The sequence below is a fragment of the Pseudomonas sp. WS 5021 genome (genome assembly GCF_012985535.1).
Taxonomy (GTDB): Bacteria; Pseudomonadota; Gammaproteobacteria; order Pseudomonadales; family Pseudomonadaceae; genus Aquipseudomonas.
Map to the genome: position 1 here is coordinate 1,194,524 of NZ_JAAQWP010000001.1, position 57,671 is coordinate 1,252,194.

Sequence of the window (57,671 nt, forward strand, 5' to 3'; positions counted from 1 at the left end):
GGGTAATCAGGTTGAGCTCAGATGCAAATAATGGGGTGTTTCGCCAGGCAACTCCCCAGCTATTTGAACCTTTTCAAGGCGAGCGTGGGCTTATCGTCTGGCGTCATTGAACAATGCAATGAAGGAACGTTGTGAATCACGCAAACAGGTCATTTGAGCCAGGTTGTCGAACCTGTGACTCAGGACGAATTGATGGCAACGCTGCTGGATTTCACCGGTGACCTGGACAAGGCGCAGGTCTTGTAAGACCGGCTGCCGACCTGGCTGGTCAAGGCCGACTCCCAGGTGCTCCTGGCCATTGAGCAGGCGTATGCCGAAAGTGGCGGGCGCGAGTTTAGCCAGGTGTTTTTGCCACGTTGCTGCGAATCAACGCCCGCAGCGCAAAACGGTTGGGATGACAGGCCTCGGCCACGCTGCGGGGCAGGGGCAGCGGTTCGTTGTCCAGCCATGCCGCTAGCAGTTCACTCGACAGCGGCGCGGTGATCAGGCCCCGTGAACCGTGGCCGCTGTTGACGTACAGGCCGTCCAACCATGGGCAGGCGGTGTCCGGTGTGTGGCGGGCGTCCTTGCGCAGGGCGGCAAAGGCCAGGGCGAAGGCTTGGGGATCGGCCAGTGGCCCGACAATCGGCAGATAGTCCGGGCTGGTGCAGCGAAACGCCGCGCGGCCCTTCAGGGTGTGCGGGTCGAGCGTGGCGGTGCGCAGGCCCTGGGCCAGGTCGGGGGAGATTTCCTGCAACAGTTCCAGGTTCCCCGCGTGCTCGGCGACGGTGGGGGTCAGGTCATCGCTCTTGAAATCAAAGCTGGCGCCCAGGGTATGTTCGCCCAGGCGGGCCGGTGCCACATAGCCTTCGGCGCAGACCACGGTTGCCAACGCCTGGCTGGCGGCAGTCTGTGGCAAGCGGGTGATCTGCCCGCGAATGCGCTTGAGGGGCAGCTCGGCGCTGGCGGCAAACTGCTTGACCTCGGCCGCCCCGGCCAGCACCACCACGGGGGCGCTGGCCAGCAACCGGTCGCTGTCCCAGGCCTGCCATTGATCGTTGACTTTGCGCAGCGCCAACACTTGATGATGCACATGCACCGTGATCCCCGGCTGACTTGCCTGCCACTGGCACAACGCCGGCGGATGCACCCAGCCGCCCTCGGGGAAAAACAACCCGCCATGCTCCAGGCCAATCCCGGCGCGGGCCTGGGCCTGATCCCGGTCCAGCAGGTGCAGCAAGTCAGGGGCAAATGCCTGGGCCAGTTGCGCCTGGCGTTCGGCCTCCTTGGCATTGAACGCCAGTTGAAGCACGCCACAACCGTCCCAATCCACCCCCCGTTGCAAGTGTTCCAGCAGGCGCCGGGTATGCCCGAACCCGCTGACAATCATCTGCGAAAGGGCCGTGCCATGGGCCGACAGCTTGAGGTAGAGCACCCCTTGCGGATTGCCCGAGGCCTCTTGGGCCAGGCCGGCATGCCGTTCCAGCAGGCTGACTTGCCAGCCCCGTGCGGCGAGGCTGGCCGCGCTGGCGCAACCGGCCATGCCGCCGCCGATCACCAGGGCCCGCCGTTCGCCTTTGGGGGCCGGTGGCCTGGCGAACCACGGCTTGATCGCCGCAACTGGCGCCGCGTCGGCCGGCCAGCCAAGAAACTCACCGCGCAGGATTTCCCACTTATGGCCGATGCCCGGCGTGCGTTTCATCTTGAACCCGGCGCCATTGAGCAGGCGCCGCACCCAGCCGGTGCTGGTGAAGGTGCTGATGGTCGAGCCGGGGGCAGCCAGGCGCGCCAGTTCGGCGAACAGCTCGGCGGTCCACATCTCGGGGTTTTTCGCCGGGGCAAAACCATCGAGGAACCAGGCGTCGATCTGGGCGTCGAGCTGCGGCAGTTGCTCCAGGGCATCGCCGATCAGCAGCGTCAGCGTCACCCGCCCGTTATCCAGGACCAGGCGCTGGAAACCCGGGTGGATGGCGATGTACTGCGCCAGCAATTGCTCGGCCAACGGTTTGAGCTCTGGCCAGAGGGCGAGGGCGCGTTGCAGGTCGGCGTGGCTCAGGGGGTACTTTTCCACACTGACAAAATGCAGGCGCGCCCCCGGCGTCGCGTGCTGTGCAAACAGTTGCCAGGCACACAAAAAATTCAACCCGGTGCCAAACCCCGTTTCCCCGATCACCAGGCGCCCACCCACCGGCAGCGCGGCAAAGCGCTCTTGCAGGCGGTTCTGTTCAAGGAACACGTAGCGGGTTTCTTCCAGGCCCGACTGGTCGGAAAAATACACGTCGTCGAACACCCGCGAGCGCGGGCGTCCCTGGTCGTCCCAGTCGAGCTGGGCATTGGGCTGTACGGGGTTCATGGGCAACTCGGCAAAGGCAAGGCGGCCATTCTAGTCGATCACGGGGGCCAGGGTTGGCGCGGGTGTTAGCCGGCTATTTGATCCATGCAAAAAACCTCTGCAATGGCGCGCAAGCGATCAGGAATCAGCGTTAATCGAGCATGGCGCAGCGGGTATCGTGGTGTTTTGATCCATGGCAATAAGGAACATTGCGCATGCAGGCACAGGCTGATTTGACCCACACATTCACTCAATTGACCCGGCAGCAGTTGCAAGCTGCCTTGCTGGAGATGACTGGCGACCTGGCCAAGGCCCAGGTCCTGCAACAGCGTCTGCCGGGCTGGATGATCAATTCCCCGCCAGGGTTGCTGGAGGCGCTGGAGCGGGACGCGGCGTATGTTGAAGAGGCCAAGGCAGGCGTCACGCAGCACTTGCAGGCATTGCGCAGTCTGGACGAATTTTGCAGCGAGCAGTTGCAGGCCTACGGCCAGGCGCAGTGGCAGGTCACGCTGGAGCCAAAAAAGGACCTGTTTATCCGGGCCTTCTACGAGTATCAGGCAGATGTGTTGCCGCGCGAGTATGAGCGCACCGTGCGCCTGGAAAAACAGAGCCTGTTGCATAGGGCCATGCAGAACTTTTCGGCGGATGAGGCCCTTGCCGAGCGATATCCCCTCGAGTCGCGGCTGCAAGCGCAAGACCGCAGCGTTATCGGCGTTGCGCCCCATGAGTTTGCCGAAGGTTGCCGGGCGCTCGACCTCGGGCGTCGGTACCAGCAGCACATCAATGAGGTGTTCCACCTCGATCGCGACGAGGGCGTTGCCAGTGACGTGGCGCTGGCGATCGGCCGGATGAAAACCCTGGACGTAAAGATCGATGCCCATATCGCCCTGATGCGCGGCGATATCAGCCGCGAAACCTACGCCATGTTGTGTGCATTGCTGGAGCAGGACCTCAGCCCGGCCGCGGCGAAGAGCCAGCTGTACCAAGGGCGCCCGGTGCTCTGGCAAGGCCTCAATGCACGCGATTGCTGCCTGTGGAGCGTGCTGGTGTTTTCGGCCCGCCCGATTGGCGAATACCCCCAGCAGCCTTGTGTGGTCTACATGCCCAATGAACCGCAGCGGCCGTTTTTCGAGTACCCATCCCTCAACGACTTCAAGGTTTACCTGGAACTGAAGCTGGAAGTGAGCAGCTATCGGCGCTTCTTTACCGGCTACCTGGGAGAGGTTGACCGGGTGGGGTTTTTCTCGCGATTCGACGAGCACCGCAGCCTTGGCGTGCTGGAGGCCCGGCCCGTCATGGTGAGCCTGGCCAGGCACTTTTTCAGTACTTACGTGGGCAAGCTGCAGATCGATGCGCGCACGCTGGCGGTGCCCGTGGCGGACGTGGACGAAGAGGTGCGCAAGCAGCGCCTGATGGAGTATCTGGAGGCTGGATTGACCTTGCTCAACCTCGCCGGTTTTGTCGTCCCGGCCTTGGCCCTGCTGATGACGGGCGTGGCGGTGGGGCAACTGCTCGGCGAGGTGTATGACGGCATCGAGGACTGGCGGCGGGGGGACAAGGGCGAGGCGCTCAGGCAACTGGGCGCGGTGGCGCAAAGTATCACCTCGATGGTGGTGTTCGCAGCCGGCGCCAAAGTGGTGGGCAACGTGTTGAAGCGCGCGCAGTTGAGCATGGGGCGCTTTTTTGCGGAGCTGGAAGCGGTGCGCTCGACCGATGGACATCTGCGGCTCTGGCGGCCCGATATTGCCCGGTACGCGCACCGTCAGCAGTTGCCCGAGAACGTGATGGCGGACGCAGAAGGCATCTACCGGATTGGCGGCCATTGCTACGTCAAAGTGGTCGGTTTCGTTCATCGGATTGCCTTTGACGCCAAGCTGGGCCAATGGCACGCCCTCCATCCGACACGCCAGGATGCCTATCGCCCTGCGCTCCTGCACAACGGCGAGGGCGCCTGGCGCTTTGCATTCGAACAGCCTGAACGCTGGGAGGACCAGGATTACCTGTTCTCGCGCCTGGAGCCCGGCAGTCGTCACCCCCACCTGGATTCGCGCAAGCTGCGCCTGGTCAGCGACATCCTGGATATGCAGCCCCCCTGGGCGTACCACCTGGCTCGCGAGTGCTTGCCCTTTCCCGCGCGCTTTCGTGATGTGTATGAGCGGTTCCGGGTGGAGCAATCGATTCGCGACCTGATCTGGCTGCTGGAGCGTGGTGTGTACCTCAATGCTGAACACGCGACCGCGCAGATGCAGGCCTTGGCGCTGTTGCCGGGTTGGCCCGAGGGACGCTATTTCGAGGTGGTGGATGCGCAGGGTGCGGTGACGGCGCGTTACCCCGCTAGTGGCACTCATAGGCTGCCAATCACGCAGCACGCAGTGGCTGAAGGGCAAGTGTTTGATGTGCTGCTGTCGGAGCTCGACGAATCGCAAAAACTCGCCCTGTTGGGGGAGGACGTTGCTGCCGACCAGCAACATGGGGTGTTGGCGCGGCGCTTACTGGCGCACCTCAAGGCGGATCGCAAGCCGCTGTTTGAGCAGATGTACCAGGCCTATGACGGGCCAGTGCCCGAGGAGTGGGCGGTACTGCGCAGCACCTATGCGCAATTGCCGTCCAGGGTGATGCGCGAGTTGATGGCGCGCGCCTCGTCGGTGGAGCTCGAGTTGCTGCGCGAGCAGCAGCGAGTGCCCATGGGCCTGGCAGAGGCGGTGCGTGCTGCGCTGGCCGAACAACGTCTGGATCGCGCCTTGGCCGGTTTCGAACAGCCGGAATTGGCCGGCCTCGACACCCAGTGCGTGGCGGTGCGCACGCTGCCGCGCATCGAGGGTTGGGATCCCCGGCTGCACCTGGAGATGCGCGCAGATTCACCCCAGGGGGCGTTACTGGCCGTGGGCGCCGTCGAAGGTGCCAGTGTGCGGCTGGTGGTGGTGCGTACGGCTGCAGGGTTCCAGGCGTTCGATGCCAGTGGCCTGAGCCTGGGTAGTGTGCGTTCCGGAGTGGACGGGCTATTTGAGGCCATTGAAGACGCAAGCACTCTGGGCAGGCCCCAGGCGCAGGCCGAGCATGGATGGCGGTTGCGCCGCTTGATTGCCGCCAGGGCCCAGAGTGAGCGTGATCGCGCCGCCGAGGCGTTTTCCGATGGGGCACTGGAGCCCCAGGCAGTGCAAGCACCTTGCCGTGTGGCGGATTCACCCACCGGCTCTTTTACCCAAAACTCGCCCCTGGTGCGCAAGTTGCAGTGGCTTTATCCGCTGTTCACGCAGGCTCAAGCCTCTGCGTTGCTGCAGGGCCTGGGGGCCGACGAACTTGCTCGTGCCCATGCGGTAGAGCGTCTGCGCGCCGAGCTTGGGCGCCTGCGTGCGGTACTCAAACACTGGAAAAACGACATCGGCGGCTTGGAGCAGCAACCGGGCCTGAGGAACATCCGCCAGAGCCGCCAGCAAGTGGCCGAGCGTATCGAGGCCTGCTGGCGCCAGCAGAGCTTTATGCCCAATGAGCGCGAGCTGCCCGTTGCTGGCCTGTCCCTGGACGGGATGCGCGTGGGCTCGTTGCCGAACCTGCCACCTGAAATTCGCTTCGACCATGTGCAGCGCCTGTCACTGCGCAATATGCGCCTGGGTGATGACGTGGCTTATTTCCTCAAGTGCTTCAAGGGGCTGCGCCGCCTGGACCTGGACCGTAACCGCCTGACCCGGTTGCCGGAATATCTGTCGCGCATGCCTGATCTGGGCAGCCTGTCGTTGTCCCACAATCAGTTGGCGTTGACCGAATACACCCGGCGCAAGCTCGCCGATATGAGCACGTTGCAGCTGTTGGACCTGAGCCACAACCCCGTGGAAGGGCACCTGGATGTCAGCGCCATGCGCGGCTTGCATACGCTGTTGCTACAGGACACCCGCATCGTCGACGTGCCCTCCGGGCTCGGGCGCCTGGCCTATCTGGACCAGGTGGACCTGCGCGACAACTGGATCACCCTGCTGCCCGAATGGCTGTTTAGCGCCACCCGCAGTTTCAGCCAGGCACTCAACCTGGCGGGCAACCCGTTGTGCACCTCGGCGGTGACAGCGCTCACGCGCTACCGCGAGGCGGTGGGTATTGGCATGGGCTATGTCGATGACGATCAATCGCGCTTCACTGAGTTGAAAGCCCGGGCGTTGTGGCTGCCGGATGAAGTGGCCAATCGCAATGCGATCAAGCGCGGCATCTGGGCCAACCTGCGCGATGACCCGGACTGCGCGCCGCTGTTCGAGTTGCTTGCGCAATTGTCCAGGACCGCTGACAGCCGGCACGTGCGCGAGGATTTGAGCCGGCGGGTGTGGGACGTCTTGCAGTCGAGCCATGACAGTATCGAGCTGCGCGAGCGGGTGTTTCAGCTGGCGGCGCATCCGGTGAATTGTGGCGATGGCGCCGCTGATATTTTCAGCCAGATCGAAGTCTTGATGGAGGTCGAGCAGGCGATGCTACAGGCCGGACGCAGGCAGGGCAGCCCCGGCGGATTCCTGAGCCTGGGCCGGCGCCTGTTTCGCCTGGGCGAGTTGGAAAAAATTGCCCTGGGCTATGCGGCCGAGCATGCCAGCGAGGATCCGCTGGAGGTCAGCCTGGCGTTTCGCATGGGGTTGGCCAAGGAGTTGGAGCTGCCGAGGCAACCCAAATACGCGCAGTATGTGTCGATTGCCAATGTGACCCCCGAAGGGCTGGCACTCGCCCATTCCCAGGTGCGCACGGCCGAGCTGTCACCTGCACTCCTGCAGTTTTTGACGCAACTGTCGTTCTGGAAAACCCATCTCAAGCAGCAATTTCCCAGCACCTTCCAGGCCGCGACTGAACCTTTTGATGTACAGCAGCAACTGCTCTTCGAGAACAGCCAGAACCTCACCGACGGCGACTACCTCAGGCAAATGCAAGACCTGCAGGCCCCTCGCCGGCAGGCCATCGCCGAGGTGGTAGAGCGCCTGACCCTACAGATGCTGAAACACCAGGACCTGGGCATCTGCCATGTGCCCGAGGGCTGAGCCATTGATCCACGGCAAGTGGCCTGGAATTCCTTGCCCGCCACGCTGCCCAATCCGCTAGTCTTGATCCATCTTGGAAGGGAGTCGCCCATGTTTGAATCTGCCGAAATCGGTCACGCCGTCGATAAGGACACTTACGACGCTGAAGTCCCGGCCTTGCGGGAAGCTTTGCTGGAGGCGCAGTTCGAGTTGCACCAGCAGGGGCGCTTCCCGGTCATCGTGCTGATCAATGGCATCGAGGGCGCCGGCAAGGGTGAAACCGTCAAGCTGCTCAATGAGTGGATGGACCCGCGCCTGATCGAGGTGCGCACCTTCGACCAGCAGACCGACGAAGAACTGGCCCGCCCACCGGCCTGGCGCTACTGGCGGCAATTGCCGGCCAAGGGGCGCATGGGGGTGTTTTTCGGCAACTGGTACAGCCAGATGTTGCAGGCGCGGGTCCACGGCCAGATCAAGGATGCGCGCCTGGACCAGGCCATTGCCGGGGCCGAACGCCTGGAGCAGATGCTCTGCGATGAAGGGGCGCTGATCTTCAAGTTCTGGTTCCACCTGTCCAAGAAACAAATGAAGGCGCGGCTCAAGGCCCTGCAGGACGACCCGCTGCACAGCTGGCGCATCAGCCCGCTGGACTGGCAGCAGTCCGAGACCTACGACAAGTTCGTGCATTTCGGTGAGCGCGTGCTGCGCCGCACCAGCCGTGACTATGCGCCCTGGCATGTGATCGAAGGCGTGGACGCCAATTACCGCGGCCTGACCGTGGGCAAGATCCTCCTGGAGGGCCTGCAAAATGCCCTCAAGGTGCCCAAGGCCAGGGCCAGCGGGATCCAGCCGGCGCCATTGCCGTCGTCGGTGGACCAGATGAGCCTGCTCGACAGCCTGGACATGACCCAGCGCCTGGAAAAGGACGACTACGAAGAGCAACTGATTACCGAACAGGCACGGTTGTCGGGCCTGATGCGTGACAAGCGCATGCGCAAGCACGCGCTGGTCACGGTTTTTGAAGGGAACGACGCGGCGGGCAAGGGCGGGGCGATTCGCCGGGTCGCGGCGGCGCTGGACCCACGCCAGTACCGCATCGTGCCGATTGCCGCGCCTACTGAAGACGAACGCGCCCAGCCATACCTGTGGCGCTTCTGGCGGCAGATCCCAGCGCGGGGCATGTTCACGGTGTTCGACCGCTCCTGGTACGGCCGCGTGCTGGTAGAGCGCATCGAAGGCTTTTGCACCACGGCCGACTGGATGCGCGCCTACGCCGAGATCAACGATTTCGAGGAGCAACTGCGCGATTCCGGGGTGATCGTGGTCAAGTTCTGGCTGGCCATCGATAAACAGACCCAACTGGAGCGCTTCCAGGCCCGGGAAGAAATTCCGTTCAAACGCTTCAAGATCACCGAAGACGACTGGCGCAACCGCGACAAGTGGGATGCCTACCGGGCGGCGGTGGGCGACATGGTGGATCGCACCAGCACCGAGATCGCGCCCTGGACCCTGGTGGAAGCCAATGACAAGCGCTGGGCGCGGGTCAAGGTGTTGCGCACCATCAATCTGGCGCTGGAAGAGGCGTTCGCCAAGTCCGACAAGCACGACAAAAAGAAGAAGCACAAATAGCGCCATGCTTTTGCATACGCCAGGTGAATGATCGTCGCGATCGCCCGGCGCTGGATCTATCCTCGATCTGTCTCCCAACAACGACAAGATTGAGGTAGCCCATGCGTGAAGTAGTGATCGTCGACAGCGTGCGAACCGGCCTGGCCAAGTCCTTTCGCGGCAAGTTCAACCAGACCCGCCCCGATGACATGGCCGCGCATTGCGTCAATGCGCTGCTGAGCCGCAGCGGCATCGACCCGGCCAGTGTCGAGGATTGCATTGTCGGTGCCGGCTCCAACGAAGGCGCCCAGGGCTACAACATCGGTCGCAACGTGGCGGTGCTGTCGCGCCTGGGCACCGGCACCGCCGGCATGACCCTCAACCGTTTCTGCTCCTCAGGGCTACAGGCGATTGCCATTGCGGCCAACCAGATTGCCTCGGGGTGCAGCGACATCATTGTCGCCGGTGGCGTCGAGTCCATCAGCCTGACGATGAAGAGCGTGAATACCGACAACCTGATCAACCCTTTGCTCAAGGAGCAGGTGCCGGGCATCTATTTCCCCATGGGCCAGACCGCCGAGATTGTCGCCCGCCGCTATAACGTCAGCCGCGAGGAGCAGGACCTGTACGCCTTGCAAAGCCAGCAACGCACCGCCCAGGCCCAGGCCGACGGGTTGTTTGACGATGAAATCGTGGCCATGGCGGTCAAGTACAAGGTCGAGGATAAGAACACTGGCCAGGTGCAGATTCTCGATGGCGTGGTCGACCGCGACGACTGCAACCGCCCGGACACCACCCTGGCCAGCCTGAGCGGGCTCAAGCCAGTGTTTGCCGAGGACGGCTCGGTGACAGCGGGAAACTCGTCGCAATTGTCCGATGGCGCGTCGATGACCCTGGTGATGAGCCTGGAAAAAGCCCTGGAACTGGGGCTCAAGCCCAAGGCGTTTTTCCGTGGCTTTACCGTTGCCGGTTGTGAGCCGGACGAGATGGGCATCGGCCCGGTGTTCTCGGTGCCCAAATTGCTCAAGGCCCGTGGCCTGCAAGTGGCGGACATCGACCTGTGGGAACTCAACGAGGCGTTTGCTTCGCAGTGCCTGTATGCGCGCAATCGCCTGGAGATCGACAATGCCCGGTACAACGTCAATGGCGGCTCGATCTCCATCGGCCATCCGTTCGGCATGACCGGCTCGCGGCAGGTGGGGCATCTGGTACGGGAGCTGCAACGGCGCAATTTGCGCTATGGCATCGTCACCATGTGCGTCGGCGGCGGGATGGGGGCGACCGGGTTGTTTGAAGCCGTGCGCTGATCTATTAAACACCGCAGATCAAATGTGGGGGGCTTGCCTTAATGCCAGTCAGTTAAGCGCAGATCCCCTGTGGGAGCGGGCTTGCTCGCGAAAGCAGTGGGTCAGTCAACATCAATGTTTACTGGGCCGACGTCTTCGCGGCGATACGGCGATCCGACAAGCCCACTCCCACAGTTGGTTTGTGGTGTGCCTGATAAAAAACTTCGCCAAGGTTTACCCACATCCCCCTAGAATGCGGGTTCCTCTACCTCTGGCTCTTGGGGCACTCATGCACATCTCTTCCGGCCGCTGGGTCTACGGCTTATCCCTGACCCTGCTGACCGCGCTGCTCTGGGGCATTTTGCCGATCAAGCTCAAACAGGTGCTGCAGGTGATGGACCCGATCACCGTGACCTGGTTTCGCCTGATGGTGTCCGGCAGTTGCCTGTTCGTCTACCTGGCCGCGGTCAAGCGCCTGCCCAGCCCGAAAGTCCTGGGCAAGCGCGGTGGCTGGCTGGTGGCGATGGCGGTGTGCGGCCTGGTGGGCAACTACGTGCTCTACCTGGTCGGGCTGAAGATGTTGAGCCCCGGCACGGCGCAACTGGTGGTGCAGATGGGGCCGATCTTCTTGATGATTGCCAGTGTGTTCCTGTTCAAGGAGCGTTTCAGCCTGGGGCAGGGCGTTGGCTTGCTGGTATTGATCATCGGCTTTGGACTGTTCTTCAACCAGCGCCTGGCGGAGCTGTTGACGTCCCTGGGCACCTACACCGCCGGGGTGCTGACGATTCTGCTGGCGACCACCATCTGGGTGTTCTACGCCCTGGGCCAGAAGCAGTTGCTGACGGTGTGGAATTCGTTGCAGGTGATGATGGTGATTTACCTGTGTTGCGCGTTTCTCCTGTTGCCGTGGGTGCATCCCATGGAGGCGCTGCAACTGAGCCCCTTGCAAGGCTGGCTGTTGCTGGCGTGCTGCTTCAATACGCTGATTGCCTATGGCGCATTTGCCGAGGCCCTGGCCCACTGGGAGGCGTCGCGGGTCAGTGCGACGTTGGCGATCACACCGCTGGTGACCTTTGTGGCGGTGGCGATTGCGGCGTGGTTGTGGCCCGACTATGTGCATGCCGAGCAGATCAACGGCCTGGGTTATGGCGGTGCGGTGCTGGTGGTGCTGGGATCGGCGTCAGTGGCGTTGGCCCCGTCCTTGATCGCCGGGCTCAAGGCCCGGCGCGCAAGGTTGATACAACCTCTGTAGGAGCCGGCTTGCCGGCGAAAAACCCAAGGGCAACGCGGGGCATCAGTCACCCTGCGTTATCGTTGACGTTTTTCGCCGGCAAGCCGGCTCCTACAGGAGAGGGGATCAGTGCCCGGCTTCGAGCATATTCTCCGGGCGTACCCACTGGTCGAACTCGGCATCGGTGAGGTAGCCCAGCTCCAGCGCGGCTTCGCGCAGTGTCAGCCCTTCGGTATAGGCCTTCTTGGCAATCTGCGCCGACTTGTCATAGCCGATATGCGGGTTCAACGCCGTCACCAGCATCAAGCCACGCTCCAGGTGCGCGGCCATTTGCTCGGCGTCGGGCTCAAGGCCGGCGATGCAATGCTCCTGGAAGTTGCGGCAGCCGTCGGCCAGCAAACGGATCGACTCCAGCAGGTTGTGGATAATCACCGGCTTGTACACGTTCAACTGCAAATGCCCTTGGCTGGCGGCAATGCCGATGGTCACGTCGTTGCCCAGCACCTGGCAGGCCAGCATCGACAGCGCTTCGCACTGGGTCGGGTTGACCTTGCCGGGCATGATCGAGCTGCCCGGCTCATTGGCCGGCAAGCGCACTTCGGCCAGCCCCGCACGTGGGCCCGAGCCCAGCAGGCGCAGGTCGTTGGCGATTTTCATCAAGGCCACGGCCAGGGTCTTCAGGGCGCCAGACAGGGTGGTCAGCGGCTCATGGCCCGACAGTGCGGCGAACTTGTTGGGCGCGGTGACAAACGGCAACCCGGACAACGCGGCGATTTCTGCGGCAATCGCCTCGCCAAAGCCATGGGGCGAGTTCAGGCCGGTGCCGACCGCCGTGCCGCCCTGGGCCAGTTCGTAGACGGCGGGCAGGGCGCTGCGAATGGCGCGCTCGGCATAATCCAGTTGCGCGATAAACGCCGAGACCTCCTGGCCGAAGGTGATGGGCGTGGCATCCATCATATGGGTGCGGCCGGTCTTGACCAGCTTCATATGGCGCGCCGACAACTCCGCCAGCCCGCCGGACAGCTCACGCAGCGCCGGCAGCAATTGCTCGTGCACCGCCTGCACGGTGGCGATGCTCATGGCGGTGGGGAAGCAATCGTTGGAGCTCTGGGAACGGTTGACGTGATCGTTGGGGTGCACCGGGCTCTTGCCGCCACGGGCCTTGCCCGACAGCTCGTTGGCGCGGCCGGCGATCACTTCGTTGGCGTTCATGTTGCTCTGGGTGCCACTGCCGGTCTGCCAGACCACCAGCGGGAACTGGTCATCAAGCTTGCCGTCGAGCACTTCGTCAGCGGCCTGTTCGATCAGCCGGGCGATGTCGGCGGGCAGGTCGCCGTTGCGGTCGTTGACCCGCGCTGCAGCTTTCTTGATCAGGACCAGGGCGTGGAGTACCGCCAGTGGCATGCGTTGCTCGCCGATGGCGAAATTGACCAGTGAACGCTGGGTCTGTGCGCCCCAGTAAGCGTCATCCGGGACTTGTACTTCGCCCAGGCTGTCGGTTTCGATACGGCTCATCGCAGGGACTCTCCTTGTAGTCGGTTTGCGCAGTTTAGGCCCTGGCGGCACGTTTGGGTTCCATAAAAGCCATTTCATCGGGCAAACCCTCGCAAAACCAGGCCCTACAAGGCGTGGGGTTGAGTGCCGGCGTTTTTTAGGCGCAGAATGGTCGCCCTTGGGGTCTTACCTCGCCTGCTAGAAAAGGAAACTCGATGACTCGTCTTCGTGCCATCTGTACCGCGGTTGCTCTGGTCTGTGCCAGCGGCCAGGTTCTTGCCGATACCGCCAGCCACAACGCCAGTGCCGAAGCCTTCCTGACCCTGGCTCACGCAGACAAGCTGGGCACCCCGGTGTACATGCAAGTGCAACAAATGTTCGCCCAGCGCTTCGAGCAGACCAAGGCGCCTGCCGCCAAGCAAACCGTTCTGGACACCTACCAGGCCAAGGCCAACGCCGCCCTGGACCAGGCCATTGGCTGGAACAAGCTCAAGCCGGACATGGTCAAGCTGTACACCAGCAACTTCAGCGAGTCCGAACTCAAAGACCTGGTTGCCTTCTACAAGTCGCCACTGGGCAAGAAAGTTTTGGAGAAAATGCCGCAACTGACCCAGCAATCGGCCCAACTGACCCAGGCCAAGCTGGAAAGCGCGGTACCTGTCGTGAACAAGCTGTTGGAAGACATGACCAACGAGCTGACCCCCAAAGCCGCACCCGCCAAGAAGAAGTAAGCAATGACCATGCAGCAGCGTATCGAATCGGCACTTGCCGCCCTGAGCCCGGAACACCTGAGTGTGCTGGACGAAAGCCATATGCACAGCCGTGGATTGCAGACGCATTTTAAGGCCGTGCTGGTCAGCCAGCAGTTCGAGGGGCTCAACCGGGTCAAGCGCCATCAGAAGGTCTACGCCACGTTGGGTGACCTGATGAGCGAGTTCCATGCGCTGGCGCTGCACACCTACACGCCTGAAGAATGGGCAAAAACCGACGCAGCCCCGGCCTCGCCGACCTGCGCTGGCGGTAGCAAACACTGATATCCGGCTGCTACAAAGGCCTATGTTTTGCTAGAATCCGCAACGCGCCGCTCAGTCGGCGCGTTTTTTTTTGCATCCGGTTCACCCTTTACGAGGGTAGCCACCTGGAGAGAACACCCATGACACAACCCATCGTCGTGGCGGCACTGTATAAGTTCGTCACCCTCGAAGATTACGTGGCCCTGCGCGAGCCGCTGTTGCAGGCCATGGTCGACAACGGCATCAAGGGCACCTTGCTGATCGCTGAAGAAGGCATCAACGGTACCGTTTCCGGCAGCCGCGAAGGCATTGATGGCCTGATGGCCTGGCTGAAGAACGACCCACGCATGGTCGATATCGATCACAAAGAGTCGTACTGCGACGAGCAGCCGTTCTACCGCACCAAGGTCAAGCTGAAAAAAGAGATCGTGACCCTGGGCGTCGAAGGCGTCGACCCGAACAAGAAAGTCGGGACCTACGTTGATCCACAAGACTGGAACGCGTTAATCAGCGATCCAGAAGTGCTGTTGATCGATACCCGTAACGACTATGAAGTGTCGATCGGCACCTTTGAAGGCGCAATCGACCCGAAGACTACGAGTTTTCGCGAATTTCCCGACTACATCAAAGCCAACTTCGACCCGGCCCGGCACAAGAAAGTCGCCATGTTCTGCACCGGCGGCATTCGTTGTGAAAAAGCCTCGAGCTATATGCTCAGCGAGGGCTTCGATGAGGTGTATCACCTCAAGGGTGGCATCCTCAAATACCTCGAAGAAGTGCCCCAGGAAGAGACCAAGTGGCAGGGCGACTGCTTTGTTTTCGATAACCGCGTGACCGTGCGCCACGACTTGAGCGAAGGTGACTACGATCAATGTCATGCCTGCCGTACTCCGGTTAGCGTAGAGGACCGCGCATCCGAGCATTACGTGGCCGGCATCAGTTGCCCGCACTGCTGGGATAAGCTGTCCGAGAAGACCCGTCGCAGTGCGATCGACCGTCAGAAGCAGATCGAGCTGGCCAAGGCCCGCAACATGCCGCACCCGATTGGTTACAACTACAAGCAATCATCCACCGAGGCTTGAACCATGTCTGCGCGCCTGCTCTATGTGATGGACCCGATGTGTTCCTGGTGCTGGGGTTTTGCCCCGGTGGCCAAGGCCCTGGTTGAGCAGGCCCAGGCAGCGGGCGTGGAGTTGCACCTGGTGGTGGGCGGCTTGCGCACCGGCAGTGGCGCGGCGCTGGAGCCGGCCACCCGGCGCTATATCCTGGAGCACTGGCAGGCGGTGACTGAAGCCACTGGCCAGCCGTTCCGCGTGGAGGGCGCCTTGCCTGATGGCTTTGTGTATGACACGGAGCCGGCCTGCCGGGCCCTGGTCACCGCGCGCGGGCTGGCGCCGGATTGCGCCTGGACCTTGCTCGGGCTGATCCAGCAGGCGTTTTATGTCGAGGGCCGCGACGTGACCCGCGCCAGTGTGCTGGTGGAGCTGGCCGAGACCGCCGGGGTGCCGCGTATCGAGTTTGCCGAGGCCTTTGACCGTGCCGAGCAGCATGCAGCCACGGCCGCCGATTTTACCTGGGTGCAGGATCTGGGCATTGCCGGCTTCCCCACCTTGCTGGCCGAGCACAATGGCCAGTTGGCCTTGTTGACCAACGGCTACCAGCCGCTGTCCGAGCTCGCACCTTTGCTCGGTCGCTGGCTGGAGCGAGCTGCCTGTGCATGATCAGCCAACGCCACGGGTTGATCGGCTGACCTGGGCAGAAATCCGCCGCCTGGCCCTGCGCCATAAAAAAGCCCTGTGGATCGCCAATGGTGTCGCCGTCCTGGCGACCCTGTGCAGCGTGCCGATTCCCTTGCTCCTGCCTCTGCTGGTGGACGAGGTGCTGCTGGGCAATGGCGATGGCGCGTTGAAAGTGATGAACCATGCGTTGCCAGCAGCCTGGCAGCAGGCCGCCGGCTATATCGGCCTGATGCTGCTGATCACCCTGGTGCTGCGTTGCGCGGCCCTGGTGTTCAACGTGGTCCAGGCGCGCCTGTTTGCCGGGCTGGCCAAGGACATTGTCTATCGCATCCGTGTGCGGTTGATCGAACGGCTCAAGCGTATCTCCCTGAGCGAATACGAAAGCCTGGGCGGCGGCACCGTGACCACGCACCTGGTCACCGACCTGGACACGGTGGACAAGTTTGTCGGTGAAACCTTGAGCCGGTTCCTGGTGGCCACGTTGACCCTGGTTGGCACCTCCGGGATCCTGATGTGGATGCACTGGAAGCTGGCGCTGTTGATCCTGCTGTTCAATCCGTTGGTGATCTATGCCACGGTGCAGTTAGGCAAGCGGGTCAAGCACCTGAAGAAGCTGGAAAACGACAGCACCTCGCGGTTTACCCAGGCGCTGACGGAAACCCTGGATGCGATCCAGGAAGTGCGCGCCGGCAATCGCCAGGGATTTTTCCTCGGGCGCCTGGGGCAGCGTGCCCAGGAAGTGCGCGACTTTGCCATCAACTCCCAATGGAAAAGCGACGCCTCCAGCCGCGCCAGTGGCCTGCTGTTCCAGTTTGGTATCGACATCTTTCGCGCGGCGGCAATGCTCACCGTGCTGTTTTCCGACCTGTCCATCGGCCAGATGCTCGCGGTGTTCAGCTACCTGTGGTTCATGATCGGCCCGGTGGAGCAACTGCTGAACCTGCAATACGCCTACTACGCTGCCGGTGGCGCGCTGACGCGCATCAACGAACTGCTGGCCCGCGCCGACGAGCCGCAATATGCCGGGGGCGAGGATCCGTTTACCGGGCGCGAAACCGTGGGTATCGAGGTGCGGGGCCTGGACTTTGGCTACGGCGAAGACCTGGTGCTCAACCAACTGAACCTGGCCATCGCTCCCGGCGAGAAGGTGGCGATTGTCGGCGCCAGTGGCGGCGGTAAAAGCACCCTGGTGCAACTGCTGTTGGGGCTCTACACCCCGCAGGCAGGCACGATCCGCTTCGGCGGCGCGACCCAGCAGGCTATTGGCCTGGAAACCATCCGCGAGCATGTCGCGGTGGTGCTGCAGCACCCGGCACTGTTCAACGATACCGTGCGCGCCAACCTGACCATGGGCCGCGAACGCAGCGACCAGGCCTGTTGGCAGGCCCTAGAAATCGCCCAGCTGGAGGCTACGGTCAAAGGGTTGCCCCAGGGCCTAGACAGTATTGTCGGGCGCTCTGGCGTGCGCTTGTCCGGTGGCCAGCGCCAACGCCTGGCGATTGCCCGAATGGTACTGGCCGAGCCAAAGGTGGTGATCCTCGACGAAGCCACCTCGGCCCTGGATGCGGCCACCGAATACAACCTGCACCAGGCGCTGGCGCGGTTTCTCAGTGGGCGTACTACACTGATCATTGCTCACCGTTTGTCGGCGGTGAAGCAGGCTGATAGGGTATTGGTGTTTGACGGTGGACACATTGCCGAAGATGGCGACCACCAGCAACTGATAGCCGATGGCGGTTTGTACGCCAAGCTTTATGGACACTTGCAACAAGTTCGCTGAATCGATCCCGTATCCGATCCTGGAGGGATCGCGTTTGGCCTCGGCTGTGCTGTCAGGAGCAGTTTTTACTCGCCTGTGCTGATGCAAGGGACCTCATGAAGCAGAAGCGAACTCTCGGAACACCAAGGTTGCTGGGCATTGTCTGGCCCTTTATTGCCGTCGTCCTGTTTCAGGCACTGCTGGGCTGCGTCAGCCTCTACATGCTGTCGGCCGTGCGCGGCTATGTGGCGGGCGAGAGCCTGTGGTCCAAGGGCCAGAAAGACGCCATCTACTATCTGACGCTATACGCCGACAACCGCGACCAGGCGACCTTTCTCAAATACCAGAATGCGATTGCGGTGCCCCAGGGCGGGCACGAGTTGCGGGTTGCCCTGGATCGCCCCAGCCCTGACCTCGCGGCGGCGCGCCTGGGGATTCTCAAGGGTGGTAACCATCCAGATGATGTGGCGAGCCTGATCTGGCTCTATCTCAACTTTCGCCATTTCAGCTACCTGGAAAAAGCCATCGAGCTGTGGACCATCGGTGATGGCTACCTGGTGCAACTCGATGACCTGGCGCAGGAGATGCACAGGGAGATCATTGCCAATCGGGTCAACAGCGTCGACATCCATGCCTGGAAAGAGCGGATTATCGCCATCAACGATGGCGTGACACCGGCGGCCAAGGCCTTCAGCGATGCCCTGGGCGAAGGCTCCAGGATGATTCTGCGCCTGCTGGTGACCACCAACCTGGCCACCGCCCTCGGCCTGATAGCCCTGGCGTTGCTGCGCACCCGCAAGCTCTTGGCCCAGCGGCACGCGTTTGCTGATGCCTTGCAACTGGAGAGGGAGCGGGCGCAGATCACCCTGGAGTCCATTGGCGATGGGGTGATCACCACCGATGTCGACGGAGCGATCGCCTATATGAACCCGGCGGCGGAATCCCTGACCCACTGGAACGCGGCCCAGGCCCAGGGCTTGCCGTTGGCCGCGCTGTTCAATCTGCTGGATGAACACGCCCAGGCCGATGGGTTTACCCTGATCGATCACATTCTTGACGGCCAACTCAGTGGCGGCAGCGAGCACTCCAAGCTGATCCAGCGCCTGGATGGCAGTACCGTGTCCGTGACCCTGGTGGGCGCGCCGATCCGCAGTGCTGGCAAGGTCAGCGGGGCGGTGCTGGTGTTGCACGACATGACCCAGGAGCGCCAATACATTGCCAACCTGTCCTGGCAGGCGACCCATGATGCATTGACCGGGCTGGCCAACCGGCGCGAATTTGAGTATCGCCTGGAGCAGGTGCTACACGGCATCGGGCGCCAGCAGTCGGCGCGGCATGCCTTGATGTTCCTCGACCTGGACCAGTTCAAACTGGTCAACGACACCTGTGGCCATGCGGCAGGCGATGAATTGCTGCGGCATATCTGCGCCCTGCTGCAATCGGACCTGCGCGAAGGCGATACCCTGGCCCGCCTGGGCGGTGATGAATTTGGCATTCTGCTGGAGAACTGCCCGGCGCCAGTGGCCGAGAAAATCGCCGAGAGCCTGCGTCACACCGTGCAAAACCTGCACTTCGTCTGGAAAGGCCGACCGTTTGTCACCACGGTCAGTATCGGCCTGGTGCATATCACCCACACCCCGACCACCCTGGAAACTTCGTTGCGTGCTGCCGATATGGCCTGCTACATGGCCAAGGAGAAGGGACGCAACCGGGTGCAGGTCTATCACGCCGATGACACCGAATTGTCCCTGCGTTTTGGCGAAATGGCCTGGATCCAACGCTTGCACATGGCCCTGGAAGAGGACCGTTTTTGCCTGTATGCCCAGGAAATCGCCCCCTTGGGCCACACCGAGGCGGGCAACGGGCATATCGAGATTCTGCTGCGCCTGCACGATGAGGCCGGGCGGATGATCTTGCCCGACAGCTTTATCCCGGCCGCCGAGCGTTACGGGTTGATGACTTCCCTGGACCGCTGGGTGGTGGAGAACGTGTTCAAGCTGATTGCCCGCTGCATGGTCGAACGACCGGGCAGGCCCATGGCGATGTGTGCGATCAACCTGTCGGGCATCACCATCGGCGATGACGACTTCCTGCGCTTTTTGCGGGAAAAGTTCAGCGCCTACGGCATTCCGCCGGGGATGATCTGTTTTGAAATCACTGAAACCAGTGCAATTTCCAACCTGGGCAGCGCGATTCGTTTTATCAATGAGCTCAAGGCCTTGGGTTGTTGCTTCTCCCTGGATGACTTTTGTGCGGGGATGTCCTCATTCGCCTACCTCAAACATTTACCTGTAGACTTCCTGAAGATCGATGGAAGTTTCGTAAAGGATATGCTGGACGACCCGATTAACCGCGCCATGGTCGAAGTGATCAACCACATCGGCCATGTCATGGGTAAGCGCACTATTGCCGAGTTTGTCGAAACGCCGCACATCGAGCAGGCATTGCTCGAGATCGGTGTGGACTACGCTCAGGGCTACCTGATTGAACGCCCGCAATTGTTTACCTTCGATAGTTTGCAGTGTCGACCTGCGCGCCCGCAGCCTCTGTTGTTCAGGGCGCCCGGCACGTTCCGCTGAAACATCTGCTGGTCTGTACACATCACACATCAAAAGGAGCCCGACAGTGATCGACACATTCAGCAGAACCGGCCCGCTTATGGAAGCCTCAAGTTACCCCGCCTGGGCTCAGCAACTGATCCAGGACTGTAGCGAGAGCAAGCGCCGAGTTGTCGAACACGAACTGTACCAGCGCATGCGCGATAACAAGCTCAGTGCCAAGACCATGCGCCATTACCTGATTGGTGGCTGGCCAGTGGTGGAACAGTTCGCGTTGTACATGGCACAAAACCTGACCAAGACCAAGTTTGCCCGTCACCCTGGCGAGGATATGGCGCGACGTTGGTTGATGCGCAATATTCGCGTGGAACTGAACCATGCCGATTATTGGGTGCATTGGGCGCGCGCCCATGGTGTTGGCCTGGAAGAGTTGCAGGCGCAGAACGTACCGCCCGAGTTGCATGCACTGAGTCATTGGTGCTGGCACACCAGTTCGGCCGACTCGTTGATCGTCGCGATTGCCGCCACCAACTACGCCATCGAGGGGGCCACTGGGGAGTGGTCTGCGCTGGTGTGTTCGACGGGCGTGTATGCCGCAGCTTTCCCCGAAGAAGACCGCAAGCGCGCCATGAAGTGGCTGAAGATGCATGCCCAGTACGATGACGCCCACCCGTGGGAAGCACTGGAAATCATCTGCACCCTGGCGGGGATGAACCCGAGCAAGGCGTTGCAAGTGGAGTTGCGCCAGGCCGTGTGCAAGAGCTACGACTACATGCACCTGTTCCTGGAACGCTGCATGCAGTTGGAGAAAACCCAAGTGACCCGCGAGCGCCAGGTATTGGCGACCAGCGAAGCCTGACCCAGGCAGGGCGGGGTAGCGTTTACCCCGCCATTGCCAGGCGGTTGCGGCCTTCGCGCTTGGCCACATACAAGGCATTGTCGGCCCGGCGCAGCAGGCTCTCGGCCGACTCGCCCGCCAGCAAGGTCGCGCAACCCAGGCTCACCGTCAATTCGATACGCGTGGTGTCCGCCCAGTAGTCCTGGGCCTGTGCTGCCTGGCGCAGGCGTTCGCCCACCATGGCCGCGGCATCGCGTCCGGTGTTGGACAGCAGGATCAGGAACTCTTCCCCGCCAAACCGAAACACCATGTCCACATTGCGCAACTGGCCCTTGATCGAGGCTGCGACGGCCTTGAGCACCTTGTCGCCGGTGGCGTGGCCGTGGCTGTCGTTGATGCGCTTGAAGTGATCGATATCGAGCATCAGCAAGGACAGCGGATGCAGGTGCCGCTTGGCCATCTCGATCTCCCGGCCCAGGGTCTGGTCCATGGCGATGCGGTTGCCGGTCTCGGTCAGCGGGTCACGCAGGGCGCTGCGGGTCGCGGTGCGATACAGCAGGGCGTTGCGCATCGGGTAGAGCAGGCTGGCCAGTAGCGACTCCAGGTTGCCCTGTTCTTCTTCGCTGAAACGCTGGTTGCGGCGAAACACCAGCTCTCCCAGATGCTCGCCCTGGTGGCTGAGGCTATAGCTCACGGAGTGATGGCCGCGCTGGCCATATTCCAGGCGCAGGTCGCTGGCTTCATGGCGGTATTGCAGGGCGTCCAGGGGCACCAGGCGCTGCACTTCGCGAAAGAACAGGCCAAGGATCCGCTCGGCTTCCAGGCTGGTCTGCAATTGCAGGTTCAGTTGCTGGCGCAGTTGCGCGAGGCTGATGGGGCGCCGTGCGATAAGGGAAGGCTGGCCAAAGCCCAGGCGTTGCAATTTGGCACTATCGAAGTCAATTGCGTTGGTCTGGGTCGGTGTTTTCATAAACGGGCAGGCCTCTAAGCACAGAATGCTGTCTTACAGGCTCGATGGGAGCGGCCACTGGCGGGCGTCTTACTGTTCCTTCAGTTCCGTAAAACTTAGGTAACAGTCTAGTCCGCTTTGCCGGGGGTTATAACCCCTGATCCCATGCCGCACGTCTTGATGTCGCGCTGCCTGCTTAAGCATATTGGAGCGAAAACCGTGCCAGTTAGTGCAATTAGTTTTTAGTGCTTATAAAACAAGGGGATGGGATTTATTGAGGAAAGGGAGCGGTGGGAATTTGGCGCAGGCCCATTGAGCCCGACACTGCGCCATCGCGGGCAAGCCCGCTCCCACAATGGCGTGGTGTCATGTCCGAAGATTATTGCGCGTCGAACGCCTGCCCAGTGATCCCCGAGCTATCCGGGCCCATCAGGTACAGGTACACCGGCATGATCTCTTCCGGCAGCGGGTTGTTGGCCGGGTTTTCCCCTGGATAGGCCTGGGCGCGCATGCTGGTGCGGGTGGCGCCGGGGTTGATGCTGTTGGCACGTACTGCCGCGACGGTGTCGAGTTCGTCGGCCAGGGTTTGCATCAGGCCTTCGGTGGCAAATTTCGACACACCATAGGCGCCCCAGTAGGCCCGGCCCTTGCGCCCGACGCTGCTGGAGGTGAACACCACCGAAGCGTCCTGGGACAGCTTGAGCAGCGGCAGCAGGGTGGCGGTCAGCATAAACATGGCGTTGACGTTGATATGCATGACCCGCATGAAATTCTCGCCCGACAGCTGTTCGATCGGGGTGCGTGGGCCGATGATCGAGGCGTTGTGCAGCAGCCCGTCGAGATGACCGAATTCTTTTTCAATCATTGCCGCCAGCTCATCGTATTGATGGGGCAGGGCGGTTTCCAGGTTGAACGGGATCACCACCGGTTGCGGGTGACCGGCGGCTTCGATTTCATCGTAGACCTGGGCCAGGTTGGCTTCGGTCTTGCCCAGCAACAGTACGGTGGCACCGTGGGCGGCATAGGTCTTGGCCGCCGCTGCACCAATCCCGCGACCGGCACCGGTGACCAGGATGACCCGGTCCTTGAGCAATTCTGGGCGTGCGGAGTAATCAAACATAATCGACCTCAACAAAAATTCAGTCTGAATGTGGGGCGGGCTGGCTCGCGATAGCACAGTGTCAGTCAATAAATCGGCAACTGATTCACCGCTATCGCTGGCAAGCCAGCTCCCACATTGATCTCAGTGTTTCAGTGTCAGCAGCTGCAGAGTGCGCTATCGAGCACCTTGCGCAGTTCCAGCGGGTGATCGACCACGACGTCGGCGCCCCAGTTGCGGGCGTTGTCGTCAGGGTGGATGTAGCCGTAGGTGACGGCCGCAGTGCGGGTGCCGGCGTCGCGGCCCGACTCGATATCCCGCAGGTCGTCGCCCACGAACAGTACGCTGGCCGGGTCCAGGTCAAGCATCTTGCAGGCCAGGATCAGCGGCTCCGGGTCGGGCTTGCTGTTTTTTACGTGGTCCGGGCAGATCAGCAGCGCCGAGCGCTGGGCCAGGCCCAGTTGTTCCATGATCGGCTCGGCAAAGCGCAGGGGCTTGTTGGTGACTACGCCCCAGATCAGCTTGGAACGCTCGATGTCTTCCAGCAGTTCGGCCATGCCATCAAACAACTTGCTGTGGATTGCGCAGCCCTTGACGTAGCGTTCGAGGAACTCCAGGCGCAGCTCTTCAAAGCCTGGGGACTGCGGGTCCATGGAAAACGTCACGGCGACCATGGCCCGGGCACCGCCGGAAATTTCATCGCGGATATGCTGGTCGTTGATCGGCGCAAGCCCGCGCTCGGTGCGCATGGCCTGGCAGATGGCGATAAAGTCCGGCGCGGTATCGAGCAGCGTACCGTCCATGTCGAAAAGAACCGCTTTCAACTTCACAGGCTTATTCCTCTCGCAGGGTCTGGATCATGTAATTGACGTCGACGTCGCTGGCCAGCTTGTAGTGCTTGGTCAGTGGGTTGTAGGTCAGGCCGATGATGTCCTTGACGGTCAGCCCGGCCTGGCGGCTCCAGGCGCCCAGTTCGGAAGGGCGGATGAACTTCTTGAAGTCATGGGTGCCGCGTGGCAGCAGCTTCATGATGTATTCGGCGCCGATGATCGCGAACAGGTAGGCCTTGGGGTTGCGGTTGATGGTGGAGAAGAACACCTGGCCGCCGGGCTTGACCATGCGGAAGCAGGCGCGGATCACCGACGATGGGTCGGGCACGTGCTCCAGCATCTCCAGGCAGGTCACTACGTCAAACTGCTCGGGCATTTCCTCGGCCAGGGCTTCGGCGGTGATCTGCCGGTACTCCACGCTCACGCCCGACTCCAACTGATGCAGTTGGGCCACGGCCAGGGGCGCTTCGCCCATGTCGATGCCCATCACCGTGGCGCCGCGCTGGGCCATGGCCTCGCTGAGAATGCCGCCACCGCAGCCCACGTCAAGGACCTTCTTGCCGGCCAGGTTGACGCGCTCGTCGATCCAGTTGACCCGCAGCGGGTTGATGTCGTGCAGTGGCTTGAACTCGCTTTCGCGGTCCCACCAGCGGTGAGCCAGGGCTTCGAATTTGGCGATTTCGGCGTGGTCGACGTTACTCATGGGTAGTCCTCTAAATCCGATAAAACGGTGTGCCTGGCCCGGAAGGCTGATCCGGGGGCGGCGTTATTCTGGGTGTCCGCTGATGCGCCGGCCCCAGGCAGCGGCCGTGGCGCTCAGTTGCTGTTCATCCATGCGGGTCAGTTGCCGGTCGTCGAGCAGTTGCTTGCCGCCGACCCAAAGGTGTTTCACACAATCGCGGCCGGTGGCATATATAAGCTGCGAGACCGGATCGTAGATCGGTTGCTGGGCCAGGCCAGAAAGGTCGAAGGCTACGATATCCGCGGCCTTGCCCACTTCCAGCGAGCCGATTTCTGTTTCCAGGCCCATGGCCCGTGCACCGTTGAGGGTGGCCATGCGCAGCGCGCGATGGGCATCCAGGGCGCTGGCCGAGCCAGCAACGGCCTTGGCCAGCAGCGCGGCGGTGCGGGTTTCACCCAGCAGGTCGAGGTCATTGTTGCTTGCCGCGCCGTCGGTGCCTACTGCCACATTGACGCCGGCCTGCCACAGACGTTCCACCGGGCAGAAGCCACTGGCCAGTTTCAGGTTGGATTCCGGGCAGTGGATCACGCTGCTGTTGCTTTCTACCAGCAACGCCAGGTCGTCTTCGCTGATTTGGGTCATATGAACGGCCTGCAGCCGTGGGCCGAGCAAGCCCAGGCGTGCGAGGCGGGCCAGGGGCCGTTCGCCATACTGCTCGATGGACTGCTGCACTTCAAAGGCTGTCTCTTGGACATGCATATGAATGGCGGCGTCCAGTTCCTCGGCGATCACCCGGACTTTTTCCAGGTTTGCATCGCTGACGGTATAGGGCGCATGGGGGCCAAAGGCGATTTTGATCCGTGGGTGATGCTTGAGGTCGCCAAACAGCTCCACGCCCTGGCGGATCGCCTCATCGGCCGTGGCGGCGCCGGGGGTCGGGAAGTCGAGGATCGGCATCGCAATCTGCGCGCGCATACCGCTGTTGTGCACGCGTTCGCTGGCGACCTTGGGGAAGAAGTACATGTCTGAGAAGCAACTGATGCCGCCCTTGATCTGCTCGGCGATCGCCAGGTCAGTGCCGTCGCGCACGAAGGCTTCATCGACCCACTTGGCTTCGGCCGGCCAGATATGGTTTTGCAGCCAGGTCATCAGCGGCAGGTCGTCGGCCAGGCCGCGAAACAGACTCATCGCCGCATGGCCGTGGGCATTCACCAGGCCCGGGCTGAGCAGCACCCCCGGCAGCTCGCGTACTTCGTGGGCTGCCAGCTTCAGCGCCTGGGCGCGCGGGCCGATAAATGCGATGCGGCCATCGCGAATGCCCAGGCCATGTGCCTTGAGCACCACGCCCGCAGGCTCGACCGGTACCAGCCAGCTTGGCAGCAGCAGTAAGTCGAGCGGGGCGGCAGGTGGCGTCATAGCGGGCATCGTCCGGGGCGGTCATATAAAGAGGGCGAAGTATACCCGAGCGTCCTGGCTGGCGGATCGCTATAATCCGCGGCTTTTGTTGATGAGTACGGGGTGAGGGATGCGCGATCGACTGTTGGCGGCGGAGAAAGTGAGGGCCATCGATTGGCGTGATGGCGCACTGCACCTGCTCGATCAGCGTGCGCTGCCGTCCCGGGAAAGCTGGGTCATATGCTCGTCGGTCGACGAAGTGGCCGCAGCCATTCGTATGATGGTGGTGCGCGGCGCGCCGGCCATTGGCATCAGCGCGGCCTACGGCCTGGTGCTGGCCGCCCGTGCACGGATTGCCGAGGGCGGTGACTGGCAGGCTGCATGGGAGGAGGACTACGCGCTGCTGGCCGAATCCCGGCCCACAGCGTCAAACCTGTTCTGGGCCCTCAAGCGCATGCGCGATCGCCTCGATCGCCTCAAGAAGCACGCCGACCCGTTGGCGGTGCTGGAGGCCGAAGCTATCGCGATCCATGAAAGCGACCGTGAAGCCAACCTGACCATGGCGCAATTGGGCGTCGAATTGATCCGCAAACACCAAGGCAATGCCCAGGCCATCCTCACCCACGGCAATGCCGGGGCCTTGGCTAGCGGTGGCGTGGGCACCGCGCTGGGGGTGATCCGCGCGGCGTTTCTGGAAGGAATGGTCGAGCAGGTCTATGCCAACGAAACCCGCCCCTGGTTGCAAGGCTCGCGGCTGACTGCCTGGGAGCTGGCGAGCGAGGGCATCCCGGTTACGGTGAATGCCGACTCGGCCGGCGCGCATATCCTCAAGACCAAAGGCGTGACCTGGGTAATTGTTGGCGCCGACTGCATCGCGGCCAATGGCGATGTGATCAGCAAGATCGGCACTTACCAACTGGCGGTAAGCGCCATGCACCATGGTGTGCGCTTCATGGTAGTGGCCCCCAGCTCTACGCTGGACCTGATGATGGCCACTGGCGATGACGTTGCCCTGGAAGAGCGGGATGCCGGCGAGCTGCTGGAGGTCGCCGGTCAGCGGTTTGCCGCCGATGTCGCAGCCTTTAACCCGGTGTTTGACGTCACGCCGGCGGACCTGATCGACGTGATCGTCACCGAAAAAGGCATTGTCGAGCGGCCGGACGCGGCCAAGCTGGCCCAGTTGATGTGTCGCAAGCGTCTGCATTAAGGGCTGTAATATCTGGCAGATTGCAATCGCGGGCACGCGTGGCCCCACACGTTGAATGCATTTACAAATCAACTGTGGGAGTGGGCTTGCCCGCGATGGGCTTCGAAAGCCAACAAAACCCTCGGTTCCATAGGCAAATCCAAGCCTCGATTCAGCTCTGAGCCCCTCTCGTCGCCCTCAAGCCTGTCATCGGTCAACTTACTACGCTCCATGCGCATCTGGGGGATAGGTGCGTGGCGGCGATTGTGATACCATTCGGCGGTTTCCAGGGTCACCCCAAGGGGCGGCCCTTAATGCGCAGATCCGTGTCATAACTCGTTGATTTGTCGTAAGTCGTTGCCAGGCATCATGTCGGCGGCGGCGAGCTTCGTTCGTCCCAAATGGATGTGACGAGGTTTCACCCGAAAAAGGAATCAGGCTTCTCATGGGCGAACTGGCCAAAGAAATCCTCCCGGTCAATATCGAAGACGAGCTGAAACAGTCCTACCTCGACTACGCGATGAGCGTAATTGTCGGGCGGGCACTGCCTGATGCGCGCGATGGCTTGAAGCCCGTGCACCGGCGTGTGCTGTTCGCGATGAGCGAGCTGGGTAACGACTGGAACAAGCCGTACAAGAAATCTGCCCGTGTTGTCGGTGACGTGATCGGTAAGTATCACCCTCACGGCGACACTGCGGTGTACGACACCATCGTTCGGATGGCCCAGCCGTTTTCCCTGCGCTACCTGCTGGTAGACGGCCAGGGCAACTTCGGTTCGGTGGACGGCGACAACGCGGCGGCCATGCGATACACCGAAGTGCGCATGACCAAGCTGGCACACGAGCTGCTGGCCGACCTGCACAAGGAAACCGTGGACTGGGTGCCGAACTACGACGGCACCGAAATGATCCCGGCGGTCATGCCGACCCGTATTCCCAACCTGTTGGTCAACGGCTCCAGCGGTATCGCCGTGGGCATGGCCACCAACATCCCGCCACACAACCTCGGTGAAGTCATCGACGGTTGCCTGGCCCTCATCGACAACCCTGAGCTGACCGTCGATGAGCTGATGCAATACATCCCCGGCCCGGACTTCCCGACCGCCGCGATCATCAATGGTCGTGCGGGCATCATCGAAGCCTATCGCACCGGTCGTGGCCGCATCTACATGCGTGCCCGCTCGATGATCGAAGACATCGACAAGGTCGGTGGCCGCCAGCAGATCGTCATCACCGAACTGCCTTACCAGCTGAACAAGGCGCGTCTGATCGAGAAGATCGCCGAGCTGGTTAAAGAGAAGAAACTCGAAGGTATTACCGAGCTGCGCGACGAGTCGGACAAGGACGGTATGCGCGTGGTGATCGAGCTGCGTCGTGGCGAAGTGCCTGAGGTGATCCTCAACAACCTCTACGCCCAGACCCAGCTGCAAAGCGTGTTTGGTATCAACGTCGTGGCCTTGATCGACGGTCGCCCGCGCATCCTGAACCTCAAGGATCTGCTGGAAGCCTTCGTCCGTCACCGTCGCGAAGTGGTGACCCGCCGTACCGTGTTCGAGCTGCGCAAGGCCCGTGAACGTGGGCACATCCTGGAAGGCCAGGCGGTTGCGCTGTCGAACATCGACCCGGTCATCGCCCTGATCAAGGCCTCGCCGACCCCGTCGGAAGCCAAGGAAGCACTGATCAAGATGCCGTGGGAATCCAGCGCCGTCGTGGCGATGGTTGAACGTGCCGGTGCCGATTCGTGCCGTCCGGAGACCCTGGATCCGCAATACGGCCTGCGCGATGGCAAGTACTTCCTGTCGCCGGAACAGGCCCAGGCCATCCTGGAACTGCGCCTGCACCGCCTGACCGGTCTGGAGCACGAGAAGCTGCTGGCCGAGTACCAGGAGATCCTCAACCAGATCGGCGAGCTGATCCGCATCCTCAATAGCGCCGTGCGCCTGATGGAAGTGATCCGCGAAGAACTGGAAGTGATCCGCGCCGAATACGGCGACGTGCGCCGCACCGAAATTCTCGATGCACGCCTGGACCTGACCCTGGGTGACATGATCCCGGAAGAAGAACGCGTGGTGACCATTTCCCACGGCGGCTACGCCAAGACCCAGCCTTTGGCTGCGTACCAGGCCCAGCGTCGTGGTGGTAAAGGCAAGTCGGCGACTGGCGTCAAGGATGAGGACTACATCGCTCACCTGCTGGTAGCCAACAGCCACACCACGCTGCTGCTGTTCTCCAGCAAAGGCAAGGTGTACTGGCTCAAGACCTACGAGATCCCGGAAGCGTCCCGCGCTGCCCGTGGTCGTCCGCTGGTCAACCTGTTGCCGCTGGACACCGACGAATACATCACCACCATGCTGCCGGTCGAGGAATACACCGAGGGTCACTTCATCTTCATGGCCACCGCCAAAGGCACCGTGAAGAAGACCCCGCTGGAATCCTTCAGCCGCCAGCGCAGCGTGGGCCTGATCGCCCTGGAGCTGGACGAGGGCGACGTACTGATTTCCGCCGCCATTACCGATGGCGAGCGCGAAGTCATGCTGTTCTCCGACGGTGGCAAGGTGACGCGCTTCAAGGAATCCGACGTACGTGCCATGGGTCGTACCGCCCGTGGTGTGCGCGGCATGCGCCTGCCGGAAGGGCAGAAGCTGATTTCCATGCTGATCCCGGAAGAAGGCAGCCAGATCCTTACCGCTTCGGCTCGTGGTTATGGCAAGCGCACCGCCATCAGCGAGTTCCCCGAGTACAAGCGTGGCGGCCAGGGCGTTATCGCCATGGTCAGCAACGATCGCAACGGCCGTCTGGTCGGCGCGGTGCAGGTACTGGATGGCGAGGAAATCATGCTGATTTCCGACCAGGGCACCCTGGTGCGTACCCGGGTTGATGAAGTGTCGAGCCTGGGCCGTAACACCCAGGGCGTGACCTTGATCAAGCTGGCCAGCGACGAGACCCTGGTGGGTCTGGAGCGTGTCCAGGAGCCATCGGAAGTCGAAGGCGAGGAGCTGGAAGGCGAGGAATTCGATGGCGAGGTGATCGCAGCCGGCGATGACAGCGTCGACGAGCCAACCCTCGATGCTGCCGCAGACGAGGAAGAACCGCAGGAATAAGCGGACAACCAAGGGGGCGGATGAAGATTCGCCCCCTTGTTATTTGTCCCTTTTGAAAATTTGCGATACTGCGCATTCCCCTGTGGGAGCGGGCTTGCTCGCGAAGGCGGCGTGTCAGTCAACACATGTGCTGGCTGAGACTCCGCCTTCGCGAGCAAGCCCGCTCCCACATGGGGTTATATGTCGAACACGAATTATGTGACCACCAGATCAGAGCGAGATTGGATGTGAGCAAGAGAGCCTATAACTTCTGTGCTGGTCCCGCGGCACTTCCTGAAGCAGTCCTGCAGCGCGCGCAGGGTGAACTCCTCGACTGGCATGGCAAAGGCCTCTCGGTCATGGAAATGAGCCATCGCAGCGATGAGTTTGTGTCCATTGCCACCAAGGCCGAGCAGGATCTGCGTGACCTGCTGGATATCCCGTCGGACTACAAGGTGTTGTTCCTGCAAGGTGGCGCCAGCCAGCAATTTGCCCAATTGCCGCTGAACCTGCTGCCGGAAGACGGCACTGCCGACTATATCGATACCGGTATCTGGTCGCAAAAAGCCATTGAAGAAGCCTCGCGCTACGGCAATATCAATGTGGCCGGTACTGCCAAGCCCTACGATTATTTCGCTATCCCGGGTCAGAACGAGTGGAAGCTATCCAAGGACGCGTCCTACGTTCACTACGTGCAGAACGAAACCATCGGCGGCCTGGAGTTCGACTGGGTGCCTGAAGTCGGTGACGTCCCGTTGGTGTGCGACATGTCCTCGGACATTCTCTCGCGCCCGATGGATGTGTCGCGCTACGGCATGATCTACGCCGGCGCACAGAAGAACATTGGCCCCAGCGGCATCCTGGTCAATATCATTCGTGAAGACCTGCTCGGCCGTGCCCGTTCGGTGTGCCCGACCATGCTCAACTACAAAGTCGCGGCCGACAACGGCTCGATGTACAACACCCCGCCAGCCTTTGCCTGGTACCTGTCGGGCCTGGTGTTCGAGTGGCTCAAAGAGCAGGGCGGCGTGGCCGCCATGGGCAAGCTCAACGAAGAGAAGAAGCGCACCGTGTACGACTTCATCGACGCCAGCGGCCTGTACAGCAACCCGATCAACCTGAGCGACCGCTCGTGGATGAACGTGCCTTTCCGCCTGGCCGATGACCGCCTGGACAAGCCATTTCTGGCCGGCGCCGACGAGCGTGGCCTGCTGAACCTCAAGGGCCACCGTTCGGTAGGCGGCATGCGCGCCTCGATCTACAACGCAGTCGACATCAATGCCATCAAGGCGCTGGTGGCCTACATGGCAGAGTTCGAGAAGGAACACGGCTAATGTCTGAGCAAGAACTCAAGGCCCTGCGTGTGCGCATTGACGCCCTGGACACCAAAGTCCTGGAGCTGATCAGTGAGCGCGCGCGGTGTGCCCAGGAAGTGGCGCGGGTCAAGATGGCCTCCCTGGCTGAAGGTGAAGTGCCGGTGTTCTACCGTCCGGAGCGCGAAGCCCAGGTGCTCAAGCGGGTGATGGAGCGTAACCAGGGGCCGCTGGGCAATGAAGAGATGGCGCGGTTGTTCCGCGAGATCATGTCTTCGTGCCTGGCCCTTGAGCAGCCATTGAAAGTGGCTTACCTCGGCCCCGAGGGGACCTTCACCCAGGCGGCGGCGATGAAGCATTTCGGCCATGCGGTGATCAGCAAGCCGATGGCAGCCATCGACGAAGTGTTCCGCGAAGTGGCGGCCGGTGCGGTGAATTTTGGCGTGGTGCCGGTGGAAAACTCCACCGAAGGCGCGGTCAACCACACCCTCGACAGCTTCCTTGAGCACGACATGGTGATCTGTGGCGAAGTCGAGCTGCGCATCCACCACCACTTGCTGGTGGGTGAAAACACCAAGACCGACAGCATCAGCCGCATTTACTCCCACGCCCAGTCCCTGGCCCAGTGCCGCAAGTGGCTGGATGCCCATTACCCGAATGTCGAGCGTGTGGCGGTGTCCAGTAACGCCGAAGCGGCCAAGCGGGTCAAGGGTGAGTGGAATTCGGCGGCGATTGCCGGGGATATGGCTGCGGGCCTGTACGGCCTGACGCGCCTGGCCGAGAAAATCGAGGATCGCCCGGATAACTCCACGCGCTTTTTGATGATCGGCAACCAGGAAGTACCGCCGACCGGCGACGACAAGACCTCGATCATTGTCTCCATGAGCAACAAGCCGGGTGCGCTGCATGAACTGCTGGTGCCGTTCCACGACAACGGGATAGACCTGACACGCATCGAGACGCGTCCTTCGCGCAGCGGTAAATGGACCTATGTGTTCTTTATCGACTTCGTCGGCCACCACCGTGATCCGCTGGTCAAGAGTGTGCTGGAGAAAATCAGTCAGGAAGCCGTGGCACTCAAGGTGCTGGGCTCCTACCCGAAAGCGGTTTTGTGAGGCTTTGACATGAGTGGCAACTTCCTCGCCCTGGCACAGCCGGGCGTGCAACAACTGTCGCCTTACGTTCCAGGCAAGCCTGTGGACGAGTTGGCGCGCGAGTTGAATCTGGATCCGGCGAAGATCGTCAAGCTGGCGAGCAATGAAAACCCCCTGGGCCCAAGTCCCAAGGTGCTGGCGGCGATCCGTGAAGAGTTGGCGGAGCTGACCCGTTACCCCGACGGCAACGGCTTTGTCCTCAAGTCCCTGTTGGCCGAGCGCTGCCGGGTCGAGTTGAGCCAGGTCACCCTGGGCAATGGTTCCAACGACATCCTGGAGCTGGTGGCGCGTGCCTACCTGGCGCCTGGCCTGAATGCGGTGTTCAGTGAGCACGCGTTTGCGGTGTATCCGATTGTCACCCAGGCCGTCGGTGCCGAGGCGCGGGTGATTGCGGCCAGGGACTGGGGGCATGACCTACCGGCCATGCTGGCGGCCATCGATGCCCAGACCCGCGTGGTGTTTATCGCCAACCCGAACAACCCGACCGGTACCTGGTTCGGTGCCGATGCGCTGAACGAGTTCCTGCAGGATGTGCCTGGGCACGTGCTGGTGGTGCTGGACGAGGCCTACATCGAATACGCCGAAGGTGGCGACTTGCCCGACGGCCTGGATTTCCTCGCGGCCTACCCGAACCTGCTGGTATCGCGCACTTTCTCCAAGGCCTATGGCCTGGCGTCGCTGCGGGTCGGCTACGGGTTATCCACGGCGGTTGTCGCCGATGTGCTGAACCGCGTGCGCCAGCCGTTCAACGTCAACAGCCTGGCATTGGCGGCGGCCTGTGCGGCGCTCAAGGATGCCGAGTACCTGGAAGAAGGGCGACGGATCAACGAGAGCGGCATGCAGCAGCTGCAGCAAGGCTTCCGCGAACTGGGCCTGGGCTGGATTGCGTCCAAGGGCAACTTTGTTTGCGTGGATCTCGCCCAAGAGGCCGCCCCGGTCTTCCAGGGTTTGCTGCGCGAAGGCGTGATCGTGCGTCCGGTGGCCAATTACGGCATGCCGAACCACTTGCGCATCACCATCGGTTTGCCGGCTGAAAACAGCCGCTTCCTTGAGGCGCTGGCCAAGGTTCTGGCCCGTGGTTGATGTGATTGCTATGCAACCTGTTGTGCCTGTGATCGGCCGCCTGGTGGTGGTCGGTCTGGGATTGATTGGCGGCTCCTTTGCCAAGGGGCTGCGGGAAAGCGGCCTGTGTGGCGAAGTGGTCGGTGTGGATCTGGACCCGCAATCGCGCCAACTGGCGGTTGAGCTGGGCGTGGTGGACCGCTGTGAGGCGGACTTGGCTGTTGCCTGTCAGGGCGCCGATGTCATCCAGTTGGCGGTGCCGATCCTGGCCATGGAAAAACTGCTGGCGCTGTTGGCCGGCATGGACCTGGGCCAGGCGATTCTCACGGATGTCGGCAGCGCCAAGGGCAATGTGGTGCGTGCGGCGCACCAGGCGTTTGGCGGCATGCCGCCGCGCTTCGTGCCAGGGCACCCGATTGCCGGCTCCGAGCAGAGTGGGGTGGAGGCGTCCAATTCCCAGCTGTTCCGTCGACACAAGGTGATCCTCACGCCGCTGGCGGAAACCGACCCGGCAGCCTTGGCCGTGGTGGACCGGTTGTGGCGCGAGCTGGGGGCGGATGTCGAGCATATGCAGGTCGAGCGCCATGACGAAGTGCTGGCGGCGACCAGCCATTTGCCGCATCTGCTGGCCTTTGGCCTGGTCGACTCCCTGGCCAAGCGCAACGAAAACCTGGAGATTTTCCGTTACGCCGCCGGTGGCTTTCGCGATTTCACGCGGATTGCCGGTAGCGACCCGGTGATGTGGCACGACATTTTTCTCGCCAATCGCGAGGCTGTGCTGCGGACCCTGGACACCTTTCGCAGTGACTTGGATGCCTTGCGCGACGCGGTTGATGCGGGGGATGGCCATCAGTTGCTGGGCGTCTTTACCCGTGCGCGGGTAGCGCGCGAGCATTTCAGTAAGATCTTGGCGCGCCGGGCCTATATGGATGCGGCCGCCACCGCTGACGATGTAGTGTTTGTCGCCAGCCCGGGTGGGCAGTTGAAGGGCAAGCTCCGGGTGCCGGGGGATAAGTCGATTTCCCATCGCTCGATCATGCTCGGGTCGCTGGCGGACGGGGTTACCGAAGTCGAAGGGTTTCTCGAGGGTGAAGATGCCCTGGCGACCCTGCAGGCATTCCGCGACATGGGCGTGGTGATCGAAGGTCCGCATCATGGCCGGGTGACCATTCATGGAGTCGGCCTGCATGGCTTGAAAGCGGCGCCGGGGCCGATCTATCTCGGCAATTCGGGCACGTCCATGCGTCTGCTGTCAGGTTTGTTGGCGGCGCAGGATTTTGACAGTGTCCTGACCGGTGATGCCTCGCTGTCCAGGCGGCCGATGAATCGCGTGGTCAAGCCGTTGCGAGAAATGGGTGCAGTGATAGAGACCGGGCCGGAGGGGCGGCCGCCCCTGACCATTCGTGGCGGGCAAGTGCTCAAGGGTATGAATTACACGCTGCCGATGGCCAGTGCCCAGGTCAAGTCCAGCCTGTTGCTGGCCGGGCTGTATGCCGAGGGCCGGACAGCAGTGACCGAGCCTGCGCCTACCCGTGACCATACCGAGCGAATGCTGCGGGGTTTTGGCTGCCCGGTGCAGGTCAATGGTGCGACGGCGGCGGTAGAGTCGGGTCATGCGTTGGTAGCCACGCGTATCGAGGTGCCGGGCGATATCTCTTCCTCGGCATTCTTCCTGGTGGCCGCCACGATCGCCGAGGGTTCCGAATTGTTGCTGGAGCATGTGGGCATCAATCCGACCCGCACCGGGGTGATCAATATCCTGCGCCTGATGGGTGCTGATATCGCCCTGGAAAACCCGCGTGAAGTGGGTGGCGAGCCGGTTGCAGACCTGCGGGTGCGCTCGGCACCGCTCAAGGGGGTCGAGATTCCCGAGGCGCTGGTGCCCCTGGCTATCGACGAGTTCCCGGTGCTGTTTATCGCCGCCGCCTGTGCCGAAGGGCGCACGGTATTGCGGGGTGCCGAGGAGTTGCGGGTCAAGGAGTCCGACCGTATCCAGGTGATGGCCGACGGTTTGCTGGCGCTGGGTGTGAAGTGTGTGCCGACCGCTGATGGGATTATCATTGATGGTGGCGGCTTGGCTGGTGGCGAGGTGCATGCCCACGGTGATCATCGGATCGCCATGGCGTTCAGCGTCGCGGCCCTGCGTGCCACTGCGCCGATTCGTATCCATGACTGTGCCAACGTAGCTACATCTTTTCCGAATTTTCTTACACTGTCTGCCCAAGTAGGCATGCGTGTAGCCCAAGAGGCTCAATTGTGAATATCAAAGCACCGGTGATTACCATCGACGGCCCAAGCGGCTCTGGCAAAGGCACTGTCGCGGGCCTGCTGGCCAAGCGCCTGGGTTGGTGCCTGCTGGATTCCGGGGCGTTGTATCGCCTGCTGGCTTTCGCTGCGCGTAACCATGGTGTCGACTTGACCAATGAAGAGTCGTTGGTGTTGTTGGCGGCGCACCTTGACGTGCAGTTCGTCGGCGCGACCGAAGGCCACTCGCTGCGCATTATCCTGGAAGGGGATGATGTAACGGATGACCTGCGCAACGAGCAGGTCGGCTCCTGGGCCTCGCAGGTCGCCGCATTGCCGGCGGTGCGCGATGCCTTGCTCCAGCGCCAGCGGGCGTTTCAAGAGCCGCCGGGCCTGGTAGCCGATGGTCGCGACATGGGCACCGTGGTGTTCCCCGAGGCGCCGCTGAAGATTTTCCTGACGGCCAGTGCCGAGGAGAGGGCGCGCCGCCGTTACTTGCAGTTGAAGGGCAAGGTGGATGGTGTTAGTCTGTCGAGTCTGCTAGATGAGATTCGTGCGCGCGATGAGCGCGACACCCAGCGTGCGGTAGCCCCGCTTAAACCGGCGGCTGACGCCATACAGCTGGATTCCACGGAATTGTCCATCGAGCAGGTGTTGGAACGCATCTTGAGTGAAATCGCCCTGCGCGATATCGCCGGATGACTCAGAGGAAGTGCAGGGGACCAGTCCTAGACCTGCGCTTCTTCTCTTATATGAACGTAACCCACACCGTCTGGGGTGTGGCAGATGGGCGTATTCTTCGCCCTTATCAACAGGAATTAAAATGAGCGAAAGCTTTGCGGAACTCTTTGAAGAAAGCCTAAAAACCCTGAACCTTCAGGCTGGCTCCATCATCACCGGTGTTATCGTTGATATCGATTACCAAGCTCGCTGGGTAACCGTTCACGCTGGTCTGAAGTCTGAAGCACTCATCCCGCTTGAGCAGTTCTACAACGACGCTGGCGACCTGACTATCAATGTCGGTGACGAAGTTCACGTTGCTCTGGACTCGGTTGAAGACGGCTTCGGTGAAACCAAGCTCTCCCGTGAAAAAGCCAAGCGCGCTGAATGCTGGATTGTTCTGGAAGCAGCCTTCGCAGCTGAAGAAGTGGTCAAGGGCGTTATCAACGGTAAGGTTAAAGGCGGCTTCACTGTCGACGTTAACGGCATCCGTGCGTTCCTGCCAGGTTCTTTGGTCGACGTTCGTCCAGTGCGCGACACTACGCACCTGGAAGGCAAAGAGCTCGAATTCAAGGTCATCAAGCTCGACCAGAAGCGCAACAACGTTGTCGTTTCCCGTCGCAGCGTCCTGGAAGCAGAGAACTCCGCCGAGCGTGAAGCTCTGCTGGAATCCCTGCAGGAAGGCCAACAAGTCAAAGGTATCGTCAAGAACCTCACCGATTACGGCGCATTCGTCGATCTGGGTGGCGTCGATGGCCTGCTGCACATTACCGACATGGCTTGGAAGCGTATCAAGCATCCTTCCGAAATCGTCAACGTTGGCGACGAGATCGATGTCAAGGTTCTGAAATACGATCGCGAGCGCAACCGTGTTTCCCTGGGCCTGAAGCAACTGGGTGAAGATCCATGGGTTGCTATCAAAGCCCGTTACCCAGAAAGCACTCGCGTTACCGCGCGTGTTACCAACCTGACCGACTATGGCTGCTTCGCAGAGCTGGAAGAAGGCGTGGAAGGCCTGGTACACGTTTCCGAAATGGACTGGACCAACAAGAACATCCACCCTTCGAAAGTCGTACAAGTCGGCGACGAAGTGGAAGTTATGGTTCTGGACATCGACGAAGAGCGTCGTCGTATCTCCCTGGGCATCAAGCAGTGCAAATCTAACCCATGGGAAGATTTCTCTGGCCAGTTCAACAAGGGCGATAAAATCTCCGGCACCATCAAGTCGATCACCGATTTCGGTATCTTCATTGGTCTGGACGGCGGCATCGACGGCCTGGTTCACCTGTCCGACATCTCCTGGAACGAAGTTGGCGAAGAAGCTGTTCGTCGTTTCAAGAAGGGCGACGAGCTGGACACCGTTATCCTGTCGGTTGACCCAGAGCGCGAGCGCATCTCCCTGGGTATCAAGCAACTGGAAAGCGATCCGTTCTCCGAGTACGTTCAAGAGAACGACAAGGGTGCAATCGTTAAAGGCATCGTGAAGGAAGTTGACGCTAAAGGCGCCATCATCACTTTGGGTGACGATATCGAAGCGACTCTGAAAGCCTCCGAAATCAGCCGTGATCGCGTTGAAGATGCGCGTAACGTTCTGAAAGAAGGCCAGGAAGTAGAAGCCAAGATCATCAGCGTTGACCGCAAGAGCCGCGTGATCCAACTCTCCATCAAGTCCAAGGACGAGATCGAAGAGAAAGAAGCAATCCAGAGCCTGCGCGACAAGCCAGCAACCTCTGACATTGCTTCGGGTCCGACCACTCTGGGCGACCTGTTGCGTGCACAAATGGAAAAACAGAACTAAGTTCTGTTAGACCATAGAAAAAGGGCGGCCTCGGTCGCCCTTTTTTGTGCCTGGGATTTGGTTTTTGCAGTAGGACAGAGCGGCTGATGTAGTGTGATCGTCCCTGGGGCTGTCTGCGGGAGGTGATCTTGTTATCCAGTCACTTCCAGCGCTTTTTCCGGGAAGCGTCTCCTGCGCTTTCCTGGGCTCGTCCCGCTCTTATCCTTGGTCTGGTGAGTGTCGCCAGAATTTGCGCAAGATAAGTCAAGCCACAGGCTGTTCAAATTCATCTGGTCATGCTAAAACCTTCGGAGCGCTTTTCCTAGCTGCTTGAAAAAGAAGGGAAAAATATGACGAAGTCGGAGTTGATCGAACGAATTGTCACCCATCAAGGGCTGCTCTCATCCAAGGATGTGGAGTTGGCCATCAAGACCATGCTTGAGCAAATGTCCCAGTGCCTGGCCACTGGTGATCGAATCGAGATCCGCGGCTTTGGTAGCTTCTCGCTGCACTACCGCGCCCCGCGCGTGGGTCGCAACCCGAAAACCGGCCAATCCGTCAGCCTCGACGGCAAATTCGTGCCCCATTTCAAGCCGGGCAAGGAATTACGGGATCGAGTGAACGAAGACGAAGACGAAAGCGTCTGAGTTTTTTTGGGGATAGGAGAAGTTTATGCGCGGTGTAAAGCGCGTCGCCCTGGTACTGATTGTGCTGATCGCTGCCTTGGCGATCCTGGCATTCGTACTGGAAAACCAGCAAGACGTCACCCTGGCGTTTTTGGGGTGGTCTACACCACAACTGCCGGTCTCGGTGTTTGTGACGTTGGCGTTGATTGTCGGGATGTCGGTGGGGCCGTTCTTGAGTCTGCTGATGCGGCGCAAGAGGCACCCTAAACCCGTGTTGTAGGGGCAATCTGACAGCGTAGACCGTTTGTCGCCTGTATTGCGGGTTCAAGCTATGCAGTGGGGCTTGGCTACTACGACTGGAGTGCATTAACGCTTCTCTGTCCTCAGGAAATAGCGGCTTTAGGGCTCCTCTGACGTGTTTTCCCTGATAACTCTGCAATAAATAGGAATTGCCTTACAGTCATGTCAAGTCTTGCAATGTTATCGCGAGATGGCAAAATGCAACCTGTTCTCGATTCCAGTCATTTTGTGTGTCCAGGGCCTGGCAGCGACGCTGGGCTTTTTGGCCGACCCTTATAAATACAAAAAAACCACAAGATCGTCTGCATAACGAGCCCGCAGTTTCTCTTTGAAGGCAGGTTTTTGTTGTGAGTAGTAGCTTCCGCGCGCCCCCGATTCCTTCGTCCGGCGAGATTGATCTCGTTGTGCTTTTTCAGGCTATCTGGAAGCAGAAAAAGTTAGTTATGGCCGCTACCGTAGGTGCCGGGCTGATTGCTGCTATCTATGCGTTCCTCACGCCTCCTCAGTACGAAGTCAGCAGTGTGCTGCGCCCGGCCGCAATCAATGAGCTGGATGCTTTGAATCGCTCAGAGATTTATACACTTCCTCCTGGTGATGCCCTGGTCAGAGTGGGCGCATCTCTGGAGTCCTACGATACCCGCTTGGGTTTTTTCCGTTCAAACCAGAAGCTGTTCAAGGCCTTTGAGCAGCCTGGCAGGACCTTGGAGCAGAGTTTCGAAGAGTTCAACCGCAACTCTATCGAACTCAGTCTGCCCGACCCCAAAAAAGCCAACTCCCTCAGTGCCTATATCAAGCTTGAGATGAGTTATCCGAAAGGCGTGGATGGCGTCGCCATACTCAATGGCTTCATCGATTACGCGATTGCAACGGAGCGTGAGCAGATTGCGGCGGATCTGGACGTCATCGTAAAAAACCGGTTGAACGAGCTCAAGGGCAAGATTGATGCCGCCCGTTCCAGCTACGAGGTTGATAAAGAGGCGCGGATAGCATCGCTGCGAGAAACGGACAGCCTGCGGCGTGCGCAGTTGCAGGATGAACTCAAGGCGTTGCGAGCGCAGCTGAAGACTGGGCGCACTGACCGAGTGGCGCAGTTGAACGAGGCCATCGGAATCGCCAAGTCCCTGGGAATCAGAAAACCCAGCACGCCTTCCGCTCTGGGTGAGTCAGACCGTAATGGCTCATCAAGTGTGATGCGTACCGAAATAAACAATCAGCAAATTCCTCTGTACTTCATGGGCGTCGAGGCGCTCGAGGCTGAACGCACTGCGTTGATGCAGCGTAAGTCCGATGATTTTACTGAGGGTCGTATCGCGCAGATTGCCAGGGAGCTTCAATTGCTCCAGTCAAACCGCGAGATTGAAGTGCTGAATCGTCGTGAAAACGAGGATCTATTCCTGGCCGGTGTTCAGCCGGTGCGCGCCGAAGTGGCTCGATTGCGTAACTTAAGCATTGATATGAGCCGGCTGAAGCTGGTCACTATCGATAAGCAGGCGCTGGAACCTTTGCGCCCGGTCAAGCCTCAGAAGGCCTTGATTATCCTGCTTGGCCTGGTCTTGGGTGGCTTTGTCGGGGCCTTCATTGCGGTAGTTCGTCATCTCGTCAAAACCCGCCAGCCTCAGCCCCAGTCGGTAATGTTGTCCGTGCAACCGGGCTCACCGACCATGGTGGGTAGCGATACAGGTTTGAACAGGCCGCAATAGGTATCAGCGCAATCTGCACTGTGCTCCCCGGCCAGTGCGAGATTTGATTTCATTTGGAAACTAGCTCGCAACTTGTTGTCTATAGCGCACCGGTTAAGGGTTTCTCGGCTTCAGGTCTTGTGTGAGGCCTGGAGCCGGCCGGTGTGACTGGCGTTTGTGGCTCGGTCTTCCTGCTTGTCGGGTTATTTCATGTAAAAAAACGGCGGCGACCTGCGGCGGATGGCTCATAATCACGCAAGTCGATCTACCTGGCCTGGGCGGTTATTTACCGGCGTAGACAGTTGTCTGCGTTGCGCAGGAGGCTGGAGCAGGTGAGGGCTCTGCCCAGAAAAGAATAAATTTTCATATTGGCGATTTCGGATTGCCGGCCGCAGGCATTGAAATTGTGGCTCAATACCGAGAAGCTACGCGCTATTTTTCACCCGTCAACCTGCGTGTTGGCCTGGTGTAATGCAGATATTTAAGGAAGTTCTAAAGATATGACGGACATCAAACGCAAAGGCATCATCCTCGCTGGCGGCTCCGGGACGCGCTTGCACCCGCTGACCCTGGGTGTATCCAAGCAAATGTTGCCTATTTTCGACAAGCCGATGATTTTTTATCCGTTGTCGGTGTTGATGCTGGCTGGCATGCGCGAAATCTTGATCATCTCTACCCCTGAAGATCTGCCTTGCTTTAAAAAGCTCCTGGGAGACGGCAGCCAGTACGGCATCCAGCTCAGCTATGCAGAGCAACCCAGTCCGGACGGTTTGGCCCAGGCCTTCCTGATTGGCGAGGAGTTTATTGGTGACGATCCTTGCTGCCTGATCCTTGGCGACAATATTTTCTACGGTCAGCACTTTTCCGATAACTTGCGCTCCGCCATGTCCCAGACATCAGGTGCGACAGTCTTTGGTTATCACGTATCAGATCCTGAGCGTTTTGGTGTTGTTGAGTTCGATGCCACTGGTCGAGCATTGAGCATCGAAGAAAAACCGGCGAAACCGAAGTCCAACTACGCAGTTACAGGCTTGTACTTCTACGACAATCGAGTGGTGGACATTGCCAAGAGCATCAAGCCGTCGCCGCGTGGTGAGCTTGAAATCACTGACGTCAACCGCGCCTATCTGGATGACAAGTCATTAACCGTCGAGATGCTGGGCCGTGGTTTTGCCTGGTTGGACACAGGTACTCATGAGTCGCTCCTGGAAGCGAGTCATTTCGTCCATACCATTGAGCACCGCCAGGGGTTGAAAGTCGCCTGCCTTGAAGAAATTGCATTCCATAAAGGTTGGATCACCCCAGAGCAACTGGGTGCTCAGGCGGAAAAACTGAAAAAGACAGGCTATGGCCAGTACTTGCAGAAACTTCTGGAAGAGGCCTCAAAGGCATGAAACTGATTCAGACTGCTATTCCTGACGTTGTAATCATTGAGCCAAAAATTTTTGGCGATGATCGCGGCTGGTTTATGGAAAGCTTTAACGAAGAGCGGTTTCATACAGCACTTAAAGAGCTTGAGTTGCCTATTCCGCGAGCATTTGTCCAGGACAATCATTCCTGCTCGGCAAAGGGCGTTCTAAGGGGGCTGCACTTCCAGCGCGCACCGCATGCCCAAGGCAAGCTGGTGCGTGTGGTACGCGGTGCCGCTTTTGATGTGGCAGTGGATATTCGGCCTGAGTCCAGCACTTACCTGCAATGGGTCGGCGTGGAGCTAAACACCCAAAACAACTTGATGCTATGGATTCCTGAGGGTTTTGCCCACGGTTTTGTTGCTTTGGAAGATGACACGCACTTTTTGTATAAAACGACAGATTATTACGATAAAGACTCTGAAGGGGCGCTGCACTGGAGTGACGCAAGGCTTGGGATAAATTGGCCTGCTACCGGCGGCTTTAACGTTAGTGATAAAGATGACAAGGCTCCGACATCCGATAGCCTCTCGGAGAAGCAAGCATGAGTTTGATCAAATTTCTGGACATCACCTCCAAAGGTGATGAGCGGGGCCAACTGGTTGCGCTGGAGTATGAAAATGATATTCCGTTTGAAATTAAACGTGTTTATTACCTCACTGAAACAAAAGAGGGTGTTCCAAGAGGGTTTCACGCGCACAAGGAACTGATGCAGGTAGCGGTGTGCGTGTCTGGGCGCTGCCTGATGAAACTTGATGACGGCGTGAACAAAGAGGAGGTTTGGCTGGATGCTCCTGACAAGGCTATTGTGATCGACCGTATGATCTGGCGAGAAATGCATCACTTCAGTCCAGACTGCGTACTGCTGGTGTTGGCAAGTGCCGTTTATGACGAGCGTGACTATATAAGGGATTATTCGGTGTTCAAGGGCTTGGCTCATCAATCCTGAAATATAGAGAAAACGCCGATTTTCTGTTGAGAACGACCGGCTAATTAATAAGATAGTTGAAGCGGACCCTGTCTCTGGCTCTGTCAAAGTAAACGAGTGCTTGGTAAATGATAAAGTTTCTTGATTTGAAGGCTGTAAATGACCTTTGTCGCGATGAGTTGGTAGCCGCCTGCACGCGTGTGGTTGATTCCGGTTGGTACATCGGTGGGAAAGAGCTCCAAACATTCGAGCATGAGTTTGCCCAATATTGCGGTGCTCAGCACTGTATTGGCGTTGCCAACGGACTGGACGCTCTGGTATTGGTCATTCGTGCTTGGAAAGAGCTGGGCCGCCTCAATGACGGAGATGAGGTTCTCGTTCCCTCCAATACCTACATCGCCAGTATCCTGGCCATTTCGGAAAACGGATTGGTTCCTGTATTGGTTGAGCCTGATCCGAAGACTTTTAATATTTGCCCGGAGAATGCAAAAGCTGCGATCACACCAAAAACCAGGATGATTCTACCGGTTCACCTTTATGGCAGATTGGCTGATATGCCAAGAATCATGGACCTAGCTCGTACCCATGACTTACTGGTTCTGGAAGACTCGGCGCAAGCGCATGGCGCGATGGTCGATGGGAAGAAGGCCGGTAGCTGGGGGCACGCTTCCGGATTCAGCTTCTATCCTGGAAAAAATCTCGGTGCATTGGGTGATGCCGGAGCTGTTACGACCAACGATGAAGTCTTAGCCAAGACTGTTCGTGCGCTGGGGAACTATGGTTCCCATGAAAAATATAAAAACGTCTATCGCGGCGTGAATAGCCGGCTTGATGAAATGCAGGCCGCATGTTTGTCAGTAAAGTTAAAGCACTTGGACAAGCAAACCACTTATCGTCGCGAGATCGCTGAACTATATAGCACATCGATCACCAACCCTGCGATCACGTTACCCGTAGATGCTGTATTCAAAGCATCAACTAACGAATGCCATGTATGGCATGTCTACACCGTACTCTGTGCTCAGCGGGATAGTCTTCAAGCCCACCTTTTGGCCAAAGGCATCCAGACGCTTATCCATTATCCGATCCCGCCTCATCTCCAGCAGGCGTATGCTGAACTGAAGGGTCAAGAGCTCCCGGTGTCGACACAGATACATGAGCAGATTCTGAGCTTGCCATTAGGGCCTACGCTGTCTGTAGAGGAGGCCCGCGTTGTAATAGAAGCCTGCAATAGCTTTAGACCGGATGCTGTATGAATCTTGTTCGGACCAGCCTGTTAAATGGCATTGCAGTTGCCATTAAAATGCTTACCTTGCTGGGTCTTAATAAAGTGCTGGCGATCTATGTCGGGCCTGCAGGATATGCCGCGATAGGGCAGTTTCAGAATGCGTTGCAGGTAATCACGATATTTACGGGTGGCGCGATTACCAATGGCGTAGTCAAATACACTGCGGAATATCATGAGCAGCCTGAGCAGCAGATAAAGTTATGGCGAACGGCAGGGTTTGTAGCGATTCTGGGAAGTCTGGTCGTTGCATTACTTGTCGCTTTATTTAATAAAGAGCTTGCCTCGCTATTTCTGAAGGATACCGCCCTGGGCGGTGTTTTTCTTTGGTTTTCCGCGGTCGTTGTATTTTTCTCGTTGAACATATTGTTGTTAGCGATATTGAACGGTCGAAAGGAAATCGTACTATATATCGTGGCTAACATCGCTGGTAGTTTCTTGTCATTTGGTGTGACGTTTTACTTGGCAACCAGTTTTGGTCTGTATGGAGCGCTGGTAGCGCTGGTAGTTTATCAATCTATCAGTTTTGTCGTAACATTATTGTTATGCCTGCGAACGCATTGGTTTAAGCTTTCCTTCCTGTTCGGGCGCCCGGATAAGCAGATTGCGAAAAAGTTATTCGCTTTTTTCTTGATGGCAGTTGTTTCTGCTGCATGTGCGCCGTTGGCCCAGATGCTGGTCAGGAATCATATAGGAACAGTTTACGGGTGGGAGATGGCTGGCTATTGGGAGGCTATGTGGCGTTTGAGCGCGGCGTATCTTCTATTGGTTACGACAACATTGAGCGTCTATTACCTACCCAAGCTTTCTGAGTTAAAAACGGCAACTGAAGTAAAAACAGAAATTCTACAGGGTTATAAACTGATTTTCCCTGTTGCCCTGTTAGCAGCCGCTGCAATGTACGTGCTTCGGGACTTTGTCGTAGCTTTGCTCTTTACCGCCGATTTCTACCCGGTCAGGATGTTTTTTGCCGGGCAAGTGGTGGGCGATTGCCTCAAAATATTTAGCTGGATAATGGCGTATGTCATGCTCAGTCGGGCTATGGTCAAGGTCTTTATCACTACTGAAATCATATTTTGTGTTTCCTTGTATTTACTGACCATGGCGTTCACGCAATGGTGGGGGGTCGAAGCTGCTACTTGGGCTTATGCGGTAAATTATGCGGTTTACAGTCTGGTTATGTATGTTTTTGTGTATCTAAGGCTTGATGATTATTTTCATAAGAAGCTGGAACATCACGCTTGAAAAAACTACTTAAGGATTTTGAAATTGCCATTTGCGAGACGGCTGACCTGAATCAGGCGCTCGCACTGGCGTGTGCCTACGGCAACCTTCTCTGGTTTGCGGATGTAGGGATTCACGATGCGCCGCTTATCGAAGCGGACCTCATTGAGCGCTGTCTTTCGATGGCGGATACAGGTTCTGTGGCGGCGCTAAATGAGTGTGGGGAGGTTTTGCATGTTGTGAGCGAGCCCTTCATGACCGGTGGGCATACGAGGTTGATGGAAAAGCTTGCCTCCATGCATGCCGAACCTGCCGATCTGTTGATCTCACGCCAGGCTGCACCAGATGCCAAGGCCCAGGTTTGTAGATTTTTTGATAAAACCAGAGTCGTTAGTGCTTCGTGTCCTGTCGATGCGCTGGCGGAGATGGTTGGTCTATTGTCGGGCTATAAAAAGGCCGTCCTGCATATCCATCCTGACGATATCCTGGTAGTCATCGCGTGTGGAGTAGCAAAACGCCTTTCCGGGCTTGAAGTGTTTTTTGTCAATCATGCGGACCACGTTTTCTCCTATGGGAGTTCGGTCGCGGACTATTACTTTGAGCTCAGCGGCCACGGCCGCCGTTTTGATTTAACGAAGTGTATTCAGGGGCGTAAGAGCTTCCTGGGTATCCCGCTGAACATGCCACGTGCGCAGATGGCTGGTGATTTCAAACCAACCACGCAGGCTGCGTTGCTTTTCATTTCTGCAGGCTCAGATATCAAGTACAAGCCCCGCAAAGGCTTTAGTATTTTCAAGTTAGTAGCACGTATTCTTGATGATTACCCCGCTTCCACATTCATGGTTATTGGTAGTAACGTTAAAAAAGCGTTCTGGTGGTGGCCATTAAAACTTCGATATGGCTCCAGGCTGAGTATCAGGGCACACCTTGATTTTCAGGAGTACAGTAAGTTGGTCGCTAAGGCGGACTTTTACGTTGATAGCCACCCTCTGCCAGGCGGGACTGCTTTCGCAGAGCAATTCGTCAAAGGGCAGCGGTGTGTCGGGCTGATCTCCCCGGTCCAGGGCTACTCCCCGGCGGACAGGCTCAAGCGAGCCGATATCAACGCTGTTATGGAATCTATAGCAGACTACAGATTCGACAAGGAAACTTTTTTTGCTATTGAGAAAGTTAATGCGTACGACTCGGTAAAGGAGCGCTATCTGAAGTGCCTGTACGATGGGCAGCTTTGCGCGAACCCACTGGATTCAGACGGTAATTGGGCAGGAGATACTGCTTTTTTTGAGGAGCAAAAAGGCTCTTTAAACGTGGATATCGCCTTGGATACTTTTTTATTGCTGTCCAGACTTGAGCGGAAACTGGCATGCCGCTTGTTCGCTGCGCTATCTATGGGGAAAAAATTAAAGCTGTTGGCGAAGATGATCTTGGCGAGGAAGTTTCGATGAATATTTTTTTCGTTGATCGAGCGTGGGTTTTCAATGACTAGTCGGATTGTAAGTTGGCTTTTGTTCTTTTATTGTCTGTCAACCGTGCTGGTGCCGATCTTTGTATTGAATAAATTGTTTTTCATACCGCTTTTTTTGATGGCGGTTTATGTTTTGTTGACTCGGCCACTGAGAACGATTGCGCCGATTATTGTGGTTTCGATTTTTTTATATGGTTTTCTTCTCGGGTTGGTAGGTGACACAGACACCGATTTTTCCCGGCAAATGCTATTGGGCGCGGTGTCGCTTTTTCTGATCTATTCCATCGCTGAATTCAGGGTGGATATGGGGTCAATTGTCAAATCTGTAGGTGCTATCTTCGCGCTTATTATGTGTATGTTTTCTTTTATATTGATGGTCGAGCCAGGGTCATTTCTGGCGGTGACACTGCTCGATTTTTATAATGCTAACGAGCTTGGATATTACGGTCTACGTAATTTTGGCGGGTTGGATATGTTTATGCTACATCATCGTTCTTCGCCGTTTCTATTACTACCGCTGTCGCTATTTTTTCTTGACTTTCTGCAAGTTAAACGTTTTTGGTCATTGTTTTTCGTGGCTGTTATTTTAACGGCTATTATCTGGTCCGCCTCTAGGGGGTTGATCGTAATGGCCGCGGTTTCCATGTTGGTGCTGTATTTCTACAACAAGAATTGGTCTGCACGACTGTTGATGCTGTGTGTCCTGGTGCCGGTAATTATACTGGGCGTGGGCTACTTGTTGACAGAAACCAGTATGTTTAGCTCGGATGAGCAGTCAAATAACATAAAAATTGGTCATATTATATCATTTTTGAATTTGGCGAATTGGAAGATGCTGATGTTCGGTAATGGTTTGGGGTCATACTATTATACCGAAGGATATGGTGAACTGGCTGCTCAAACTGAAATTACCTGGATGGACTCTGTTAGATATGTCGGGCTTCCGTTGTCGCTATTGTTGTTTGGTATATTGCTTTTTCCTAATCGAAAGTACGTCGCGAGTGTGCAAGTTTCTTCCAGTCGCTTAATAATATTCATGTACCTGTTGATGTCATTAAGCAATCCCGTTCTTTTCAATTCCTTCGGCTTCTTAGTGATATTGTGGTACTGGTCTGTCGTGATAAAAAATCAAGAACCTTCGGCGTTGCATGCCGAGGTCAGGAGGTAAGTTGAATACTGTTGCAGCAATAGTCGTCGGTTATAATCCCGATATTAAGATACTTGATGAGCTGCTGACTTCCCTGGCAGCTCAGGTTGAGTTTCTGGTGTTGGTCGATAACGGCGGGAGCGAATCGTTTCTGGCGCAGGAGCCTGAAGTGCGTGCGCGGGTCAGCTATGTCTCGCTCAATGGCAACCAGGGGTTGGGCACCGCGCTCAATACTGGCTTTGCCATGGCGATTGAAGCGGGTATGCAATACGTCGTGACGTTCGACCAGGACAGTCATGCTGAACCCGATCTGATTGCGCGGTTGTATCAGGCGATGATGAGCGCCAAGGCAAAGGATGCCAGTTGTATTGCTGTTAGCCCGGCGTTTTTTGACCGTCGTGATGGAAAGAAAATCAATTTCCCTTTTTACAGTTCAATCGACGGCGCAATCAAGCCGGTTTTCAGCTCTGATGATGAGCACGGCTTGGTAAAAGCGGATGCGCTCATTACCTCAGGGATGTTCATCAGCACTCGGGCGTGGATCGAAGGTATTCGCTATGACGAAGGTATGTTCGTCGACTTTACGGATACGGAGTGGTGCTTTCGGGTCCGTGACCAGGGCTATACGTTGTATGGTTGCCTGAATGTGGAAATGGGCCATGCATTGTCTGATGCTCCTCCCGTCAAGATTTTTGGCTTGAGTTTTTTTAGATACTCCCCCGTGCGCCGTTATTTTTTCTTTCGTAATACCGTCGCTGTTTGCCGTATGCGCCATACGCCGACCTGTTGGAAAAAACGTCTGCTGTCTGCATTGGTACTGCGTTTTTTCGTTAATCTGCTGATTGACGACAATAAGCTCAAATCGCTGAGAATGATGATTCGCGGCGTAAGCCATGGCTGGCAGAAAAAGTTGGGCGGGGTGCGTTGAATGCTATTTTCAGGACGTAATTTTTCAAGGATTGTTTTTGGATCAAGTACTAAGGGTGGATTCTGATGCAGCCACGTATTCTGGTTCTGCTCGCTGCCTACAACGGTATGCGTTGGATGGCCGAACAAGTTGACTCGATCTTGGGGCAAGTGGGCGTATCCGTCTCGATTCTGATCAGTGTGGACAGCTCCAACGACGGTACCGAAGAATGGGTCGATCAACTGTGCCAGAGAGACTCAAGGGTCAAATCCCTGGCCCACGGTGAAAAATTTGGTGGTGCGGCACGAAACTTTTTCCGCCTGGTCAATGAAGCACCCACTGAAGACTTTGATTATTTTTCATTCGCCGACCAGGACGATATCTGGCTGCCAGACAAACTTGTCAGCGCCACGCAGCACATGAACGATACAGGGGCTGACGGCTACTCCGGCAATGTAACGGCATTCTGGCCTGATGGTCGCGAGTCGACCATTGTCAAATCGCAGCCTCAGGTTGCGTACGATCATTTGTTCGAGGCAGCCGGCCCTGGGTGCACTTACGTCTTTTCCCAGCGTCTGTTTGTTGAGCTTCAACAGCATATCAACAGTCGTTTTGTACAAGTGCAGGGTGTGACGCTGCATGATTGGTATTGTTATGCCTATAGCCGTTCACACGGATTCAAGTGGGTGATCGATAGCCGGCCTTATATGCGCTATCGCCAGCATGGTGGTAACCAGGTCGGGGTGAATAGCGGCTCAAAGGCGTTCAAGAAACGCCTTTCCCAAGTGCTAGATGGTTGGTGGCTGAATCAGGCTGCACTGATCGCCGGCATGGTCGGTATGGCTGACGAACCTTTTGTCCGGCGCTGGATCGGGCTGGGGCGCCTGGACCTGCTGCGCTTGGCGACCAGTGCCGCGAAGTGCCGCAGGCGCCCACGGGATAAGTTGGTATTCGCTGGTTTGTGTCTGGTGTTGGCGGTTTTGAGGCAAAAGAAATGAAAACCCAGTTATTGGTCACCGGCAGCAGCGGTTTTGTCGGCCGTCATCTGATTCAACAATTGCAGGGGAGCACTGATTATCAGGTGCGTGCCCTTGTCCGTCGTTTGCCGGATGCTTCTGCTTCTGATGTCGAGTACGTCGTACTTGCCGATTTCTCGGCTGTGTCACCAGAGCACCCAGCTTTGCAGGGCGTAGATGTTGTTGTTCATCTCGCTTCACGCGTTCACGTCATGAACGACACCGAAACGGATCCTCTTGCGGCGTTTCGGCGGGTCAATGTCGGGCATACCCTTGCGTTGGCACGTAGCGCAGCGTCCGCAGGAGCCAGGCGCTTTGTGTTCGTCAGTTCGGTGAAAGTCAACGGCGAGCAAACCGCCCCGGGCCGACCTTTTCGCGAAACAGACCCCTCGGCGCCCGTTGATCCTTATGGTGTTTCCAAGATGGAGGCGGAGGAGGCGTTGAAAGCTCTTGCGCTTGAGACCGGGCTTGAAGTGGTGATAATCCGACCGGTACTTGTGTATGGACCGGGAGTCAAAGCCAACTTTGAAAGCATGATGAAATGGCTCGTGAAGCGCGTTCCTCTGCCATTTGGTGCCATACGCAACCAAAGAAGCCTCGTTGCGCTGGACAATCTCGTGAGCCTGATCTTGACCTGTACGACTCACCCGGCTGCGTCCAATGAGACCTTCTTGGCGAGCGACGGGGATGACGTGTCGACTAGTGCGCTGCTACGTAAACTTGCAAAAGCCCTGGGCGCCCCAGCCAGGTTGATACCGGTTCCACAGTGGGTACTGGTCTGGGGGGCGACTTTGTTAGGCAAAAAAGCGCTGTCCCAACGTCTTTGCGGCTCGCTGCAAGTCGATGTCACCAAGGCGCGCCAGGTGTTGGGTTGGCAGCCGCCACTTACACTCGAGCAAGGTCTTGCTGTTACTGCGCAACACTATGTCAGCGAGCGAACTGAATGAAGTACTGGTACATCTTTCCCATTGTCGCCTTGGTTTCCCTGGCGCTAACGGCGCTCTTGCGTCAATACGCGTTGCGCCGCAGCATCATTGATATTCCCAATGCCCGCAGTTCGCACACGGTCCCCACCCCTCGCGGTGGGGGAGTGGCGATTGTACTGACGTTTGCCTTTGCACTCGTGTGGCTGGCGGGTGCCCAGTTGATAACGGTTGCTGAGAGTGCTGCTCTGCTAGGTGCAGGGTTGTTGATCGCAATCATCGGCTTTATGGACGATCATGGTCATATCGCCGCTCGTTGGCGCTTGTTGGGGCATTTTGCCGCCGCGATCTGGATGTTGTCCTGGATGCAGGGACTACCGGCAATTTCAGCTTTTGGCGTTACGTTCGATCTTGGTTGGGTAGGCCATGTCCTGGCCGTGTTTTACCTGGTCTGGATGCTGAATCTCTACAACTTCATGGACGGTATTGACGGTCTTGCCAGTCTGCAGGCTATCTGTGCCTGTCTTGCGCTGACGCTGATTTACTTTTTGAGCGGGCAGCCGTCGATGATGTGGGCACCCTTGTTGTTGAGTGTGTCTGTGGCTGGCTTCCTGTATTGGAATTTCCCGCCGGCCCGTATTTTCATGGGCGACGCAGGTAGTGGGTTTCTGGGGATCATTCTGGGAGGTCTTTCTGTTCAGGCTGCCTGGGCCGGCAGTGAGTTTTTCTTCGCTTGGCTGATCATGCTGGGTGTCTTTATCGTGGATGCGACCTTTACTCTCATCCGACGGCTTGCCCGGGGCGATAAAGTCTATGAGGCCCATCGCAGCCATGCCTACCAATTTGCCAGCCGCCAATATGGCCGCCATCTGCCCGTCACACTTGCGGTTGCCTTTATCAATGTAGTTTGGCTGTTGCCGTTGGCATTGGCGGTGGCGCTTTTTGGGCTGGATGCAGGGGTGGGGACAGTTATTGCGTATCTTCCCCTAGTATTCCTGGCTATCAAATATAGTGCAGGGCAGAGAGAGTAGCGCCGCTGGCGTGAAGTGGGGCAAGTGAATCAATGCGGCATTTACAGTGGTTATCTCGGGAGTTCGGTTAGATGGGTGGCAGGGCAATGATCCAAGGACACAATGAGGAAGTGAAAAAAACCGACTCATTGGCATCCCATTTGAGCTACCGGCCCGATATAGATGGGTTACGTGCATTCGCGATCATTTCAGTTGTTTTGTATCACGCCTTTCCGGCCTATATGCGTGGCGGATTTATTGGTGTCGACATTTTTTTCGTTATCTCCGGTTATTTGATTTCAAGCATTATCTTTAAAGGCCTTGATGCGGGTAACTTTAGTTTTCTTGATTTTTACAAGCGCCGGGTCAATCGTATTTTTCCTGCGCTGATCATCGTTCTGCTCGCCTGTTACGCGGTAGGTTGGTTTGCGCTAATGGCGGCGGAGTTCAAGTTCCTGGGCAAGCATGTCCTGGGTGGAATCGGGTTTATACAAAACCTGGTCCTGTATAAAGAATCAGGCTATTTCGATACATCCTCAGAACTGAAAATCCTGCTTCACCTCTGGTCATTGGGCGTCGAGGAGCAGTTTTATATTCTGTTTCCCCTGGCTGGCTGGGTGCTTTGGCGGCGGCGAGCCCTAGTACTACCGCTCTTGATAGGCATGGCGGTGATTTCATTCGGCGCTGGCCTTTACAAACTGTCGGTGAATCCATCCGCAGCGTTCTACATGCCGCAATATAGGTTCTGGGAAATCCTGTCGGGTAGTTTGCTCGCGTACTTTTCGGTGTTCGGCAAGTCGGCGTCGGTAGCCGCGAAAGTTTCATTGCGCATTAATAATCTTCTCTCTGTATTGGGACTGGCCTTTTTGTTCGCCTCGGTTGTCCTGATTGATAAATACAAGGCGTTTCCCGGCTTTTGGGCGTTGATGCCGGTCTGCGGCGCCGTGATGATGATCCTCGCAGGTCCACAGGCGTGGTTGAACAACCGGCTCCTTGCCAGTAAGCCTTTGGTCTGGATTGGACTGATCAGCTACCCGCTCTACCTGTGGCATTGGCCTGTCATTACCTTCATCCGGATCATAGGAGGGGATGAATTAAATCTTCTTTCCGGCATGTTTGCGGTAGGCGTTAGTGTTTTGCTGGCTTATGTGACTTACAGGTTCCTCGAGTTACCGCTGCGGAAGATCAACCCAAAATTTCCCAAGGCTCCGGTGCTACTTGCCATTGGTGGGGCACTTGCCATACTCGGAGGCGCTACTTTTGTAAAAAACGGCTTTGCTGACCGTTTTGGGTTGCCATCCTCGCTCAAGGAGCGGGAAGGTTATGCTCAATATTTTGACAATTCCTTACCCGGCTGGGCATATTCCACCACCCACGGAATGTTTGAAAAATACAGGTTCGAATGCGACTTCTTTGACGCCGACAGTTATCGAGCGGGCAATTCGACGATGACGCCACGCCAACAGATTGATGCGAGCTGCTATACCCCTGTCAGCAATACTAAAGTAATGATCTGGGGAGACTCCCATGCCCAACAGTTTTCCTATGGCCTGAGGCAAGCATTGCCTGGAGATATTTCGCTTCTTCAGGTGGCCAGTTCGGGGTGTGAGGCAAATCTGCCTGGGCGCGCTACAGGTGGACGCGCGTATTGCGATCGATCAAACGAGTTTGCAGTGGAAGTAATGCGCAAGGAAAAGCCGGATGTGTTGGTTATCGCGCAACTTGAGGGGCATGATTCGGTCAATAACCTCAAAGAGCTTGCACACGTTGCAACAGAGTCCGGAGTCAAAAAAGTCATAGTCGTTGGGCCAGTGCCGCGCTTTGATCAAAACCTTTATCAACTGGTCGTCAGGAAGTATTGGTCCCAAACTCCACGGCGAATATCCAGCAATCTTCTGTCTGTAACACTTGAGACTGATAGGCTGTTGACGCAGCGATACGCGGATGGTGCCGGCGGCTTCGAATATCTTTCAGCGATCAATGTGTTTTGTGATCAGGACGGTTGTCTCACCTACTTGGGAGATGATCGGAAAACCGGATTGGTAACGTTCGACTATGGTCATTTGACATCCATGGCGTCGGTGTTTTTCTCCGAAAAAGCCTTGGGGCCGTTGATTCTCAAAGAACTGATTGAAACGGGATACAACTCTCGCCCGTCCAACTAGTCAGGTTCTTTGGGCAAAGTATGGGCAGTCGGAATCTTCCGGCTGCCAAGGCGCAGATGGTCAAGCAGGCAGAAGCTTGGGTTGTTTAGCCTGTATGATTTGTTGGCGTGAGCCTCTGATGAGGCGTGAAAGCCTCTGCAACGCGCTTGTCTTTACCCATCAGAGCCGCTGGTGGAAGCCACCAGTCGAACGTTTTTTCAATTGTATGCAGTAAGGGGTAGTCGGGAACAACATGGATAAATTACGGGCATATTTGCTGAGCCTTCCTCGCAGACGCAAACGCATCCTCCAGGTCATTGCCGACATCGTGCTGGTCTGGCTCGCCCTCTGGATGGCATTTGTGGTTCGTCTGGGGATCGACGAGTTGGTCAACCCCGTCGTGTTGCATTCATGGCTGTTCATCAGCGCGCCAATCGTCTCGATCCCGCTGTTTATTCGTTTTGGCATGTACCGCGCCGTGATGCGGTACTTCGGTAACGATGCGCTTATCGCGATTATCAAGGCGGTCAGCCTGTCGGCGTTGATCTTGGGGGTTGTAGTCTATTGGTACAGCAACCACGAGAACGTCGTACCACGCTCTATCGTGTTCAACTACTGGTGGCTCAGCCTGATCATGATTGGTGGTTTGCGCCTGGCCATGCGCCAGTACTTTCTGGGGGATTGGTTTGCAGCAGCCCAGCATGTGCCGTTTACCAGTCGCGATGATGGCCTGACCAAGGTTGCGATCTACGGCGCAGGTGCTGCCGGCAATCAACTGGTGGCTGCGCTTCGCATGGGGCGGGTCATGCGTCCGGTGGCGTTTATCGATGACGACAGCAGTATTTCCGATCGCGTCATCTCCGGCCTCCAAGTGTTCAAGCCCAAGCACATTCAACAGATGATCGACACCACGGGGGCCCAGGAAATCCTGTTGGCCATTCCGTCGTCCAATCGTGCGCGGCGGCGCGAGATTCTCGGCCTGTTGGAAGGGTTCCCGCTGCACGTACGGAGTGTGCCGGGTTTCATGGATCTTGCCAGCGGCCGGGTGAAGGTCGATGACATTCAGGAGGTAGACATTGCCGACTTGCTCGGGCGTGATGCCGTGCCTGCCCAGGGCGATTTGCTGGAGCATTGCATCAAAGGTCAGAGCGTGCTCGTCACGGGGGCGGGCGGTTCGATTGGTTCGGAGCTTTGCCGCCAGATCCTGGCATTGCGTCCTACTACCTTGTTGCTGTTCGAGCACAGTGAATTCAACCTTTACAGCATTCTGTCCGAGCTTGAGCAGCGCATCACTCGTGAGTCGCTGCCTGTTCGCTTGCTACCGATCCTAGGCTCGGTACGCAACCAGGCAAAATTGCTCGACGTGATGAAGACCTGGCATGTTGATACGGTCTACCACGCGGCAGCCTACAAACATGTACCGATGGTTGAGCACAACATTGCCGAGGGTGTCCTTAACAATGTCATTGGTACATTGAATACCGCCCAGGCGGCGCTTCAGGCGGGGGTCTCCAACTTTGTGCTGATCTCCACGGACAAGGCTGTGCGCCCGACCAATGTCATGGGCAGTACCAAGCGTTTGGCCGAGTTGACGTTGCAGGCGTTGAGCCGTGAGTTGGCCCCGGTATTGTTTGGCGACAAGGCTAATGTTTCCCGCGTCAACAAGACCCGCTTCACCATGGTCCGCTTTGGCAATGTATTGGGCTCGTCTGGCTCGGTTATTCCGTTGTTTCACAAGCAGATCAAATCTGGTGGGCCGCTTACGGTCACTCACCCCAAGATCACGCGTTACTTCATGACTATTCCCGAAGCGGCCCAGTTGGTGATCCAGGCGGGCTCTATGGGGCAGGGCGGAGATGTGTTCGTGCTCGATATGGGCGAGCCGGTAAGAATCGTCGAGCTGGCAGAGAAGATGATTCACCTGTCCGGCCTGAGTGTTCGTTCGGATAAAAACCCACATGGTGACATCGCCATCGAGTTTACAGGGCTACGTCCCGGTGAAAAGCTCTACGAGGAGTTGCTGATTGGCGACAACGTCGTGGCCACCCAGCACCCGATGATCATGAGTGCCAACGAGGATCATCTGGATTGGGAGTTACTCAAAGGGAAGCTGACAGAGCTGCTCGCCGCGGTTGATGCGGACGACTACAGCCGGGTCCGTCAACTGCTACGCGATACGGTCAGTGGGTATGCTCCGGATGGCGAGATCGTGGACTGGATCTATCAGCAGCGTCGCCTGGAGCCTTGAGATGCGGCCTGGCTCACCAGTGAAACCTATGAAAGGATTTACTGATGAGCCAGCGTCAGCGGGGCTTACGAAAATTCCTTGATCCACTCAGCGACGGCTTTCTCTGGATATCCGCGGTGGAAATGTCGACGCCATGGATAGGCGTGATTCCCTGAACCATCCTTCAATTTGATCTTCTCTGTGCCGCAAATGAACTTTGCGGGCGAGCCGGCAACCACGGCATCTGGATTGACGTCTTTGTTCACGGAGCTGTGGGCACCTACCAGTGCGCCTTTTTTAACGGTGACACCGGGCAATATGACCGACATGGTAGCGATTACCGCGAAGTCTTCGATCGTTACACCGGCCATCACCTCACTCGGTGGATGAGGGTCGTTGGTCAGTACCACATAGGGGAAGATCCAGACGTAGTTGCCCACAGTCGAGTGTTGCCCAATGTGAACATTACTATGGCATTTGACATAGTCGCCAATCTCACAGTGGCCCTGGATATCGCCCAAAGTGCCAATCTGGAAACCGTCACCGGCTGTTGTCAGCTCTCTTATAGTGACTCGATGGCCTGTAACCAGGTTTTCACCAAAAGTCGAACCTTCATAGAATACGCTGTGCGAGCGGATTACGGCGCCGTTGCCAATGATCAGCGGGCGTCCATTTGCAAGCTTCGTCGGCAAGCCTATTTCACAGTACGCACCGATCTCGGTGTTATCACCGATAACGACATTTTTATGAATAATGCTGTAAGGGCCAATACTGACATTGTTCCCAATCTTTGCACCGTCATCTATAATCGCGGTTGCATGTATCATTAAAATCTCCCTTCTGACAATGCACTTGAAAAAACAAGTGCCTTGTTTGCGAATTAGTATTTGTAAAAGCCCTGGCCTGTTTTTCTACCGAGATGATTGGCTCTAACCATTTTTCTCAGCAGGGCATGGGCGCGATATTTTGGATCGCCTGTTTCATTGTGCAGAGTTTCCATGATCGAGAGATTCACATCATTGCCGATCAGGTCCGCAAGTGCCAACGGGCCTATTGGATGGTTGGCGCC

At 58.2% G+C, this 57,671-nt stretch carries 44 protein-coding genes (1 of these 44 cut by a window edge); 35 read left to right on the plus strand and 9 right to left on the minus strand.

The features are described 5' to 3' along the window. Positions 1-334: 334 nt before the first annotated feature. Positions 335-2,332, minus strand: a complete 1,998-nt coding sequence (gene mnmC, locus HBO19_RS05610) for a bifunctional tRNA (5-methylaminomethyl-2-thiouridine)(34)-methyltransferase MnmD/FAD-dependent 5-carboxymethylaminomethyl-2-thiouridine(34) oxidoreductase MnmC (protein WP_170057028.1) — start codon at positions 2,330-2,332, stop codon at positions 335-337. Between the two features lie 194 nt (positions 2,333-2,526). Between mnmC and HBO19_RS05615 the strand changes: the two genes are divergently transcribed. The 4 genes from HBO19_RS05615 to HBO19_RS05630 all read left to right on the plus strand — a co-directional run bounded on the left by HBO19_RS05615 (position 2,527) and on the right by HBO19_RS05630 (position 11,442). Continuing rightward, on the plus strand, positions 2,527-7,317 hold the full coding sequence (locus HBO19_RS05615; RefSeq protein ID WP_170057029.1) for an NEL-type E3 ubiquitin ligase domain-containing protein: 4,791 nt from the start codon (positions 2,527-2,529) through the stop codon (positions 7,315-7,317). 90 nt (positions 7,318-7,407) lie between these two features. After that, positions 7,408-8,925: a polyphosphate:AMP phosphotransferase gene (pap, locus tag HBO19_RS05620; RefSeq protein WP_169952768.1), complete on the plus strand. Its 1,518-nt coding sequence runs from the start codon at positions 7,408-7,410 to the stop codon at positions 8,923-8,925. Between the two features lie 101 nt (positions 8,926-9,026). After that, positions 9,027-10,211 carry a thiolase family protein gene (locus HBO19_RS05625; RefSeq protein WP_169952767.1) on the plus strand — a complete coding sequence of 395 codons (1,185 nt, stop codon included), beginning with the start codon at positions 9,027-9,029 and terminating at the stop codon, positions 10,209-10,211. A 268-nt stretch (positions 10,212-10,479) separates the two neighbouring features. Further along, a complete protein-coding gene (locus HBO19_RS05630) occupies positions 10,480-11,442 on the plus strand; it encodes a DMT family transporter (protein WP_170042771.1) in 963 nt (320 codons plus the stop codon). A gap of 105 nt (positions 11,443-11,547) precedes the next feature. Here the strand turns inward: HBO19_RS05630 and HBO19_RS05635 are convergent, their stop codons facing one another. Further along, positions 11,548-12,936 carry a class II fumarate hydratase gene (locus tag HBO19_RS05635; protein WP_170057030.1) on the minus strand — a complete coding sequence of 463 codons (1,389 nt, stop codon included), beginning with the start codon at positions 12,934-12,936 and terminating at the stop codon, positions 11,548-11,550. 194 nt (positions 12,937-13,130) lie between these two features. Between HBO19_RS05635 and HBO19_RS05640 the strand changes: the two genes are divergently transcribed. The 7 genes from HBO19_RS05640 to HBO19_RS05670 all read left to right on the plus strand — a co-directional run bounded on the left by HBO19_RS05640 (position 13,131) and on the right by HBO19_RS05670 (position 20,843). Continuing rightward, positions 13,131-13,646: a DUF2059 domain-containing protein gene (locus tag HBO19_RS05640; protein ID WP_115127820.1), complete on the plus strand. Its 516-nt coding sequence runs from the start codon at positions 13,131-13,133 to the stop codon at positions 13,644-13,646. Between the two features lie 3 nt (positions 13,647-13,649). Further along, positions 13,650-13,949 carry a BolA family protein gene (locus HBO19_RS05645; RefSeq protein WP_115127821.1) on the plus strand — a complete coding sequence of 100 codons (300 nt, stop codon included), beginning with the start codon at positions 13,650-13,652 and terminating at the stop codon, positions 13,947-13,949. A 119-nt stretch (positions 13,950-14,068) separates the two neighbouring features. Beyond that, positions 14,069-15,010 carry a rhodanese-related sulfurtransferase gene (locus HBO19_RS05650; protein ID WP_170057031.1) on the plus strand — a complete coding sequence of 314 codons (942 nt, stop codon included), beginning with the start codon at positions 14,069-14,071 and terminating at the stop codon, positions 15,008-15,010. Positions 15,011-15,013: 3 nt separating this feature from the next. Then, complete coding sequence (locus tag HBO19_RS05655) at positions 15,014-15,649, plus strand: DsbA family protein (protein WP_170057032.1); 636 nt, start codon at positions 15,014-15,016, stop codon at positions 15,647-15,649. After that, complete coding sequence (locus HBO19_RS05660) at positions 15,642-17,447, plus strand: ABC transporter ATP-binding protein (protein ID WP_170042775.1); 1,806 nt, start codon at positions 15,642-15,644, stop codon at positions 17,445-17,447. The genes HBO19_RS05655 and HBO19_RS05660 overlap by 8 nt, the downstream gene beginning before the upstream one ends. Before the next feature lie 95 nt (positions 17,448-17,542). After that, a complete protein-coding gene (locus HBO19_RS05665; RefSeq protein WP_170057033.1) occupies positions 17,543-20,005 on the plus strand; it encodes an EAL domain-containing protein in 2,463 nt (820 codons plus the stop codon). Between the two features lie 46 nt (positions 20,006-20,051). Beyond that, positions 20,052-20,843, plus strand: a complete 792-nt coding sequence (locus HBO19_RS05670; RefSeq protein WP_170057034.1) for an iron-containing redox enzyme family protein — start codon at positions 20,052-20,054, stop codon at positions 20,841-20,843. Between the two features lie 22 nt (positions 20,844-20,865). Here HBO19_RS05670 and HBO19_RS05675 read toward each other — a convergent pair whose 3' ends face one another. The 5 genes from HBO19_RS05675 to HBO19_RS05695 all read right to left on the minus strand — a co-directional run bounded on the left by HBO19_RS05675 (position 20,866) and on the right by HBO19_RS05695 (position 25,798). Then, the gene (locus tag HBO19_RS05675) at positions 20,866-21,792 is read right to left on the minus strand and encodes a GGDEF domain-containing protein (protein ID WP_169952758.1); all 927 of its coding nucleotides are present in this window, start codon (positions 21,790-21,792) and stop codon (positions 20,866-20,868) included. 358 nt (positions 21,793-22,150) lie between these two features. After that, positions 22,151-22,891, minus strand: a complete 741-nt coding sequence (locus HBO19_RS05680; RefSeq protein WP_170042777.1) for a YciK family oxidoreductase — start codon at positions 22,889-22,891, stop codon at positions 22,151-22,153. A gap of 137 nt (positions 22,892-23,028) precedes the next feature. Continuing rightward, positions 23,029-23,700: an N-acetylmuramic acid 6-phosphate phosphatase MupP gene (gene mupP, locus HBO19_RS05685; RefSeq protein WP_169952756.1), complete on the minus strand. Its 672-nt coding sequence runs from the start codon at positions 23,698-23,700 to the stop codon at positions 23,029-23,031. 4 nt (positions 23,701-23,704) lie between these two features. Then, positions 23,705-24,403, minus strand: coding sequence for a bifunctional 2-polyprenyl-6-hydroxyphenol methylase/3-demethylubiquinol 3-O-methyltransferase UbiG (ubiG, locus tag HBO19_RS05690; protein ID WP_003172645.1), 699 nt, complete (start codon positions 24,401-24,403; stop codon positions 23,705-23,707). Positions 24,404-24,466: 63 nt separating this feature from the next. Then, positions 24,467-25,798 (minus strand): TRZ/ATZ family hydrolase, encoded by a 1,332-nt coding sequence (locus HBO19_RS05695; protein ID WP_170057035.1) that lies wholly within the window; start codon positions 25,796-25,798, stop codon positions 24,467-24,469. A 109-nt stretch (positions 25,799-25,907) separates the two neighbouring features. On the opposite strand from HBO19_RS05695, the gene mtnA reads away from it, so the two are divergent. From mtnA to HBO19_RS05815, 24 genes are all read left to right on the plus strand, one after another. After that, a complete protein-coding gene (gene mtnA / locus HBO19_RS05700) occupies positions 25,908-26,984 on the plus strand; it encodes an S-methyl-5-thioribose-1-phosphate isomerase (protein ID WP_169952752.1) in 1,077 nt (358 codons plus the stop codon). A gap of 424 nt (positions 26,985-27,408) precedes the next feature. Continuing rightward, positions 27,409-30,063, plus strand: coding sequence for a DNA gyrase subunit A (gene gyrA / locus HBO19_RS05705; protein WP_029298707.1), 2,655 nt, complete (start codon positions 27,409-27,411; stop codon positions 30,061-30,063). 227 nt (positions 30,064-30,290) lie between these two features. Continuing rightward, positions 30,291-31,376: a 3-phosphoserine/phosphohydroxythreonine transaminase gene (gene serC, locus HBO19_RS05710; protein ID WP_170057036.1), complete on the plus strand. Its 1,086-nt coding sequence runs from the start codon at positions 30,291-30,293 to the stop codon at positions 31,374-31,376. Next, the gene (gene pheA / locus HBO19_RS05715) at positions 31,376-32,470 is read left to right on the plus strand and encodes a prephenate dehydratase (RefSeq protein ID WP_025113086.1); all 1,095 of its coding nucleotides are present in this window, start codon (positions 31,376-31,378) and stop codon (positions 32,468-32,470) included. Before serC ends, pheA begins: the two co-directional genes overlap by 1 nt. 9 nt (positions 32,471-32,479) lie before the next feature. Further along, positions 32,480-33,592, plus strand: a complete 1,113-nt coding sequence (gene hisC / locus HBO19_RS05720; RefSeq protein ID WP_170057037.1) for a histidinol-phosphate transaminase — start codon at positions 32,480-32,482, stop codon at positions 33,590-33,592. 28 nt (positions 33,593-33,620) lie between these two features. Then, on the plus strand, positions 33,621-35,831 hold the full coding sequence (locus HBO19_RS05725) for a bifunctional prephenate dehydrogenase/3-phosphoshikimate 1-carboxyvinyltransferase (protein ID WP_170057096.1): 2,211 nt from the start codon (positions 33,621-33,623) through the stop codon (positions 35,829-35,831). Then, entirely contained in the window at positions 35,828-36,517 is a 690-nt protein-coding gene (gene cmk / locus HBO19_RS05730; RefSeq protein WP_032863151.1) for a (d)CMP kinase, read from the plus strand. The genes HBO19_RS05725 and cmk overlap by 4 nt, the downstream gene beginning before the upstream one ends. A gap of 121 nt (positions 36,518-36,638) precedes the next feature. Next, positions 36,639-38,333 (plus strand): 30S ribosomal protein S1, encoded by a 1,695-nt coding sequence (gene rpsA / locus HBO19_RS05735; protein WP_029298694.1) that lies wholly within the window; start codon positions 36,639-36,641, stop codon positions 38,331-38,333. A gap of 329 nt (positions 38,334-38,662) precedes the next feature. Further along, positions 38,663-38,959 carry an integration host factor subunit beta gene (gene ihfB, locus HBO19_RS05740; protein ID WP_169952746.1) on the plus strand — a complete coding sequence of 99 codons (297 nt, stop codon included), beginning with the start codon at positions 38,663-38,665 and terminating at the stop codon, positions 38,957-38,959. Positions 38,960-38,984: 25 nt separating this feature from the next. Continuing rightward, positions 38,985-39,218 (plus strand): lipopolysaccharide assembly protein LapA domain-containing protein, encoded by a 234-nt coding sequence (locus HBO19_RS05745; protein WP_170057038.1) that lies wholly within the window; start codon positions 38,985-38,987, stop codon positions 39,216-39,218. A 367-nt stretch (positions 39,219-39,585) separates the two neighbouring features. Then, complete coding sequence (locus HBO19_RS05750) at positions 39,586-40,938, plus strand: Wzz/FepE/Etk N-terminal domain-containing protein (RefSeq protein WP_170042781.1); 1,353 nt, start codon at positions 39,586-39,588, stop codon at positions 40,936-40,938. A gap of 479 nt (positions 40,939-41,417) precedes the next feature. Next, positions 41,418-42,311 carry a glucose-1-phosphate thymidylyltransferase RfbA gene (rfbA, locus tag HBO19_RS05755; protein ID WP_170057039.1) on the plus strand — a complete coding sequence of 298 codons (894 nt, stop codon included), beginning with the start codon at positions 41,418-41,420 and terminating at the stop codon, positions 42,309-42,311. Further along, complete coding sequence (rfbC, locus tag HBO19_RS05760; protein WP_170042783.1) at positions 42,308-42,874, plus strand: dTDP-4-dehydrorhamnose 3,5-epimerase; 567 nt, start codon at positions 42,308-42,310, stop codon at positions 42,872-42,874. The genes rfbA and rfbC overlap by 4 nt, the downstream gene beginning before the upstream one ends. Next, complete coding sequence (locus HBO19_RS05765) at positions 42,871-43,275, plus strand: FdtA/QdtA family cupin domain-containing protein (protein ID WP_170042784.1); 405 nt, start codon at positions 42,871-42,873, stop codon at positions 43,273-43,275. The genes rfbC and HBO19_RS05765 overlap by 4 nt, the downstream gene beginning before the upstream one ends. 107 nt (positions 43,276-43,382) lie before the next feature. Next, positions 43,383-44,510, plus strand: coding sequence for a DegT/DnrJ/EryC1/StrS family aminotransferase (locus tag HBO19_RS05770; protein WP_170057040.1), 1,128 nt, complete (start codon positions 43,383-43,385; stop codon positions 44,508-44,510). Beyond that, positions 44,507-45,784, plus strand: coding sequence for an O-antigen translocase (locus HBO19_RS05775; RefSeq protein ID WP_170057041.1), 1,278 nt, complete (start codon positions 44,507-44,509; stop codon positions 45,782-45,784). Before HBO19_RS05770 ends, HBO19_RS05775 begins: the two co-directional genes overlap by 4 nt. Continuing rightward, entirely contained in the window at positions 45,781-47,208 is a 1,428-nt protein-coding gene (locus HBO19_RS05780) for a group 1 glycosyl transferase (RefSeq protein ID WP_170057042.1), read from the plus strand. The genes HBO19_RS05775 and HBO19_RS05780 overlap by 4 nt, the downstream gene beginning before the upstream one ends. 84 nt (positions 47,209-47,292) lie before the next feature. Beyond that, the gene (locus tag HBO19_RS05785) at positions 47,293-48,396 is read left to right on the plus strand and encodes a hypothetical protein (RefSeq protein WP_170057043.1); all 1,104 of its coding nucleotides are present in this window, start codon (positions 47,293-47,295) and stop codon (positions 48,394-48,396) included. Position 48,397: 1 nt separating this feature from the next. Then, positions 48,398-49,303, plus strand: coding sequence for a glycosyltransferase family 2 protein (locus tag HBO19_RS05790; protein ID WP_170042789.1), 906 nt, complete (start codon positions 48,398-48,400; stop codon positions 49,301-49,303). Between the two features lie 65 nt (positions 49,304-49,368). Then, the gene (locus tag HBO19_RS05795) at positions 49,369-50,280 is read left to right on the plus strand and encodes a glycosyltransferase (RefSeq protein ID WP_170042790.1); all 912 of its coding nucleotides are present in this window, start codon (positions 49,369-49,371) and stop codon (positions 50,278-50,280) included. Then, positions 50,277-51,245 (plus strand): SDR family oxidoreductase, encoded by a 969-nt coding sequence (locus HBO19_RS05800; protein WP_170042791.1) that lies wholly within the window; start codon positions 50,277-50,279, stop codon positions 51,243-51,245. The genes HBO19_RS05795 and HBO19_RS05800 overlap by 4 nt, the downstream gene beginning before the upstream one ends. Continuing rightward, positions 51,242-52,252 (plus strand): glycosyltransferase family 4 protein, encoded by a 1,011-nt coding sequence (locus tag HBO19_RS05805; protein ID WP_170057044.1) that lies wholly within the window; start codon positions 51,242-51,244, stop codon positions 52,250-52,252. Before HBO19_RS05800 ends, HBO19_RS05805 begins: the two co-directional genes overlap by 4 nt. 86 nt (positions 52,253-52,338) lie before the next feature. Beyond that, positions 52,339-54,396 (plus strand): acyltransferase family protein, encoded by a 2,058-nt coding sequence (locus HBO19_RS05810; RefSeq protein WP_170057045.1) that lies wholly within the window; start codon positions 52,339-52,341, stop codon positions 54,394-54,396. 232 nt (positions 54,397-54,628) lie between these two features. Continuing rightward, positions 54,629-56,623 (plus strand): nucleoside-diphosphate sugar epimerase/dehydratase, encoded by a 1,995-nt coding sequence (locus tag HBO19_RS05815; protein WP_169952718.1) that lies wholly within the window; start codon positions 54,629-54,631, stop codon positions 56,621-56,623. 65 nt (positions 56,624-56,688) lie between these two features. On the opposite strand, the gene HBO19_RS05820 is transcribed toward HBO19_RS05815, so the two are convergent. Both HBO19_RS05820 and HBO19_RS05825 read right to left on the minus strand, forming a co-directional pair. Beyond that, the gene (locus HBO19_RS05820; RefSeq protein ID WP_170042794.1) at positions 56,689-57,429 is read right to left on the minus strand and encodes an N-acetyltransferase; all 741 of its coding nucleotides are present in this window, start codon (positions 57,427-57,429) and stop codon (positions 56,689-56,691) included. Between the two features lie 53 nt (positions 57,430-57,482). Further along, positions 57,483-57,671, minus strand: partial view of a 3-hydroxyacyl-CoA dehydrogenase NAD-binding domain-containing protein gene (locus tag HBO19_RS05825; protein ID WP_170042795.1) — the final stretch only. The gene runs 672 nt beyond the window's last position; only the last 189 of its 861 coding nucleotides appear in the window; its start codon lies off the right edge, out of view — the gene reads right to left on this strand; it ends in the stop codon at positions 57,483-57,485.

Coding starts and splice junctions, on each gene's coding strand:
- HBO19_RS05820 (WP_170042794.1), bottom strand. CDS start 57,429: ATGATACATGCAACCGCGATTATAGATGACGGTGCAAAGATTGGGAAC.
- HBO19_RS05795 (WP_170042790.1), top strand. CDS start 49,369: ATGCAGCCACGTATTCTGGTTCTGCTCGCTGCCTACAACGGTATGCGT.
- rfbA (WP_170057039.1), top strand. CDS start 41,418: ATGACGGACATCAAACGCAAAGGCATCATCCTCGCTGGCGGCTCCGGG.
- HBO19_RS05775 (WP_170057041.1), top strand. CDS start 44,507: ATGAATCTTGTTCGGACCAGCCTGTTAAATGGCATTGCAGTTGCCATT.
- rfbC (WP_170042783.1), top strand. CDS start 42,308: ATGAAACTGATTCAGACTGCTATTCCTGACGTTGTAATCATTGAGCCA.
- HBO19_RS05615 (WP_170057029.1), top strand. CDS start 2,527: ATGCAGGCACAGGCTGATTTGACCCACACATTCACTCAATTGACCCGG.
- gyrA (WP_029298707.1), top strand. CDS start 27,409: ATGGGCGAACTGGCCAAAGAAATCCTCCCGGTCAATATCGAAGACGAG.
- HBO19_RS05645 (WP_115127821.1), top strand. CDS start 13,650: ATGACCATGCAGCAGCGTATCGAATCGGCACTTGCCGCCCTGAGCCCG.
- HBO19_RS05655 (WP_170057032.1), top strand. CDS start 15,014: ATGTCTGCGCGCCTGCTCTATGTGATGGACCCGATGTGTTCCTGGTGC.
- HBO19_RS05805 (WP_170057044.1), top strand. CDS start 51,242: ATGAAGTACTGGTACATCTTTCCCATTGTCGCCTTGGTTTCCCTGGCG.
- HBO19_RS05650 (WP_170057031.1), top strand. CDS start 14,069: ATGACACAACCCATCGTCGTGGCGGCACTGTATAAGTTCGTCACCCTC.
- rpsA (WP_029298694.1), top strand. CDS start 36,639: ATGAGCGAAAGCTTTGCGGAACTCTTTGAAGAAAGCCTAAAAACCCTG.
- HBO19_RS05630 (WP_170042771.1), top strand. CDS start 10,480: ATGCACATCTCTTCCGGCCGCTGGGTCTACGGCTTATCCCTGACCCTG.
- HBO19_RS05695 (WP_170057035.1), bottom strand. CDS start 25,798: ATGACGCCACCTGCCGCCCCGCTCGACTTACTGCTGCTGCCAAGCTGG.
- HBO19_RS05745 (WP_170057038.1), top strand. CDS start 38,985: ATGCGCGGTGTAAAGCGCGTCGCCCTGGTACTGATTGTGCTGATCGCT.
- HBO19_RS05675 (WP_169952758.1), bottom strand. CDS start 21,792: ATGAAAACACCGACCCAGACCAACGCAATTGACTTCGATAGTGCCAAA.
- HBO19_RS05665 (WP_170057033.1), top strand. CDS start 17,543: ATGAAGCAGAAGCGAACTCTCGGAACACCAAGGTTGCTGGGCATTGTC.
- pap (WP_169952768.1), top strand. CDS start 7,408: ATGTTTGAATCTGCCGAAATCGGTCACGCCGTCGATAAGGACACTTAC.
- pheA (WP_025113086.1), top strand. CDS start 31,376: ATGTCTGAGCAAGAACTCAAGGCCCTGCGTGTGCGCATTGACGCCCTG.
- HBO19_RS05815 (WP_169952718.1), top strand. CDS start 54,629: ATGGATAAATTACGGGCATATTTGCTGAGCCTTCCTCGCAGACGCAAA.
- mtnA (WP_169952752.1), top strand. CDS start 25,908: ATGCGCGATCGACTGTTGGCGGCGGAGAAAGTGAGGGCCATCGATTGG.
- HBO19_RS05765 (WP_170042784.1), top strand. CDS start 42,871: ATGAGTTTGATCAAATTTCTGGACATCACCTCCAAAGGTGATGAGCGG.
- HBO19_RS05640 (WP_115127820.1), top strand. CDS start 13,131: ATGACTCGTCTTCGTGCCATCTGTACCGCGGTTGCTCTGGTCTGTGCC.
- HBO19_RS05810 (WP_170057045.1), top strand. CDS start 52,339: ATGATCCAAGGACACAATGAGGAAGTGAAAAAAACCGACTCATTGGCA.
- HBO19_RS05680 (WP_170042777.1), bottom strand. CDS start 22,891: ATGTTTGATTACTCCGCACGCCCAGAATTGCTCAAGGACCGGGTCATC.
- HBO19_RS05770 (WP_170057040.1), top strand. CDS start 43,383: ATGATAAAGTTTCTTGATTTGAAGGCTGTAAATGACCTTTGTCGCGAT.
- ubiG (WP_003172645.1), bottom strand. CDS start 24,403: ATGAGTAACGTCGACCACGCCGAAATCGCCAAATTCGAAGCCCTGGCT.
- ihfB (WP_169952746.1), top strand. CDS start 38,663: ATGACGAAGTCGGAGTTGATCGAACGAATTGTCACCCATCAAGGGCTG.
- HBO19_RS05625 (WP_169952767.1), top strand. CDS start 9,027: ATGCGTGAAGTAGTGATCGTCGACAGCGTGCGAACCGGCCTGGCCAAG.
- hisC (WP_170057037.1), top strand. CDS start 32,480: ATGAGTGGCAACTTCCTCGCCCTGGCACAGCCGGGCGTGCAACAACTG.
- mnmC (WP_170057028.1), bottom strand. CDS start 2,332: ATGAACCCCGTACAGCCCAATGCCCAGCTCGACTGGGACGACCAGGGA.
- HBO19_RS05635 (WP_170057030.1), bottom strand. CDS start 12,936: ATGAGCCGTATCGAAACCGACAGCCTGGGCGAAGTACAAGTCCCGGAT.
- HBO19_RS05800 (WP_170042791.1), top strand. CDS start 50,277: ATGAAAACCCAGTTATTGGTCACCGGCAGCAGCGGTTTTGTCGGCCGT.